We start from the raw sequence: 56,753 nt of genomic DNA on the forward strand, positions 1-56,753 counted from the left end.
CCCATCCAGCGCATCACCCGCGACGTGCACGCGGTCAACCAGCACGCCCTCATGCACCCCAACACCAACGCCGAGCTGTACGGGCGGATTCTGTGCGGCCTCGAACCCGACACCCTCTACATCTGAAGGAGATCGCCATGACCACCCTGTCGGCCCCCGACCAGACCCTCGCCGTCGCCGCCCTGCCGCAGCAGATCATCGCCGCCTGGGCCGCCCACGACGCCGAGGCGTTCGCCGACGTCTTCACCGAGGACGGCTCCATGATCCTGCCCGGCGTCCACCGCAAGGGCCAGGCCGAGATCCGCGCCTTCATGGGCCACGCCTTCGCCGGGCCGTACCAGGGCACCCGCGTCACCGGGCAGCCCATCGACCTGCGTTTCCTCGGCGAGGACGTCTGCCTGCTGATCACCGAGGGCGGCGTGCTCGCGCCCGGCGAGAGCGAGGTCGCCGCCGAGCGCGCGGTCCGCGCGTCCTGGCTGGCCGTCCGGCGCGACGGGCAGTGGAAGCTGGCCGCCTACCAGAACAGCCCGCGTGACTGAGATGACCGCTCACGTCGCACAGCGCGCGGTGGTGCTCGGCGGAGGCATGGCGGGCCTGCTGGCCGCGCGCGTGCTCGCCGAGCGCTGCGCCGAGGTCCTGCTGGTGGACCGGGACACGCTGACCGGCGCGGCCGGCCCGCGCCGGGGCGTGCCCCACGGCTGCCACGCCCACGCCCTGCTGGCCCGCGGCCAGCAGATCCTGGACGAGCTGTTCCCCGGCATCACCCAGCAGATGATCGACGCCGGGGTGCCCGCCGGAGACCTCGCCACCAGCCTGCGCTGGTACTTCAACGGACGCCGGCTCGCCCCTGCCCCCACCGGCCTGATCAGCGTCTCGGCCACCAGGCCCGTCCTGGAGGAGCAGGTCAGGAACCGGGTCGCGGCCCTGCCCAACGTGCGTTTCCTGGAGCGCACCGACATCCTCGGCCCGACCGCCACCCCCGCCCGCGACCGCGTCACCGGCGTCCGCGTACGCGGCGCCGACGGCGTCGAGGAGCACCTGACCTGCGACCTGCTGGTGGACGCGACCGGCCGCGGCTCGCGCACCCCCGCCTGGCTCCAGGAGCTCGGCTTCCCCCGGCCGGACGAGGACCGGGTGAAGATCGGCCTGGCCTACACCACCCGCCACTTCCGCCTGCGCCGCGACCCGTACGGCGAGGACCTGTCGATCAACCCGGTCGCCTCGCCGGCCAACCCGCGCGGCGCGTTCTTCCCCAAGCTGCCCGGCGACATGAGCATGCTCTCCCTCACCGGCATCCTGGGCGACCACCCGCCGGCCGACCTCGACGGCTTCCTGGCCTTCGCCAAGTCCCTGCCCGTACCGGACATCTACGAGGCGATCCGCGACGCCGAACCCCTCGACGAGGGCGTCACCTTCACCTTCCCGGCCAGCGTGCGGCGCCGCTACGAGCGTCTGCCCGCCTTCCCCGACGGCCTGCTGGTGCTGGGCGACGGCGTGTGCAGCTTCAACCCCGTCTACGGCCAGGGCATGACCGTCGCCGCCATGGAGGCGATGATCCTGCGCGGGCACCTGGAGGCGGGCGCGGTGCCGCAGTGGCGCACCTTCTTCAGGGACATCTCGCGGGTCATCGACGTCCCGTGGGACATCTCCGCCGGGGCCGACCTCGCCTTCCCCGGGGTGGAGGGGCAGCGTACCGCCAAGGTGCGGATCGGCAACGCCTACATGGCGCGCCTGCACGCCGCGGCGGCCCGCGACGGCGCGATCACGGCCGCGTTCATGCGGGTGGCCGGGCTCGTGGACCCGCCGCAGACGCTCATGCGGCCCGCGCTCATGTTGCGGGTCCTGTGCCAGAGCGGCGGCGGCCCGGCGCCGGCCGCCGCCCCCGAGCAGCGGCCGCAGGTCCCGCTGCTCAAGTCCTGACCCCGTCCGCACGAAGAAGGACGCCGGCGGAATCTCCGCCGGCGTCCTTTCGTGTCGTACGGCTACCTCAGCGACCGGGCGAACGCCCGCACGTCGCCCACCAGCAGCTCCGGCTGCTCCATGGCGGCGAAGTGGCCGCCCCGGTCGAACTCGGTCCAGTGCGTGATCGTCGGGACGTCCCGGTCGGCCAGCCTGCGCACCGGCACGAAGATGTCCTTGGGGAAGACCGCCACGCCCACGGGCACGGTGATGGGCGGCGGCCGGTGCCCCTCGGCGGCCATCTTCAGCCCCGCCGCGCCCTCGTAGTAGAAGCGCGCCGACGACCCGGCGGTCGCCGTCAGCCAGTAGATCGACACGTCGGTGAGCATCCGGTCCCGGTCCACCGCGTCCTCGGGCGCCTTGTCGGAGTCGGTCCAGTCGTGGAACTTCTCCACGATCCAGGCGAGCTGCCCCACGGGCGAGTCGGTGAGCGCGTACGCCAGCGTCTGCGGGCGGGTGGACTGCAGCTTCATGTAGCCCGACAGCTCCTCGTCGAACCGGGCCAGCCCGGCCAGGCGCCCCTGCTCGGCGGGCGACAGACCGGCCAGCTCGGCCGGGTCGCCGGACGGGAACGCCATCAGCATGTTGACGTGCGCGCCGATGACGTGCTCCGGGGCCAGCCTGGCCAGCTCCAGCGAGATCACCGCCCCCGCGTCGCCGCCCTGCGCCAGGTAGCGGTCGTAGCCCAGCCGGCGCATCAGCTCGGCCCACGCCAGCGCCACCCGGTACGGATGCCAGCCCGGCTCCCTCGTGTGCCCCGAGAACCCGAACCCGGGGATGGACGGGATGACCAGGTGGAAGGCGTCGGCCGGGTCGCCGCCGTGCGCGCGCGGGTCGGTGAGCGGCCCGATCACGTCCAGGAACTCGGCCACCGAGCCCGGCCAGCCGTGCGTGAGCAGCAGCGGCACGGCGTCCGGCTCGGGCGAGCGTACGTGCAGGAAGTGCACGTCGGCGCCGTCGATCTCGTCGACGAACTGCGGGTGCCGGTTCAGCTCGGCCTCGGCCGCCCGCCAGTCGAAGCCGTGCCGCCAGTGGTCGGCCAGCTCCTTGAGGTAGCCCAGCGGCACGCCGCGCTCCCAGCCGGTGCCGGGCAGCTCGTCGGGCCAGCGGGTCGCGTCGAGCCTGCGGTGCAGGTCCCGCAGGTCGGCCTCGGGGATGTCGATGCGGAATGGACGCATGAGTGTCCGCCCTTCTCTCCTCAGGATGTGTCGCACGGTCAGCCGGTGCCGGTACGCCGCAGGTCCTCGAAGGAGGACAGGTCGGGCACGGTCCAGCCGTCCAGGTCGTACTCGCCGAGACAGCGGTCGACGAAGGCCGCGTACTCGTCGAGCTGGCCGCCGCTCATCTGCGAGAACAGCAGCTCCACCCGGGTGTTCTCGTGGTTGCCGCCGTAGTTGCGCTCGTAGAGCTCGTGGCGGCCGCCGAACTCCGAGCCGATCGCGTCCCACAGCAGCTTCATCACCTTGACGCGGCCCTCGGCGTCGGTGCCGTCCGAGCCGCGCAGGTATTTGTCCAGGTACGGGCGGACGTCGGGGTTCTTGAAGTCGGCGGCGCCGGAGTTGACGTAGATGAGCCCGCTGGCCACGTCCTGAAGGACGATCTCCCTGACGCGCGGGTAGCCGATCTGCATGAACCAGCGGTAGGCCAGGCCGTACTGGGGGTTGGGCAGCAGGGCGCCCTCGCGCCACTGGACCGGGTTGCGCGCGGCGGCGTCCGACAGCGCCCAGAACAGGTTGCGCCAGGCCAGCACCTCGCCGATCCGGGTCTGCACGCCGCGGAAGTCCTTGGTGCCGGTGATCTCCAGCGCCCTGACCAGCAGCCCGGCGATGAACTCCAGCTTGACCGCCAGCCGGACGCAGCCGTGGAAGGTGAACCGCTCGGTGAAGCCCGACTCGCCGGTGAACAGCTGCGCCTTGCCGAGGTCGCCGTAGATGAACACGTTCTCCCAGGGGATGAGCACCTTGTCCAGGACGAGGATGCTGTCGTTCTCGTCCAGGCGAGAGGAGAGCGGGTGGTCGAACGGGCCGCCGGTCAGCGCGGCGGCCATGGCGTAGGACGGGCGGCAGATCAGCTTCAGGCCCTGCGCGTCCATCGGCACGGTCGCCACCAGCGCGAACTCGCGTTTCTTGACCGGCAGGCCGTAGTGGGCGATGAAGTTGTAGTGCGTCAGCGCCGAGCCGGTGGCGACCACCTTGGCGCCGCTGACCACGAGCCCCGCGTCGGTCTCCCGCTCGACGTGCACGTACACGTCGTTGACCTCGTCCGGGGGGCGGTTGCGGTCGACCGGCGGGTGCACGATCGCGTGGTTCCAGAACAGCACCTTCTCCTGCGACTCGCGGTACCAGCGGCGGGCGTTGCCGTCGAAGGGGGCGTAGAAGTCGGCGTTGGCGCCGAGGGTGCCGAGGAAGGAGGCCTTGTAGTCGGGGCTGCGGCCCATCCAGCCGTAGGTCATCCTGGCCCACGTCGCGATGGCCCGCTGGTCGGCGACCAGGTCCTCGACCGTGCGCGGGGTGGTGAAGAAGCGGTGGGTGTAGCCCTCGCCGCCGCTGTCGGTGGGGCAGGTCAGCAGCTCACGGGTGTCGTCGGCGTGGAGGGCGTCGTAGAGCCTGGCGGTCATCCGCACCGGGTTGTGGAACGCCGGGTGCTCGGTGACGTCCTTGACACGCTCACCGTAGAGGTAGATCTCACGATCGTCACGCAGGCTCTCGACGTACTCGCTGCCCGTGAGCGGGCGGGTCTTCGGCGCGGCATCGGGCATCGGACATCTCCCTGGGCAGGCGGCACGGTGCGACCTTCAGCGTGGCACCCGCGCCCGCGCCGGCCATCTCGCCGTGTGCGCAGTTTCGCCGGGAACGGCCGGCATTCTGGAAGGTGCTCGCCCGCGGGCCCCGGTGTGACGATGGCCGCGTGACGGAGCATCGCCTGTGGGCGCTGGCCCACCTGGGAACCCCGATGGCGATCCGGGTGGCCGCGACGCTGAGGATCGCCGACCGGCTCGCCAAGGCGCCGGCCACCGGCGCCGAACTCGCCCCCGCCGTGGACGCCGACCCCGGCGTGCTGGAGCGCCTCATGCGCTACCTGGCCGCCAGGGGAGTGCTCGCCCGCGACGGCGACGGCAGGTACACCCTGACCGCCCTGGGCGAGGAACTACGCGACGACCATCCGGCCGGGATGCGCGCCATGCTGGACATCGAGAGCTGGGAAGGGCGGGCCGAGCTGGCCTTCGCCCACCTGCTGGACAGCGTGCGCACCGGCGAGGCCGCCTTCCCCCTCCAGTTCGGCCGGTCCTTCTGGGAGGACCTGGCCGCCGACCCGGCCCGCGCCGCCGCGTTCGACGCGCGCATGGCCGCCGAGGTCCCCGGCCGGGCCCCCGCCATCGTCGCCGGGTACGACTGGGGCGGCCTCGGCCACGTCGTGGACGTCGGCGGCGGCGACGGATCCCTGCTCATCGCCCTGCTCACCGCCCACCCGGGGTTGCGCGGCACGGTCGTCGACCAGCCCGCCACCGCGCGCACCGCCGCCGCCGCGCTGGAGGCCGCCGGCCTGTCCGGCCGCGGCGACGCCGTCGGCGGCAGCTTCTTCGACCCGCTGCCCCCGGGCGCCGGCGGCTACCTGCTGTCGTGGATCCTGCACGACTGGAGCGACGACGACGCCGCCGTCATCCTGGGCCGCTGCGCCGAGGCGGCCGGGCCGGGCGGCTCGGTGTTCGTGGTGGAGGACTTCGGCCCCGACGGCGAGTCGCCGCGTACCGGGATGGACCTGCGCATGCTCGTCTACTACGGCGGCCGCGAGCGCGCCGTCGCCGACCTGCGCGCCCTGGCCGGACGCTGCGGCCTGGAGGTCGCCTCGGTGCACCCGGCGGGCGCGCTGCGGATCGTCCGGCTGGTGGTGACCCCGTGACGCCCGCCGAGATCGTCGCCGCCCTGGTCGCCCCCGAGGGCCGCCGCGACCCCTACCCCCTGTACGAGCTGCTGCGCGAGCACGGCCCCGTGGTACCGGTACGCCCCGGCCTCACCGTCGCCGTCGGGTACGCCGAGATCAACCGCGCGCTGCGCGACAACCGGCTCCGCGTCCAGGACGCCGCCGGCTACGACCACATCTATCCCGCCTGGCGCTCGCACTCCTCGCTGCGCGGCTACACCGACTCCATGCTGTACCGCAACCCGCCCGGCCACACCCAGACCCGGCGCCTGGTCAGCAGCGGCTTCACCCCCGCCCGCGTGGCCGGCATGCAGGTGTCGGTCGAGCGGATGGTCCACCGGCTGCTGGACCGGCTGGACGACCTGGGCGCGGGCGGCACGCCCGTCGACTACGTCGCCGAGTTCGCCTCCCGGCTGCCGATCGCGGTCATCAGCGCGCTCATCGGCGTGGCCGAGAACGACCAGAAGTGGTTCCGCCAGGTGGCCTCCGACCTGACGATCGCCCTGGAGGGCATCACCAACGTCAAGCGGCTCGGCATCGCCGACAGGGCCATGGACGAGCTGGCCGGCTACTTCGGCGAGCTGATCGACGACCGCCGCCGCCACCCGGCCGACGACATGCTCACCGCCCTCGTACGGGCCCACGACGACGGCACCCGGCTCAGCCACGACGAGCTGGTCGGCAACCTGATGTTGCTGCTGACCGCCGGGTTCGAGACGACGAGCTTCCTGCTCGGCCACGGCCTGCGGCTGGCCTTCGAGCATCCGGGCCTGGCCGCGCGGCTGCGCGACGAGCCGGGGTTCGCCACCGCGTACGTGGAGGAGGTCCTGCGGTTCGAGGCGCCCGTACAGGCGACCAGCCGGTGGGCCGAGGCCGCGACGGACATCTCGGGCATCCCCGTGCCCGGTGGGACGAAGGTCGTCCTCATGCTCGCGGCCGGCAACCGGGACCCGAGCCGCTTCCCCGACCCGGCGCGCTTCGACCCCGACCGGCCGGACGTGCAGCCGCTCAGCTTCGGCGCCGGGCCGCACTTCTGCCTGGGGGCGCCGCTGTCGCGCATGGAGGCGCGCATCGCGCTGCCCCTGCTCCTGCGCCGCTTCCCGGCCCTGGCCGCCGCCGAGCCCCCCGACCACCGGGACCGCTGGGTCGGCCGCGGCCTGCGCCGCTTCCTGATCACAGTCTCCTGACCGCCGCCTCCCGAACCCCGGCGCGCGCACAGGGCCCCCTCCGGTCGGAGGGGGCCCTGTTCCTGCGCCGGAAGCCGGGCGTCAGGCCACGGAGACCGCGCGGCGGCGGGACTGCCAGGCCTCGTGGGCGCCGCGGACCTTGGCCCACAACGCCTCCCGCTCGGCCCCGTTGACGTCGTCGAGCCGCAGGCCGAACACATCCTCCAGCGCCCCGAACCACTCCTGCCGGGTGGCCAGCTCCCGCTCGGTCCTGCCGTCCCCGCTCACCCGGCGCAGCATGCAGCCCACCAGGCAGTCGGCCCCGGTCGCGTCGCGCCGCAACACGACCGCCGCCCGTACCAGGCGCGACTCGGGCGAGGTGCACAGGTACGGATGCCACTCCACGAAGTCGCCGGGCGCGGCGGGCGCCGGCTCGACGTCCAGACCGGCGATCGACCCGCGCGGATCGTGGTCGAACCGCCAGCCGCCCGGCTCCACCTCCGAGCCGGACAGCCGGAACTCGAACGGCCCCTGCCGGTGGACGCCCGGCCGCAGCGGCAGCGGCTCGTGCAGCCCGTCCCCGAGCCCGATGTCCACCAGCCAGTCCTGCCCGTCGAGCGCGACGGTGAGCGCGAGGTGCGGGGCGAACGACGCCGGCGAGGCGGGCGCCCGTACGGCGGCCTGCACCCCGGCGCGGTGCCAGGTGACGTCGTAGCCGAGCGCGGTCAGCAGCGTGGCGAACGCCCCGTTGAGCTGGACGCAGTAGCCGCCGCGCCCGCGCAGCACCCGCTCGACCGACTCGCGCGGGTCCACGGTGGTCCGCCGGCCGAGCTGCACCTCCAGCGTCTCGTACGGCACCCGTTCCACGTGCGCGCGGTGCAGCGCGCGCAGCGCCGGGAGCGACGGCTCACCGGGGTCGCCGACACCCAGCCGGTCGAGGTAGGCGTTCAGGTCACGGTCACGGGTTCGCGGCATGGGCCGGCCCTCCCTTCGATGGCTGCGTCCATCGTGGTCCGCGGCGCGGGCGGCCCGCACCTCGCGGATTGCTCGGCGGGTCCGTACGGCGCAATCCACGAGATGCGGCGGCGCACGGCCGCGACCGACGATGACCACGATGACACTGCCCTGAGCGGTTCACCGGGAGGAGACGACCAGATGCGCAACCAGACTGTCGCACCGGAGCGGGTGAGCACCCGTTGGGAGGATCACCTGCCCGACCTGCTGGACAAGCTGGGATTGCCGGCCGAAGGGGCGGTCCAGGTGGGCGCGCACCGAGGTCAGGAGGTGGAGGCCCTCACCAGGTGCGGCTTCCGCCGCCTGGTCATGATGGAGCCCAACGGCGACCACCTGCCCGCGCTGCGCGAGCAGCTCCGGCTGCACCACCTGTCCGCCGGGCTGCCCGAGCCCGAGCACGGCCACCCCGCCCGCGAGGTCGTGGCGGCCTGCGCCGGCGTCGAACGCGGGCAGGCCACACTCAACGTCACCCCCTACGACAAGCAGTCCAGCATGCTGCCCCCGCTGCTGCCCATGGCCGTCGTCCGCCAGGACGTCGTCCCGGTGATCCCCGTCAGCGAGGTGCAGCACGGCTGCAACGTGCTGATCGTGGACGCCCAGGGCGCCGAGCTGGAGGTGCTGGCCGGCACCGACCTGGACCGGCTGCGGCTGGCCGTGATCGAGGGCAGCGCCACGGCCCGCTACAGCGGCGGCTCGACGCTGGACAGCATCGCCGAGTACATGACGGCCCACGGCTGGCGCGAGGTGGCCGCCTGGCCGCACCTGCGTCCCGGCGTCGTGGACGTCGCCTGGCTGGCCCCCTGGCCCACCCCGTTCTGATGCGCCGCCCCTCGGCCGGGAGCCTGGAGTGCGAGCGCCGCGGCGCGGTGGCCGTCCTGCGGCTCAACCGGCCTCACGTGCGCAACGCGCTCGGGTCCGGGCTGGTCGCGGAGCTCGGCGGCACGCTGGCCGCGCTGGACGACGACCCCGAGGTGCGCGCGGCCGTGCTGACCGGCGCGCCTCCGGGGTTCTGCGCGGGTTCGGACCTGAAGGAGCTGTCCGGGATGACCCGGGAGGGCATGGTGCGGCACGAGGCCGACACCGGCCGCATGGCCAGGGGCGTCCAGCACCTCGGCCTCCCCGTGGTGGCCGCCGTCGAGGGCTTCGCGCTCGGCGGCGGCTTCCTGCTGGCCACCGGCTGCGACGTCGTGGTCACCGCCGAGGACGCCCGCTGGCACCTGCCGGAGGTCCGGCTCGGCTGGGTGCCGCCGTGGGGCATCCAGAGCCTGGCCGCCCGGGTCGGGCCCGTGGCCGCGCGGCGGCTGGTCTGGGGCGAGCGCCCGCTGACCGGCCGCGAGCTGCACGGGCTCGGCGGCGCCGACGAGCTGACCGGGCCGGGGGAGGCCCTGGACGGCGCGCTGGAGGTGGCGGCCAGGCTCGCCGCGCTGCCCCCGCACGCGGTCGCCTCCGCCAAACGCGCGCTGACCGACGCCGTCAACGGGCCCGCCGAGACGCTCGACGCGCGTACGGGCTGGATGTTCGGCGCCGACTGCGCCTCCACCGCGGCCCGCGAGAGCCTGGCCCGCTTCGGGGTCCGGTCATGAGCGGCGGGCCCGGCCGGTCGCACGGCGCGAACGGGCGCGGCCGTACGGGGAAGGTGTGCGGGGCGGCCGAGGCCGTCGCGCTCATCGCCGACCACCAGGCCGTGGCCAGCACCGGCGTCATCGGCTGGCTCACCCCCGACGCCCTGCTGGCCGCGCTCGGCGAACGCTTCGCCACGACCGGCGCGCCGCGCGAGCTGACCTTCTACTTCCCCTGCGCCACGGGGGACGCCGTCGGCATCGGCGGCATGGACCACGTGGCCAGGAAGGGCCTGATGCGCCGCATCGTGTCCGGCTCGTTCATCAACCCCCGCCACCCCGTGACCGGCGCCCGTCCCGCCCTGACCGAGCTGATCCAGAACGACCTCGTCGAGGCGTACAACTGGCCGATGGGCGCCGCCATGCACTGGCTGCGCGAGGTGGCCAGGGGCGGACCCGGCTACCTGACGCGGGTCGGCCTCGGCACGTACGCCGACCCCAGGCACGGCGGCGGCAGGTTCACCGGCCTGGCCCAGGAGGACCTGGTGGAGCTGGTCGAGCTGCGCGGCGAGGAGTACCTGTTCTACCCGTCCTGGCCGCTGCACGCCGGCCTGGTCCGGGCGAGCTCGGCCGACCCCGACGGCAACCTGTCCTTCGAGGACCAGCCGCTGTTCTCCAGCGCGCTGGCGATCGCCCTGGCGGTGAAGGCGTGCGGCGGGACGGTGATCGCGCAGGTGTCGCGGGTCGTGCCCGCCGGGACGCTGCCCGCCCGCGAGATGCGTGTCCCCGGGGCGCTCGTCGACCGGGTCGTCGTGGTCCCGGACGCCCCCATGACCACCGGCGTACGGCACGACCCCGGCTATCTCGGGCACGTCCCCGACGTCGTCGCGCGCGTGCCCCGGCTGCCGTCCGGCCCGGACAAGGTGATCGCCCGCCGCGTCGCCAGGGAGGTCCGGCCGGGCGAGACCTCGATCTTCGGGTTCGGCGCCTCCTCCGACGCCGTCCTGGCCATGGCCGAGGACGGCCTGCTGGACGAAGGCCGCCTGGCCGACCACCTGTTCACCACCGAGCACGGCTCCTTCGGCGGCATCGTGATGAGCGGCTGGCAGTTCTCGGCCAACTACTCGCCGAGGGCGCTGCTCGACGGGCCCTCGCAGTTCGACTTCATCGACGGCGGCGGTTGCCCGTTCGCCGCGCTCGCCTTCGCCCAGATCGACGCCGACGGCAACGTGAATGTCAGCCGGTTCGGCGCCGCCAACCCCGGCGCCGGCGGGTTCGTGGACATCGCCCACAATGCCAGGCGCCTGGTCTTCGCCGGCACGCTGACCACCGACGGGCTCCGGGTGGACTGCGGCGGCGGCGGGTTGCGGATCCTGGCCGAGGGGCGGGTGCGCAAGCTCGTGCCGCGGGCCGGTCACGTCACGTACCGGCTGGGGGAGGGGGTGCGGCGCGGGCAGTGGGCCAGGATCGTCACCGAGCGCGCGGTCCTCGACGTCACCTCCGGTGGACTGGAGCTCGTGGAGCTCGCGGACGGGGTGGACCTGCGCCGCGACGTGCTCGACCAGATCGGCTTCCCGGTCCGGGTCTCACCCTCGCTCGTCCCCATGGACCCCGCCCTCTTCCTCCCCTGACCGCCCTCGTCCACCGCAGCCGGGCCGCCCGTGATCGGGCGGCCCGGCTCGCGTCCGTCCCACCTCATGCCGCGCGGCTCGTGGCGCTCAGGGCGCGGATCTCCTCGGCCAGGTGGTCCATGGCCGCGCCGAGCTGCGCGTCCGACAGGTACGGCGCCGGCCCGAGCCGCAGGTGGTCGCCCCGGCTGTCGGCCTGCACCCCCCGAGCCGCCAGCCCCGCCCGCAACCGCCCCGCGTACGGCGAGCGCAGCGCGAGGAACCCGCCGAACTCCTCAGGGGCGGCGTCCCGGTCCCGGCTGATCACGTGCTCGGGCGCGTCGATCGCGTCGAAGCGCGCCGCCAGCAGCCCCCGCTGCCGCAGCGACACCGCCCGCAACACGGGCGGCGTCAGCCCCTGCCCGGCGAAGAAGTCGAACACCCGGGCCGCCCGGTAGTGGCTCACCGGATCGTAGGTCGCCCCCGCGAACCGGGCCGCCCCCACCGGGTAGCCGACCCGCCCGGCCGCCCGGGGATCGTCGGCCAGCTCGGCGAACTCCGCGTACCAGCCGGTCACCACCGGCCGCAGCCGGTCGGCGTGCGCCGGCAGCCGCAACACGCAGTTGCCCTCCCCGAGCTGGAGGTACTTGTACCCGCCCCCCACCACCCAGGCCGAGTCGATGCCCGCGGTCGAGAACGGCACCACCCCCAGCGCGTGGTAGGCGTCCACCAGCAGCTCCACGCCCCGGCGGCGGCACGCGGCGGCGAGCGCGTCCAGCCCCGGCACGATCCTGGACGTCTCGAACAACACCGCCGAGACCAGCACCGCGGCCGTACGGTCGCAGGCGGCCTCCGCCAGCCGCGCGGCCAGCGTGCCCGCGGGTTCCGGCGGGACCACGACCACCTCCACGCCCTCCTCGGCCAGGCGGGCGAGCTGCCGCCGCAGCGTGTGGAACTCGCCGCCCGAGGTGACCAGCCGGGGCCGGCCGCGCAGGTCCAGCGCCGACAGGAAACGCAGCACCAGCTCGTGCGTGCTGGACCCGAGGGCCAGCTCGGCGTACGGGTCGCCGAGGAAGAGCCGGAACCCCTCCCTGACCCGGTCGGCCTGCTTGAAGGCGGCGGCCCACTTGTCGTCCACGTCCCTGGCGGCATCGGCGAAGGCCTCGATCTGCCCGTCCAGCGCCGCGTCCGGCCAGGCCTGGTGGGAGTGGCCGGTGAGCAGCAGCCGGTCGGCCGCCCGGAAGGCCGCGTAGTGGGGCGCCAGCCGCGCCGAGAGGTCGTTCACGCCCGGCTCCTGACCGCCCACAGGTCGGGGAAGGACGGCGCCAGCGAGGCGCGCAGGTACTCCCCGCCGCTGGAGCCGCCGGTTCCCGGCCGGGCGCCGATGGTGCGTTCGACCATCTTCAGGTGCCGGTAGCGCCACTCCTGCATGCACTCGTCCAGGTCCACCAGCCGCTCGCAGAGCTGCGCCGCGCCGGTGTCGTCGGTGTAGACGCGCAGCAGCAGGTCCTGAAGGGCCTCCGACGGTTCCAGCGGCAGCCGTACGTCGCGGTGCAGCCGGTCCTGCGGGACCTCGTAGCCGCGCAGGTAGAGGTAGGTGAGCAGCGAGTCGTACAGGGTGGGCCTGGACATCGCGGCCTCGATCCGGCCGCGCGCCGGGGTGCCCTCCTGCTGGCCGAGCAGCATGCGCTCGTCCCGCCGGCCCATGACGGCCTCGATCTCGCGGAACTGCGCCGACTGGAAGCCGCTGCTGGTGCCCAGCTTGCCGCGGAAGGTGGCGAACTGGAACGGTGTCATGGTCTCCATGACGTCCATCTGGGACACCGCGAGTCTCATCAGCTTCAACGACCGGTGCAAAGTCCGCATGGCGTGCGCGGTGAATCCGCCGGCGAGTTCGAGTTGCAGCTCGGCGAATTCGTGCAGCAGTTGTTTGAACCACAGTTCGTACACCTGGTGGACGATGATGAACAGGGTCTCGTCATGGCTCTCGGAAACCGGCCGCTGTGCCTGAAGAATCTCCTCAAGCGCCAGGTACGACGAATACGTAAGAACGGTGTCTTCTCTCATGGCCTCAACGATGCGCGCCCGCCGGAACGCGGACCAGGCCATTCCCGGGCAGCTACCTGCCCCGCCGGGACCGCTTCCTGCAATTCCGGAGAAACGCATTCCGGAAGATGTGGAAACGCCCGTCCACCGGCCCGCGCGATTCAGCACGACACGAGATGCGGCCGCCCGCGACCGCGCGTGACGATGGCGCCGAGGGGGCGCCGAGCCCCATCAGCGAGCGAACTGCGAGGAAACATGCCATGACCTCACCGGAGATCATCAAGAGGGGCGGCGACGGTAAAAGGGCCCCTCGGCTCGACGGGCTGCGCGGATATCTGGCGCTGGGCGTGATCGTCGTGCACGTGGCCTTCGCCGCCGGCGTCATCGGCTTCTACGACAAACCGGCCGTCGGCATCTGGCCCGTGCTCATCCAGGGTCTCAACGTGCTGCTGCCGCCCTTTTTCGTGATGTCCGGCCTGCTGCTGTACCGGCCGTTCGCCAGGGCCACGATCGTCGGCACGCCGCGCCCGGAGATCAAGGGCTACCTGATCAAGCGCATGCTGCGGATCCTGCCCGCGTACTGGCTGGTGGCCGTGGCGGCGCTGCTGCTGCTCAACCTCAAGAGCGTGGACGGCCCCTGGTACGTCCTCAGCCCCCTGCTGCTCACGCACTACTACGTGCCGGGCCCCGAGGCGGGCTACGCCGGCCTTGAGCCCACCTGGACCGTCCCCGCCGAGGTCACCTTCTACCTGGCGCTGCCGATCCTGGCCTGGATCTTCGACCGGTACGCCAGGAAGGGCGCCGACCCCGGCGCGAAGGCCCGCCGCCTGCTGGTCCCGCTGGGCGTCTTCGTGCTCGTCGGCCTGGCCTGGACCGCGTACACGCACCTGGAGTCGATGGGCCCGTTCCCGTACGAGTACTTCTGGGTGATCGGCTTCACCGGCTTCCTGGCCATCGGCATGGGCCTGGCGATCCTGTCGGCGTACGCGGAGGCCAAGGACACCACACCGGCCTTCTACCGCCTGGTGGCCCGCCGGCCGCTGCTGTTCTGGCTCGGCGCGGCCGTCGTGTACGTGATCAACTGCATCCGGCCGTTCGGCAAGCCCGGCATGGCCGACTACGCCACGGTGCCCGAGGCCATGGCCGAGATGGTGTTGTTCCTGATCTTCGCGCTGCTGGTCATCGCGCCGGTGGTGGTGCCCGGGGTGCACTCGAGGGTCATCGACGCGGTGCTCACCAACCGCCCGATGCGCTTCTTCGGCCGCATCTCCTACGGCGTCTATCTGTGGCACTTCATCCTGCAGTACCTGTGGCTGCAGAACGGCAGCATCTTCGGCGCGGCGCCGGTGCCGATGCCGGTGGTGATGGGCAAGTCCGGCTTCTGGGAGCTGCTGGCGGTCGTGCTCGTGGGCACGGTGGCCGTGGCGACGGTCAGCTACTACCTGGTCGAGCTGCCCGCGATGCGGCTGCGTGAGCGCCTGGTCGCCCGCCGTCCCGCCGTCCCGCACGAGCAGACCCCCGAAACCCCCCGCGTCCCGGTCTGACCCCCGCCCCGCCGTCGGCCGCACGACCTGCGGCGGGCGGGGAGGAGCCAGGCCCCGGAAAGCTGACAGCCGGCGCGTCCCGTGGACGCGCCGGCTGTCCCCGTCGGTGGGTACGCGGTCAGCCCGCGCGGGTCATGGTGGCCTCGTAGCCGCCCCCCGGCCACTCCCAGCGGCCGCTGATGGTCCGGCCGTCCTCGCTGAGGGCGCCGCTGAACCCGGCCGGCGACCCCTCCGCGCCGAACCAGATGTTGAGGTCGCGCCCGTCGAGCTTCCACACGTACGTGAAGGAGTTGCCGGTGCTGTCGAAGTAGTGCGACCGCAGCGTCCCGCTCTCGGGGTCGTGGCCGATGTACTCCACGCCGTTCATCGTGGCGCCGCCGTGGTCCATCTCGACGCGCTGGACGAGGAAGAAGCCGCCGTCCATCCACTCGAAGGCGAGCCGTCCGCCGGTCGCCTCGCCGGTGCCGAAGTCCTTGCCCGTCATCTCCCAGGTCCCGACCAGCGGTTGCAGGGTCTGGAGCGAGGGGTCGGGGGTGGGGAGCAGGTTCTGCGGGTTGGCGGTCTCTGTCATGTTCCCTCCACGGATGTGAGACAGGTCGATGCCCGGTACGCGGATCGCGTACCGGGCGAAGGGGAGATCACTTGGCGCCGAAGAACGCCTTGACGCGGGACCAGCGGCCCCAGACGACCAGGGCCAGGACCACCAGCAGGACGGCCTCGATCACGGGCACGCCGCCCAGGGCGATCGCGTTGGTCCCGGCCGCGCCGATCAGCAGGCCGATCAGCGCGAGCGCGGCCACGCCGCTCAGGCGCGGGATCAGTAACCCGATCGCGCCGGCGACCTCCAGGACGCCGACCGCGAACCGGAACCACTGGCCGGCGCCGATGGTCTCGAACATCTCGACCATGGTGGGGTCCCCGGCGAGCTTGAGCACGCCGCCCAGGCCGATCTGGAACGCCAGGAGGACCTGGGCGACCCAGAGTGCGATGTTGACGCCGCGACCGGTGGACCGGCCGACGGCGGTGGTGCTGTTCGTGGTGCTCATGCAGTCCCTCCTTGGGAGCTAGCTGACGATCTCCATCTGGCCCATCATCCCGATGGCCGAGTGCTCCAACATGTGACAGTGATAGACGTATCGCCCCAGGTAGTCGGCGAAGCTGGCCTGGAAGCGCACGGTCTCGCCCGGCTGGATGAGCACCGTGTCCTTCCAGCCCGCCTCACCGGGCAGCGGGGCCTTGCCGTCCCGGTCCAGGATCCTGAACTGGGCCAGGTGGGTGTGGAAGTTGTGCGGGACGCCGAAGCCCGACCCGCCGACGTTCGTGTCGGAGTTGGTGACCTCCCAGACCTCGCTGGATCCGCGCCTGACCTGCATGTCGACCCGGTTGGGGTCGAACGCCTGGTTGTTGATCAGGGCCTGGATGTTGACCGGGTCCAGGCTGAGGGTGAGCTGCCTGGTCTGCGTGGCCGCGGCCAGCGGGACCATGGCGCGCAGCCGGTCGGGCACGCGGCTGCGGTCGAGGGCCCGGCGCTCGACGTCGAACCGGAGCACGGGCCCGCTCACGTCCTCCAGGGTCACCTGCGTGCCCAGCGGGTACGCGCCGAAGTCGATCACGACCTCGGCCCGCTCGCCCGAGGAGAGCACCAGCTTGTTCGTCGGCACCGGCGCCGGCAGCAGCCCGCAGTCGGTGGCGATCTGCGTCATCTGGGCGCCGTTGCCCAGGGACAGCTCGAAGATCCGGTGCGCGGAGCCGTTGAGCAGGCGCAGCCGGTACTTGCGGGCCGCGACCTTGAAGTAGGGCTGGGACTTGCCGTTGGCCATGAGCGTCGGCCGGTTGTAGGGGTCGGCCGGGTCGAAGACGAGCCCGCCCTGGTCGTCGAAGAGCGCGTCGCGCAGCAGGATCGGCACGTCGTAGGCCCCGGACGGCAGGCCGAGCTGCTGCTCGTCGGTGCCCTCGACCAGGTAGAAGCCGTGCATGCCGCGATAGACGTGCTCGGCCTCCATGTGGTGGGTGTGGTCGTGGTACCACAGGGTCGCGCCGGCCTGGTTGTTCGGATAGTCGTAGGTCTTCGACTTGCCGTTGGCGATCAGGTCCATCGGGTAGCCGTCGCTGGCGGCCGGCACGCGGCCGCCGTGCAGGTGCACGTTCGCCTCGTGGCCGAGCTTGTTGTCGAAGGTGACCAGCGCCCGGCGGCCCTGGCGGACGCGGATGGTGGGGGCGGTGAACTGGCCGCCGTACGTCAGCACGGGGGTGCTCACCCCCGGCAGGATCTCGGTGGTCGACGGCTGGATGGACAGCCGGTAGAAGTCGATGCCGGGCAGCGTGGCCACGGGGGCCAGCACCGGCGGCAGCGGCATCGCCACGCTGAACGGCGCCACGCTGGCGCCGGTACGGACCGCGGGGACGCGGCCGCCGTGGTCGTGCATGCGCATCATGTTCTGCGCCTGCGCCTGCTGCTCCGGCTCGCCCAACAGCCCGCGGGTCACCGGGGCCAGTGCGGCGCCTCCTGCCAGGCCACCGAGAACGATCAAACGCCGTCGGCTCAACATAGGGGGAACTCCCATCGGATTTCGGAGTCGCCATGTCCGAGCGTGGCATCGCCCGCCGGCACGGTCTTCTTCTGGATTGCTCACTTCACGGCCGGATGCCGTGGGAGCCGCCGCCGGGAGGCGGCGGTCGTTCAGCCCACGGACAGGCGCTGTGGGGTGCGCCCGCCGAGGCAGTCGGCGTTGTAGGCGTCGAGCAGGCCCTGCGCCCGCCGCGACGCCTCGGCGAAGCAGTCGTCGGGGTCGGCGCCGTCCAGCACCCGGGCCATGGCCCCGGTCATCAGGTCCTGGATCCCGGCGAAGTCCCCGAGCACCGCGCCCAGCGCCGCCGGGGAGCCGTCGGCCGCGCGGAGCTGGGCGGTCGCGGCCCGGTGCACCGGGTGCCGGTCGAACCAGCCCTCGCCCTCCAGCAGCCCGGCCGCGGCCCGGGTGACCGGCAGGAAGCCGGCGGCCCGGTGCCACTGCGCCGCGTTGCCCGCGCTGAGCAGGTGCTGGACGAACGCCAGCGCGCCGTCCCGCCGCTCCGCGGGCAGCCCGTCGGTCAGCCAGAGCGCCTGACCGGAGACCAGGTGCCCGGCGCGGGGCAGGCTCTCGTTGTGCGGCAGCGGGCTCGCCGTCACCTCGAACCCGGCCGCCCGCCCGTGCTCGGCGATCATGCCGGCCACGACGGACGACACGATCGTGAACGCCACCCGCTGCTCGCCGAAGGCCCCCAGCGAAGGACCCCAGTCGCCGGGCTCGCCCGCGCGCAGGTAGTGGCCCTCGGCGTGCAGGCGGCGCCACCAGGTGACGTAGGCCAGCAGCTCCTTGGAGGCGAGGTCGACCCGTCCGGCCCGCCCGGAGCGGCCGTTGCCGTGGTCGGCCAGCAGCCCGCCCTGCCCGGCGACGGCCTGCTGGAACAGCCAGCCGTGGTTGGCCCAGGAGACGCCGTGCGACGGGCCGCCGGGCAGCGCCCGTACGGCGGCGCAGGCGCGCTCAAGCTCCTCCCAGGTGGCCGGCGGCGCGTCGATCCCGGCCGCGCGGAGCAGGGTGGCGTTGCTGAGCAACACCGCCGTGGTCGCCGTCGCGGGCGCGGCGACCAGTTCGCCCTGATAGGTGTAGTGGCCGCGTACGGCCGGTTCGAGGTCGGCGAGCACGACCGGCTCGCCGAGGATCTCCGCGCGGCCCCCGACGGCGCGTTCGATCGGGACGAACAGCGGCGCGCCGGAGCGCGACCGGGTGTCGAGCGCCAGCCGGGTGGCGGTGGCGTAGTACTCCGCCAGGTCCGGCGGCTCGCCGCGGCCGGCCGCGCGGGCCACCTCGGCGGGCAGCTCGCGGAAACCGTGCCCGGTGAGCTCGATGCGGAGGCCGGGGTGCGCGGCCTCGAAGTCGTCGGCCATCCTCCTGATCGGGCCCAGGTAGTCCGGCAGGGGATGCTCGGCGATCCAGACGCTGATGACCGTTCTCATTCGCCTCATGATGAACGCGGCCACCCCGCCGCACATCTTGTGAAATGCGGTGTTTCGTGAGCTCAGACAGCAATTCAAAGGATGTGGGCGCCGCGACGTGAATGTGACCCTGACTCCGAGTCGCAGAGCGGCGAAACGGAGGAACACGGTGATCAACACTCATGACGAGTTCGACGTTGTCGTGATCGGCGGAGGCCCTGGCGGCTCGGGTACGGCGGGACTGCTGGCCCAGCGCGGACACCGGGTGCTGGTGCTGGAACGGGAGAAGTTCCCGCGCTACCACATCGGCGAGTCGCTGATCACAGGATCGATGCCCACGCTGGAGGAACTGGGGCTGAAGGACAGGCTCGACCAGATGGGGTTCGTCAAGAAGTACGGCGGCACCCTGTTGTGGGGCAGGAACCAGGGCACCTGGGACTTCCGCTTCGCCGAGGCGTCCAACTACGAGTACGCCTACCAGGTTCGCCGTGCCGACTTCGACTCCCTCCTGCTGGCCAGGGCCAGGGAGCTGGGCGCGACGGTGTTCGAGGAGGCCACGGTCAAGGACCTGGAGTTCGAGGGTGAGCGCGTCACCGGCGTCACGTACACGGTGAAGGGCGACGCCGAGCCGCGCACCGCCCGCTGCCGCCTGCTGATCGACGCCACCGGGCAGCAGCACCTGCTGGCCCGCCGCTTCGACCTCATCGAGTACCACGACGACCTGCGCAACATCGCGGTCTGGTCGTACTGGCAGGGCTGCAAGCGCTACGGCGGCACCCGCTTCGGCGACACCGTCACCGAGAACCGTCCCGCGGGCTGGTTCTGGTTCATCCCCCTGCACGACGGCACGGTGAGCGTCGGCTACGTGACCCCCATCGACGAGTACAAGAAGTCCGGCAAGAGCCTGGAGGACCTGTACGCCTCCGAGCTGGCCGCCGCCGAGGAGGTCAGGGCCCTGACCGAGGGCGCGACCCGGGTCAGCGGCTTCCGCAGCATCCGCGACTGGTCCTACACCTGCACCAGGTTCCACGGCCCCGGCTGGGCCTTGGTGGGCGACGCGGCGGCCTTCATCGACCCGCTGCTGTCCACCGGCGTCGGCCTGGCGCTGCGCGGCGCGCACGGGCTGGCCGGCGCGGTGGACGAGATCCTGAACGACCCGGCCTCCGAGGAGGCGGTGCTGGCGCGCTACGAGAAGGACTACCGCGAGTTCCTGGACTCCCTGCTGGACTTCGTGCGCTTCTTCTACGACCGCACCAAGCACAAGGAGGAGTACTGGGACCGGGCCCAGAAGACGCTCGACCCGACCAAGCTCCGCCCCCGGAAGATCGACTTCGCGACGATGCTCTCCGGGGTCTCCGGCATCCACGCCATCTTCCACGACGACTGAGGAACCTGCTGATGTCGCCTACAACTGTGCACGGACACGTCGCCGAGCAGGCCAGGCGCACGCCCGACGCGGTCGCGGTGTCGGCGGGCCCGGTGCGGCTGACCTACCGCGAGCTCGACGAGCGGGCCAACCGCCTCGCCCACCGCCTGCGCGGGCTCGGCGTCGGCCCCGAGACCCCGGTCGCGGTCCTGATGGAACGCTCGGCCGAGCTGGTCGTCACGCTCCTCGCGATCCTCAAGGCGGGCGGCTGCTACCTGCCCGTCCACAGCGCCTACCCGGCCGACCGCCGGCAGTGGATCGTCGACTCGTCCGGGACGCCCGTCCTGGTCGCCGACCGTACCAAGGCCGGCGAGGGCCTGCCGTCGGCCCCGGCGGTCGTGCTCGCCGACGACCCGGCCGACGCCCTGGCCGGCGAGCCCGCCACCGCCCCCGAGGACACCACCGGGCCCGGCGACCTGGCCTACGTCATCTACACCTCGGGCTCGACCGGACACCCCAAGGGCGTGGCGGTCACCCACTGGGACGTGCTCGGCCTGGCCCTCGACCCCTGCTGGGACACCGGCGCCCACGAGCGCGTGCTCATGGTCGCGCCGTACGCGTTCAACGTCTCGACGTACGAGCTGTGGGTGCCGCTGCTGCACGGCGGCCGGATCGTCGTGGCGCCGCCCGGCGAGCCGGACCTCGACACCCTGCGCCGGCTGATCCGCGAGGAGGAGATCACCGGCCTGCACCTGACCGCCGGGCTCTTCCGCGTCGTGGCCGAGGAGGGGGCCGACTGCCTCGCCGGGGTCCGCGAGGTGCTCACCGGCGGCGACGTGATCGTCCCGGCCGCGGTCCGCCAGGTGCTGGCCGCCTGCCCGGACACGACCGTGCGGGCCATGTACGGCGCCACCGAGGTGACCCTGTTCTCCACCCACTCGCCCATGACCGCCGGGCACGAGCTGGGGACGGTCGTCCCGGTCGGCCGGGCCATGCGGGACGTGCGGCTCTACGTGCTCGACGACCGCCTGAGCCCCGTCCCCGGCGACCTGGAGGGCGAGCTGTACATCGCGGGCAGGGGAGTGGCCCGGGGCTACTTCGGCCGCCCCGACCTGACCGCCGAGCGGTTCGTCGCCGACCCGTTCGGGGAGCCCGGCGAGCGCATGTACCGGACCGGCGACCTGGTCCGGCGCAACGACGACGGGCAGATCGAGTTCATCGGGCGGGCCGGCGACCAGGTCAAGATCCTGGGCTTCCGGGTGGAGCTCGGCGAGGTGGAGGCCGTCCTGGGCGCCTATCCCGGGCTGGCCCACGTCGCCGTCGTGGCCGGGCAGTCGGCGCAGGGCGACAGACGCCTGGTCGCCTACGTCGTGCCCGCCGGGGACGCCCCCGACCCGGCCGCGCTGCGCGCCCACGTCAAGACGTCGCTGCCGGACTACATGGTGCCCACCGCGTTCGTCGTGCTGGACGCGCTGCCGCTGACCGCCAACGGCAAGGTGGACCGCGCGGCCCTGCCCGACCCCGACACCGAGCCGGGCTCGGCCTACCGCGCGCCGCTCAACCCGCGCCAGGAGGTCCTGTGCACGGTGTTCGCCGAGGTGTTCGGCGTCGAGCGGGTCGGCATCGACGACAGCATCTTCGACCTGGACGTCCAGTCGCTGCTGGCGATGCGGCTGGTCAGCCGCATCCGCGCGGCGCTCGGCGTGAACCTGACCATCCGCGACCTGTTCGACGCGGCGAGCGTGGCCGGCCTGGACGAGTGGCTAGAGGCCGGCGCGCGCACCCAGTGAGAGGGACCAGATGAGCAACCCATTCGACGACCGGGAGGCGGCCTTCCGCGTGCTGGTCAACCAGGAGAACCAGCACTGCCTGTGGCCCGCCTTCGCCGACGTGCCCGCCGGGTGGGCGGTCGCCCACGGCCCCGCCGTACGCGACGCCTGCGTCGAGTACGTCAACGCCAACTGGACGGACCTGCGCCCGCGCGCGCACGCCGCCCGTACGGACGCCGGATAGCCATGGCCACCACGACGATCTTCAACGACCTGCGCCTGGACCATCTCGGCTTCTACGTCGGCGACCTGGAGGCCGAGTCCGCCCGGCTGGGCGCCACCCTGGGCCTGGCCCCGTACGCCGCGGCCGGGGACGCCCTGTCCCGCTCGGTCGCGCTGGGCGTGAACCGGATCAGGCTCGTGCTCACCCAGCCGATCGCCGCCGCCCACCCCGGCGCCGGGTACCTCGACCGGCACGGCGACGGCGTGGCCGACGTCGCGCTGGGCGTGCCTGACGCCGCGGCCGCCTACCACGAGGCGGTACGGCGCGGCGCCCGCCCGTTCGCCGCCCCGGCCGAGCGCGACGGCATCGTCACGGCCGCGATCTACGGCTTCGGCGACGTGCTGCACACGTTCGTGCAACGCCTCGCCGGAGCCGGCGAGCGCACGCTGCCCGGCTTCCTCGGCGACACGCGACAGCAGGCCGGGGCCGACCTCGGGCTGCTGGAGGTGGACCACCTGGCCGTGTGCGTCCCGGCCGGGGAGCTCGACGCCACCGTCGCGTTCTACCGGCGGGTGCTCGGCTTCGAGCTCACCTTCGCCGAACGCATCGCCGTCGGCTCGCAGGCCATGACCACCAAGGTCGTCCGCAGCCACGGCGGCGAGGTGACGTTCACGCTGATCGAGCCGGACGTCACCAGGACGCCCGGCCACATCGACGAGTTCCTGCGCGACCACGGCGGCGCGGGCGTGCAGCACCTGGCGCTGGCCGCCGCCGACATCGTGGCCGCCGTGGAGGCGACCGCCGCCCGCGGGGTGGAGTTCCTGACCGCCCCCGACGTCTACTACAGCCTGCTCGCCGAACGGGTACGGCCGGTGAAGTACCGGCTGGAGGACCTCGGACGGCTCAACATCCTCGTCGACGAGGACCACGACGGGCAGCTCTACCAGATCTTCGCCCGCTCGACCCACCCCCGCGACACCTTCTTCTTCGAACTCATCGAACGACTGGGCGCCCGCTCCTTCGGCGGCGGCAACATCAGCGCCCTCTACCGGGCCGTGGAGCTCCAGCGCAGCGGCCGACGCGATGCCCGCACGGAGGCGGCAGCATGACCATTTCCCCGCCGGCGATCCGGTACCCCCTGTCCTACACGCAGCACTTCCTTCGCCTGTTCGACCAGGGCGACGCCCAGGGGCCCTTCAGCGCCCGCTACAACATCGTCGTCGGCTGGCGCCTGCGCGGCCGCATCGACGTCGACACCCTCCAGCTCGCCATGGACGACGTGGCCGACCGGCACGACGCCCTGAACATGACGATCACCCGGGGGGAGGGGGAGGCGTACCAGGTGCGGCAGCCGTCCGAGCCGGCCCGGCTGCTCGTGGTCGACCTGCCGGCCGCCGCCCCCGAGGAGCGCGCGCTGCGGGCCGAGGAACTGCTCACCGAGGTCGAGGCCGGCTCCTACAGCCTTCAGGAGCTGCCGCACCTGCGTGCCATCCTCGGCCGCTTCGACGACGAGGACGCCGTGCTCGCCCTCATCGTGCACCACACCGCGGGCGACGGCTGGTCCATGCAGCTGCTCATCCGCGACATCGTCACCCGCTACGCCGAGCGCCGCGGGCACACCGTCCCGCCGCTGCCGCAGCCGCGCCCCTACCACGAGTACGCCTCCTGGCAGCAGGAGGCCGCGAGCAGCGCGGAGACCGAGGCCGCCCGCGACTTCTGGCGCGAGCGGCTGGGCGGCGCGCGCATGCTGGCCGTGCCCACCGACCACGCCAGGTCGGCCGGGCTGGCCAAGGTCTGCCCGGTCCACCGGTTCTCCCTGCCCAAGGACGTCTCCGCACGGGTGATCAGCTACGCCAAGGCGATGCGCAGCTCGCCGTTCATGGTGCTGCTGGCCGCCTACAACGTGCTGCTGGGCCGGATCACCGGCGCCGGAGACCTGGTCATCCCGGTGATCAGCTCGGGCCGCGGGCAGCCGGAGTTCCAGGAGACCGTGGGGCCGTTCTTCAACTTCCTGCCGCTGCGTACCGACCTGGCCGGCTGCGCCACCTTCCGCGAGGCGGTCGAGCGGTCCAGGAGGACCTGCATGGACTCCTACGCCGCCGAGATCCCGTTCCTGCAGATCGTGGCCGAGGCGCCCGAGCTGATGGCCGACGCCGCGCTGGAGAGCAAGGCGCTGTGCGCCCTCCAGGTCTGGCAGTTCGCCACCGGCCTGGACGGCGAGCGCGTCGGCGACCTGGAGATCGCCGAGGTGCGCGAACGCCTGCTGGACCAGCCGAACGGCACCGACATCCCCGACGGCGCGCTGCTCACCTTCGACATCGCACCCTCCGGCGAGATCTTCGGCAACTTCGCCTACAACAGCAACCTGTTCCTGGAGAGCTCGATCGCGACGATGGTGGCCGACTTCAGCGAGATCCTGCGCGCCGGCCTCGCCGCCCCCGACTCCCCCCTGGAGTGATCGCCATGCGCGTGATGTTCACCGTCTTCCCCGCGACGGCGCACTTCCTGCCGATCGTGCCCTACGCCTGGGCGTTGCAGGCGGCCGGGCACCAGGTGGTGGTGGCGGCGCCGCCGGGCGTCGACACCGGGGTCTCGGTGCCCGACTTCCACCGGTCGGTGAACGCGGCCGGGCTCACCGCGGTCTCCTGCGGCGCGCCCGAGCCGCTGTCGGTGCACGATCGCGGCTACCCCGGGTTCGCCGGCCTGATCCCCACGATCGAGGAGTCGGAGCGCCTGGTCACCGCGCTCGGCATCACCGAGGCGGAACGTCCGCCATGGGATGTCTTCTACCACTTCGCGCTGCTGACCATGCGCAACTACCACCCGCCGGTGCCGCGCCAGGACGTCCGGGCCGTCGTCGAGTTCGCCCGCGAGTGGCGGCCCGACCTCGTGCTGTGGGACCCCTGGTTCCCGTGCGGCGCGGTCGCGGCCCGGGTCTGCGGCGCCGCCCACGCCCGTACGCTGCTGGCACCCGACTACACCGCCTGGGCCGCGGAGAAGTTCGCCGGCAGCGGCGAGGAGAACCCCATGACCGGCGTCATCGGCCCGCTGGCCGACAGGTACGGCGTCACGGTCGACGACAACCTGCTGCTCGGCGACTGGACGGTGGACCCGTTCCCGCCCGGGATGAGCCTGCCCACCGGCGTCCGCCGCCTGCCCGTCCGGTACGTGCCCTACACCGGGGCGAGTGTCGTGCCCGAGTGGCTGCGGAGACCGCCGGGCCGGCCGCGGGTGGCGATCTCGCTCGGCGTGTCGATGCGCTCGTTCTTCAAGGGCGACTGGGGTCGTACCGCCAAGCTCATGGAGGCCGTGGCCGGCCTGGACATCGAGGTCGTCGCCACCCTGGACGCCAACCAGCTCCTCGACCTGGACGGCCCGCTGCCCGACAACGTGCGCGTGTTCGACTACGTGCCGCTCGACCAGCTCCTGCCGACCTGCTCGGCGATCATCCACCACGGCTCGATCGGCACCTTCGTGGCCGCCTCGGCCATGAACGTCCCGCAGCTCGTCTGCGACACCGACGAGCACAACCGGCTCGTCGGCACCCCCGTCGAGGACGGCATCGACTGGCAGCTCCAGTGCCAGAAGCAGCTCACCTCGACCCGCACCTCCCGGTACGTCACCACGCGCGGCGCCGGCGTGCGGATCAACCACCAGACGCAGTCCGCGGCCGAGATCCGCGACGAGCTGCTGCGCGTGCTGAAGGACCCCTCGTACACCAAGGGCGCGGCCTCCATCCACGAGGAATGGCTGGCCACGCCGAGCCCGACCGACATCGTCGCGGAGCTGGAGCGGCTGACCGCCGCCGCCCGGTAGCCGTCGACCCCTCAGACAGGAGGCGGACAAGTTGCGGATCCTGGTCACCGGCGGCGCCGGTTTCATCGGCTCGGAGTTCGTCAGAGCCACGCTGCGGGACTCGCCGGGCACGCGGGTCACCGTCCTGGACAAGCTCACCTATTCCGGCAACCTGGAGAACCTCGACCCGGTGGCCGGCCACCCGGGGCTGCGCTTCGTGCAGGGCGACACCGCCGACCCGCTCGTGGCCGACGAGGTGGTGGCAGGGCAGGACGTGATCGTGCACTTCGCCGCCGAGACGCACGTCGACCGGTCGATCGTCAGCGCCACCGGCTTCGTGCTCTCCAACGTCCTCGGCACCCAGACCCTGCTGGAGGCGGCCCTGCGGCACGGCGTCGGCCGGTTCGTGCACGTCTCCACCGACGAGGTGTACGGCTCCATCAGCGAGGGCTCGTGGACCGAGGAGACGCCGCTCGCGCCGAACGTGCCGTACGCGGCCTCCAAGGCCGGCTCGGACCTGCTCGCGCTGGCCTTCCACCGCACGCTCGGCCTGGACGTCGTGATCACCCGGTGCACCAACAACTACGGCCACTACCAGTTCCCCGAGAAGGTCATCCCGCTGTTCGTGACCAACCTGCTCGAAGGCCGCCGCGTCCCCCTGTACGGCGACGGCGGCAACCGGCGCGACTGGCTGCACGTCTCCGACCACTGCCGGGCCATCCGCATGGTCCTCGACCGCGGGCGGGCCGGCGAGGTCTACCACATCGGCGGCGGCAGCGAGCTGAGCAACCTGGAGCTGACCGCCCGCCTCCTGGAGGCGTGCGGGGCGGGCTGGGACCAGGTCGAGCACGTACCCGACCGGCCCGGGCACGACCTGCGCTACTCCCTCGACATCTCCAAGATCGAGCGGGAGCTGGGCTACGCGCCGTCCGTGGACTTCGAGACCGGCCTGGCCGCGACCGTCGCCTGGTACCGGGACAACCGGTCGTGGTGGGAACCGCTCAAGCACCGCGAGCTCGCCGTGGCCGCCCACTGAAGATCATGAGGAGAGACCATGCAGGACATTGTCCGACGTCTTGACACGTGCCGGGTCTGCGGGCGCGACGACTGGCTGGAGGTCACCTCCTTCGGGTCGGTGCCGCTCGCCAACGGCTTCCTCGACCCCGCCGACCTGCCGGCCGAGGAGCCCGCCTACCCCGTGGACGTGATCGTGTGCCGCGGCTGCCGGCTGATGGCCGTCCGGCACGTCATCCGGCCCGACGTGCTGTTCCGCCACTATGTGTACGTCACCTCCGAGTCCGACCAGATGACCGGCCACATGCGGCGCATCGTCGGCTGGTGCACCCGCCGGGCCGCGCTGGCGCCCGGCGAGCTGGTCGTCGAGCTGGGCAGCAACATCGGCCTGCAGCTCGGGCTCTTCCAGGAGCAGGGGCAGCGCGTCGTCGGCGTGGACCCGGCCGAGAACCTGGCCGCGATCGCCAACGCCCGCGGCGTGCGCACCCTGCCCGAGTTCTTCGGCGGCGACCAGGGCCGCCGCATCCACGCCGAGCAGGGCGAGGCCAAGCTGGTGCTCGGCCGCCAGTGCTTCGCCCACATCGACGACGTGCACAACGTGCTCGACGGCGCCACCGCCGTACTGGCTCCCGACGGGCTGGTCGCGATCGAGGTCCCGTACCTGCTGGACCTGCTGGAGGAGAACCAGTTCGACACGATCTACCACGAGCACCTGTCGTACTACTCGGTCACCACGCTCGGCCACCTGTTCCAGCGGCACGGCCTGCGCATCGTGGACGTCGAGCGGGCGGCCGTGCACGGCGGCTCGATCGTCGTCTTCGCCGCCAGAGAAGGATCGGACCACCCCACCCGCCCCTCCGTGGGCCAGCTCCTGTCGCTGGAGCGGCAGCGCGGCCTCGACACCGACGCCGCCTACCTGGAGTTCGCCGAACGCGCCCACCAGGTGATCACCGAGATCGGCGACCTCGTACGCGACCTGGCCGCCCGCGGCCTGACCGTCGCCGGGTACGGCGCGCCCTCCAAGGGCACCACCCTGCTGCAGTTCTGCGGGCTCGGCCCCGCCGAGGTGCGCTTCTGCAGCGACACCACCAGCCTCAAGCACGGCAGGCTGCTGCCCGGCACGCGCATCCCGTGCTGCTCGCCGGAGCAGGCCCGCGCCCAGGAGCCCGACTACTACCTGCTGCTCGCCTGGAACTACGCCGAGGAGATCATCGGCAAGGAACGGGACTTCCTGAGCCGCGGCGGCCGATTCATCATCCCCATCCCCCAGCCGAGGGTCGTGACGGCCGAGCCCGTCCCGGCGGTGGCCTGAAGGAGATCTGCATGGAATACGGATCCGACCACGCCGAGTACTACGACCGCGTCTTCCGCAGCCGCGGCAAGAGCTTCGAGGGCGAGGCCCGGGAGCTGGCGAACATCGTCAAGGCCCGGGCGCCCGAGGCGGCCTCGCTCCTGGACGTGGCCTGCGGCACCGGCGCCCACCTGGAGACGTTCGCCCAGATCTTCGAGCACGTCGAAGGGGTCGAGCTGTCGCCGGACATGCGCGAGGTGGCCGCCCGGCGGCTGCCGGGCGTGCCGCTGCACCCCGGCGACATGCGCGACTTCGACCTCGGACGCACCTTCGACGCCGTGACCTGCATGGGCAACGCCGTCGGCGAGCTGGGCTCCTACGACGAGCTGGTCGAGGCCATCGGCAGCATGGCGGCCCACCTGGCGCCCGGCGGCGTCCTCGTCGTCGAGCCCTGGTACTTCCCCGAGAACTTCCTCGACGGGCACGTCGGCGGCCACACGCTCGCTGAGGACGGGCTCGTCATCTCCCGCATGACGCACTCGCGCAGGGAGGGCGACAAGAGCCGGCTGGAGGTGCGGTTCAGGGTCGCCGACTCCGCCGGGTTCAAGGAGTTCTCCGAGGTGCTCTACTCCAGCCTGTTCACCTGTGACCAGTACCTGGAGGCGTTCGCGAAGGCCGGCTGCCGGGCCGAGTTCAGGCCCGCGTTCAAGCTGGCCGACGGCCGGCCCAACAGCCCCGGGCTGTTCGTCGGCGTACGCGAGGAGGGACCCGGCGATGGCCTTCGCTGAGCCGCTCGTCGTCGGGCGGCCGAACGCCGGGGAACGGGCCCGCCTGCTGGACCGGCTGGGCGGGGTGCTCGACCGGCTCTGGCTGACCAACAACGGCCCGCTGGTCCGCGAGTTCGAGGCGCGCCTGGCCGACCTGACCGGCGCCCGGCACGCCGTGGCCACCTGCAACGCCACCACCGGCATCCAGATCGCGGCCAGGGCCGCCGGGCTGCGGGCCGGCGACGAGGTGATCGTCCCCTCCTTCACGTGGGTGGCGACCGCCCACGCGCTGGAGTGGATCGGCATCGTCCCGGTCTTCTGCGACTCCGACGAGATCACCGGCAACGCCGACCCCGAGCACGTCGAACGCCTGATCGGCCCCAGGACCCGGGGCATACTCGGCGTGCACGTCTTCGGCTACCCGTGCGACATCGACGCGCTGACCGGCCTGGCCCGCGAGCACGGGCTCGTCCTGATGTTCGACGCCGCGCACGCGCTCGGCTGCACCTACCGGGGCAGGCCGATCGGCGCGTTCGGCGACGCCGAGATCTTCAGCTTCCACGCCACCAAGTTCGTCAACAGCGTCGAGGGCGGCGCGATCGTCACCGACGACGACGCCCTGGCCGCGCGGGTCAGGGAGCTGCGCAACCAGGGCATCGACGCGGCCGGGCAGATCTCCGGGGCCGGGACGGTGGCCCGGATGAGCGAGTTCCACGCGGCCATGGGGCTGACCTCGATGGAGGCCATCGACACGATCGTCGAGGCCAACCGGCGCAACCAGCGGGTCTACGAGGAACTGCTCGACGGGCTGCCGGGCGTCGTCGTACGCGGCCAGGCGCCCGGCGAGCAGGCCAACTTCCAGTACCTCGTCATCGAGGTGGACGCGGCCGTGGCCGGGGCGTCGCGGGACGACGTGCTGGAGGCGCTGCTGGCCGAGAACGTGCACGCGCGCCGGTACTTCTCGCCCATCTGCCACCAGGTGGAGCCGTACCGGTCCGACCCGGCCCGGCACTTCCCGCTGCCCCTGCCACGGGCGGAGGGGCTGGCCGCCCGCGTCCTGTCCCTGCCGACCGGGCCCACGGTGGACGCGGCCCAGATCGCCGGCATCTGCCGCACCGTCCGCGCGACCGTACGGCCGGCCGACCGCAGGCTCGTCGCCTGACACCCGACAGAACAAGGGGCGCCTCCGACCTCGGAGGCGCCCCGCCGTACGACGAGCTCAGCGCCCGGCCGGCTGGTCCGTGGTGGAGGCGGCGTCCGGGGAGGGGGTGACGCGGTTGCGTACGACCAGGCCGAAGAGGGCCACCAGCAGGCCGCACGCCCCCGCCAGCGCGAACGGCGCCGCCGGGCGCCACAGGTCGTACAGCCAGCCGCCGACCCCGGAGACGACGAAGATGCCGATCGCGCCGCAGAGCGTCTGGACGCCGAAGCTGGCCCCCCGGAAGCGGGCCGGCACCTGCTGGGCCAGCAGCGGGCCCGCCGTGGTGATGACGCCGACCTCGCCCAGCCCGACGGCCGCCGCCACCAGCATCATGCCCGGCCCGAGCGGATCGCTGACCAGCAGCGTCGACAGGTACGCGGCGGCGGCCAGCGCCTGGGCCAGGATCACCACGTCCTGCCGCCGCATGCGGTCGCCGAGCCAGCCGAACAGCGGCGCGCCCACCACGATCACCATGTACGCGATGCCCACGATGGCGCCGCTCTTGGCCAGCGCCTCCGTGGCGGACATGCCGCGCACGGCCTTGGCGTAGTCGACGATCCACAACGACAGGAAGCTCGCCACGAGCGCCAGGTCGGCCCTGGCCACGAAGGACGCCGCGTACGACAGCGCAACGCCGGGGTCGCGGGCCAGCCGCACGCCCTCGCCGACCAGCCGGGTCAGCCCGACCCGCTGCTCGACGGGCGCCGCGAGGCCGGGCGCGAGCGTGCCGCGCAGGGCCAGCGCGCCCAGCAGCACGAGCCCGGCGACCACCAGGAAGCCCACCTTGGCGGCCGTGGCCGGGGCCATGCCGCCGTTCTCCAGCATGTTCGGCAGGCGTACCAGCACCAGGACGGCGATCACCGCGCCGATGCCGCTGAACAGCCCGAGCCAGCCGTACGCCTTGCCGCGCGCGTGGTCGCGCACGTAGTCGGCGGTGATCGCGGACATGGTGACGTTCAGGGCGGCGATGCCGAGGGCGAACACGACCCGCAACACGACCAGGACGGCGACGTTCCCCGCGAACGGGTAGAGCGCGGCGCCGACCGCGCACAGCAGCAGGCCCGCGACGGCGACCGGCCGTCGCCCGACGCGGTCGGCCAGCGCGCCGTACCAGACCAGGCTCAGGATGAGCGCGACCTCCGCCGCGACCTGGAGGTATCCCGTCGTACGGCCCAGCTCGTCGCCGGACAGCCCCAGCGCGTCGGTGAGCAGGTACGGCTGGGCGGCCGGCAGGAAGGTGATGACCGCCGTGCCCAGGAGCCCCAGACCCATGCACGCCCACAGATTGGTCCGGCTGATGCCCGTCGAGGCGTCGAGACCTAACATGGCAGAGATCATCCCAACGTTCGCCCTAGATCGTCTAGGTTTGGGGCATGATGAGTGACCGAGTCCCACCGGGCGTCAGCGCAGCGGTGCCCAACGTGGCGCGGATGTACGACTATTACCTCGGCGGGAAGGACAACTTCGCGTCCGACCGGGAAGCCGCCGAGAAGGTGTTGTCGATCATCCCGGAGATCAGGGGCGACGCGCGCAACAGCCGGGCCTTCCTCCAGCGAGCGGTGCGCCACCTCCGGCAGGAGGGCGTCGACCAGTACCTCGACATCGGGTCGGGCCTGCCGACCGCCGGGCACGTCCACGAGGTGATCGAGGGCGCGAAGGTGGTCTACGTGGACAACGACTCCGTCGTCCTGACCCACTCCCGCGCCCTGCTCGGCCACTCGCCCGACGTCACCGTCCAGGAGGGCGACCTGCGCCGGCCGGAGGCCGTCGTGGAACGCGCGGCGCAGGTGCTCGACTTCTCCCGGCCGGTCGCGCTGCTCGTGGTGTCGCTGCTGCACTTCGTCACCGACGAGGAGGACCCGGTCGGCATCGTCCACCGCTACCGCGACCTGCTCCCGGCGGGCAGCCACCTCGTGCTGACGCACGTGGCCCCCGACACCATGCCGAGCAAGGCCGACGACGTCAGCGCCGTCTACCGCAACGCGACCTCGCCGTTCACGGCCCGCAGGCGGTCGGTGTTCGAGGCCCTCATGGAGGGGTTCGACCTGCTGGAGCCGGGCATCGTCAACACCCGCGAGTGGCGTCCCGACCGGGACACCGACCCCTCCCCGATCCAGGGCGACTACCACCTGTGCGCGGTGGGCCGCAAGCCGGCCTGATCGGGAACGCCCGCCTAGGACTCGGCGAACGTCCACACGGCGGTCAGGCCGTCCCGGGCCCCGACGGCCAGCAGGGTCCCGGACGGGTGGAAGCTCAGGGTGGTGATCGGCCGGTGATGAACGGGCGTCACCGAGACCAGGCGCGGGCGGCGGACCTCGGACACCTCCCACAACGAGACCGCCCCCTGCGCGTCCCCGCAGGCGATGACCGGCAGCCGGGGATGGAAGGCGACCGCGCGGGCCAGGCCGGTGGGCACGCCGGGCCCGCGGGCCAGGTTCGCGGCGGGCCGGGCGGACAGCTCGCCGGTGTCCCACAGGGCGACGGAGAAGGGGGTGTTGGCGGCCAGCATCCCTCCGTCGGGACTGAAGCTCAGGTACGAGGCCCGTCCCCCGGTCAGGGTCATGACGGGCGCGGACCTGGCGGAGACGTCCCACAGGTCCACGTTCCCGGCGTGGTCGGCGACGGCGAGCGTGGACCCGTCGGGTGAGAACGTGAGCGCGTCGACGTACGCGGCCCTGACCTTCAGGCTCCCCAGCCGGTACGGCCGCCCCGGCTCGCGCACGTCCCACAGCCGTACGGCGCCCTGGATGTGACCGGTCGCCAGGGTCGCCGTGCCCGGCCGGAACGCGAGGCCGAACGCGGCGCCCACCTGCCCGGCGGCCATCGCCGCCCGCTTGTCGCTCCACGGGTGCACGAAGACGGGCGTGAGCCCCGGGCCGTCCTCCCACGACCAGAACGAGGCGACGCTGTCCCGCCCGCCGTTCGTGGCCAGCACCGGGGACAGCGGGTGGAACCCGGCCGTCGTGACCGAACGCGGCCCGCGGCCGGGCCGGGCGGAGCCGCGCGGCGCGGGCGGCCCCTCGCCGGCGACGGCCCACATGGTCATCGCCTTGGACGCGCCGGCGACCAGGAGCCCTCCCGCCGGGTCGAACAGGACGATGCTGGTCCGGCCGTTGCGCGTCCGCAGGTCGTGCAGCAGGTCGATGATCATGTCGTGCTCCCTGTGGGAATGCCGGGTGCGACGTGGTCCAGGGTCCAGAGCGCGAGCGAGCCGTCGAGCCCGCCGCCGATGACGGCCCGCCGCGCCGGGTGGAAGGCCACGGCGGTGACCGGGAAGGCGCCGGGCAGGTGGGTGACCAGCTCCGGAACGCCGGCCGAACGCCACAGGCCGACGCCCCTGCGGTGACCGGCGGCCAGCAGTGAGCCGTCGGCGTCGAAGGCCGCCGTGTAGCCGTAGAGCGGGACGCGGGCCCGCCGTACGGGGGGCCCGGTGTCCGGCAGGTCCCAGAGGGTGAGGCGGGCCCACCGGCCGGCGATCGCCAGACGGCCGCCGCCGGGGTCGAACGCGGTCACGAAGATCCAGCCCACGTCACCGGGGAGGCGGTGGCGGAGCCGCGGTTCGCCCGGTTCGCGCAGGTCCCAGAGGTGCGCGACGCCGTCGCGGCCGCCGGTCAGCAACCACGAGCCGTCCGGGCTGAAACGTACGCTGCGCACCGGGCGGCCGTGCGAGCGCAGCGTGGCGACCAGGCGGGCGGCGGCGGGGTCGGTGACGTCCCACAGTGTGACGGCGTGGTCGCCGCCGGCCGCGGCCAGCAGGGGCTCGCCGGGATGGAAGTCGAGTCCCGCGACGTCCTCGCGGTGGGCGCGCAACGCGGCGATCGGACGGGGGTCGGCGGGCGTGCCGAAGGCGTGCAGCCCGATCGTGCCGTCGATGCCGCCGGTGGCCAGCAGGTCGCCGCCCGCCTGGATCGCGAAGGAGCGCAGGGGCGGTGGCGAGGTGTTCCAGCGGGAGTGGGTGACCGCGACGACGGCGGGGCCGTTCAGGTCGTCGAGGTCCCAGACCAGGACGGCGACGCCGGTCCCGCCGGTGACCAGGAAACGCCGGTCCGGCGTGGCCGCCAGCTTGGTGATGCCGCCCCGCAACTGCGCCAGCGGCCGGTGTGCGGGTGGTCCCGCCGGCGGTTCGGTTGCCACGGTGGGCGTGGGCGTGGGCGTGGGCGGTGCGGGTGCGGGGGTACGGGCGCCGGCCAGGTGGTGCTGGATGGCCGTGTGCCGGAACCGGTAGACGGCGCCCGAGCGGACCAGCACCTGGTTGCGCTCGGCACGTTCCAGGAAGGCCAGCATCCGCAGCGGGGTCGCCTGACGGAACCGCCACCACAGCCGGGCCATCACGAACCGGCCCCACGCCCCCCGCAACAGCGCGACGGCCCCGATGCAGACGCCGAGCGGGATCCCGTGGCCCGGCACGACCTGCATGGCGTAGCCGACCAGCGCCCCGGTGACCGTGGCCTCGGACGTCTGCGCCAGCGTGAGCCACCGGTCCTGGGCCACGGCCCGGCGCGGGGTGACCGCGCGGACGTCGGCGGCGTCGTCGAAGCCGAGGACGGCCCGCAACGGCCCGACCCACCAGTTGGCGAACCCCATCGCCGCGCCGGCGACCAGGCCCGTCGCCCACCCCCTGAAAAGGGCCACGCCCACGCCGACCAGCACGGCGCTGGAGAGCGCCAGCCACACGTTGCGGAGGAAGGAGGCCCGGTCGGGCGGGCGCAGCGCGAGCCTCCTGGGCCGTCCGTCGAGCAGAGTGTCCGGCAGGGCGCGGGAGGACAGCGCGAAGCTGACGAACCCGATGACGCCCACGAGCAGCGCCGTCCCCGGCGGCTCGAACGGCAGGACGGCCAGCGTGGTGAGCACGCCGACGATCCACCGGTCGTACTTGCGCGGGTTGCCGACCGCCAGCCGCAGTTCCCACCAGGCCAGGTCGAGGCTGCCGCGCCGGTCCAGCTCGCGGGCCAGGGCGACGAGCGCCCGGTTGTCCCGCGCGATCCGTTCCTTGTCCGTCTCTCCCGCCGACCGGTAGGCCGCCGGCACGTACGCCTCCAGCAGATGGCTCTCGACGGCGGCACGGTCGGGGAACCGCCCGGCGTCGAGCAGTTCCTCCGGGTGGGGGAGCGCGGCGTCGTACGGGGTGCCGGGGGGAGGGTTGTAGCGGGTGCGCGCGAGGGACAGCGTGAAGGGGCTCGTCAACGCGGTGGCCGCCGGGCCGTCCGGGGCGGCGGCCAGCCGTTCGAACACGGGACGCCAGCGGCGCTGGGAGTTGGCGTTGCCCGCGGTCGACCTCAGGTGCTCGGTGACCTCGTCGAGGCCGAGGGGCTGGAGGTGGAGGACGGTCGCGTCGTCCGGCGGGGTCCATGGGGGCGGGTGGTCGCCGGTGCGGCAGGTGAGCACCAGGCGGGTCCGTTCCGGCAGGGCGGCGGCGAGCGCGGCGAGGTCGGGCGGGCCGGACGCGAACCCGTCCAGGATCGGCAGTACGAACCCCTCGCCGACCAGCGACCGGGCGGTCCCGAGCAGGCCGTCGGCGGCTCCGTCGGCGAACCCCGCGAACCGGGTGGCGAGCTGGAGGGCGATCCAGTCCGGCAGGGGCTGGGCAGCCGGGTCCCAGGAGCCCGCCTCGATCAGGACGGGCACCGGGCCGCCCGGCGCGCGGGCCGCCGCCAGGTGACGGCACAGCCGGGCCGCCGCGAACGTCTTGCCCGACCCCGGCGGGCCGAGGAGGACCAGGGGACCGGGCGCCGACTCCGTGAAGATCACGCCGAGGTCGGCAACGGTACGCCCCGCCGCGCTGTCCCGGGGCCGCACCCCGAGCCGTACCGGCAACGGCGGGACCCCCGGCAACGACGGGACCTCTGGAGCCGACGAGGCGCCCGGCAAGGGCGGGGCGCCTGGTCGCGCTGGGGACGGGCGGGCGGCGTCGGGTTCGGTGGCGGTCAGGAGGGCCAGCCGGTCGGCGACCGCGGCCAGGGGGACGTGCGGGCCGCCGCGGCGCCGCGCCAGGATCAGCGCCCCGGCCGTCACGCCGGTGAGAAGGGCGGACAGCGCGGTGATCAGGGCCAGCGGTACGGCGCCCCGCAGCGCCAGTGCGAGGCCGCCCGCGGCGGCGGCGACGGACAGCGCTCCGGCGGCGACCGGTGGGAGCCATCGGGAGGTGGACCTCATCGGGGATCCTCTCGTCCTCGGGTCCGGCGGGACGTCAGGGGCTGAACAGGACGATCACCACGGAGACCGCCAGCGCGCCCAGGGCGGCGAGCCCGTGCAACGACGGCGCGGGCGGCCACCGCCGTCCCCGCCCCGGCTCGTCACCCGCCTTCCCGCCGGGCCCGCCGGTTTCGCCGGTTTCGTCGGTGGCGGGGCTCGCCTGTACGGCGGGTGGGACGTTGCGGTACCACCACAACGCCAGCGACGTGTACGCGTCCCGCTGACGGCGGGCGTCCCGCAGGTCGTCGTCGGGTGTGTCCAGATGGCGGAGCAGGGCCAGGCGGTGGAGGTCGACGGCCACCTTCACGTGCCCGCCGTACCGCCGGGCCGCGCTGAGCGCTCCCCGGTAGGCGGCGTAGGCGAGCCCGCCGGAGACCCACAGGCAGGACAGCGTCGCCGCCGCGGGCGCCCCGGTCGCGGCGAGCACGCCGGTGCCCGCGCAGGAGTACGCCGCCGCCAGCGCCGAGACCACCAGCAGGAACTCCAGATCGGCCTTGGCGGCGGCGATCGCGGCCGACACGGGCTCCGGCAGCAGGGGGTGCAGCCGTGGCCAGATGACGGCGGTCTCGATCCCGTACCGGTCGGCCGGGTAGCTCTCGGCGTTGCGCAGGATGTTGCCGAGGCGGGTCGCCTTCACCTCCTCGGGACGGCTGGGCAGCGGGTAGTCGTGGTAGATCCGGTCGTAGTCGGCGGGGTCGCCGGGGCGCAGCCGGGCCAGCCGCCGCAGATGGCAGCGCCGGCCCAGTGCCGTGGCGAGGCGGCCGGCCGGTCCGCTCCAGCCGCCCTCGTACCAGCGGATGATCGCGCCGGTCTGCGCGCTGACGAACGCGGCGGCGAAGAAGGCGGCGACGAGCGCCGCGACCAGTACGGCCGCGGTGAGCCCGGCGGCGGCGACCCGCTGCCACACGACCGCGGAGTACGGCAGCGTGCGCAGCACGACGAGCCCGGCCAGCGCCAGGATGAACGCCGCGCACGGCAGGAACGCGTTGACCAGGAACCGCCGGTCGGCCAGCTTCATGACCTCGTCGAACACGCCTCACGCCTCCGTCCGGAGCCGGTGGCGGTCATCGGGATTGCGGCAGTACGGCGGCCGGGCGGGATCGAAGTACGCCAGGGAGTTGACCAGCCCGCAACCGGCCTCCCGGCACAGCACCCGGGCCAGGGGCAGCCCGGGAAGACCGTGGACGAGATGATCGTCGGACGACCCGTGGGGCCCCATCTCGCTGGGCTCCGGCACGTGCGCGCCCGACCCGAGATACCGCTGGACCGCCTCCACCGGCAGCACGCCGCTGATCCGCCGCCCGTCGTCGAGGAGGACGACGGCCTCGGCGCCCAGGTCGAGCAGCGTGACCGACAACCCGTCGCAGAACTCGGCGAAGGTCGTCCGCTCCGCGGCCACGACGCACGGCGGCGCGTGCACCCGGACGACGGCGTCCGGCCCGCCGTCGGCGGCGGCGGCCACGGCCCCGGCCGTCAGGCACGACACCACGCCGTCGCCTGAGTCGTCGCCGTCACTCTTCAGGACGACGACGTACCGGTGCCGGTCGAGATCGGCGGCGACGCGGCCGGGCGGGGCGTCGCCGGGCGCGGTGAGGAAGGAGCCGGTGGCGTGCGACAGCAGGGTGCTGTCCGGCTGGATCGTCATCTCCAGTCTCCGACGAGGACGAAGGGCGCCCAGTAGTACGGGTGGGCGAAGGCGAGGACGTCGTAGTCGGCCGGGGCGCGGCCGGGATGGCGCAGGGCCGCGCGGGCGCGGGCCAGCGCGGTCAGCAGCCGGGGGTCCGGCGCAGCGCCGCCGCCGGCGAGCTCCTCGTAGCCGTCCAGGGCGGCGGCGAAGTCGCCGGCCGCGTAATGGGCGTCGGCCAGGCTGCGCAGCAGCACCCGCCGCTGGGCGGCCCGGTCCTCGCCGGTCGCGGCCAGGGACTGGCGGCAGTGGTCCACGACGTCCCCGCGGGTGGTGCCGCGCAGCAGGATCTGGGCGGTCCGCAGCGCCTGCGCCCGCGGCGTGCCGGCCGCCAGCGCGCCGTAGAAGTAGCCCATGAACATGCTCGTGGACAGGTCGTCGACGGCCCACAGGCTGACCACGACGCTGGCCGCGCCCGCGTAGATCAGCGCGCGGGTCAGCCCGATCAGCTCGTCGCCCGCGTGCCGCTCGCTGACCCCGCTCTCGCAGGCGCTCAGCGTGATCAGCTCGGCGGGCATCCGCATGCCCATGATGCGTTCGACGGTCAGCAGGCCGTCGTCCTCCGGGCCTGGGGCCAGGAGCAGGCCGGAGCGCAGCGGGTCGTCGCCGGTGAAGTAGCCGTGGCAGGCCAGGTGGAGCACGCCGACGCCGCCGGCGTGCGCGTCCAGGTCGCCGGCGAGTGTGCCGATGGTCGCGGCGGCCTGCAAGCGGGCGGTCGCGTGCTCGGCGTACAGCCGGGTCAGTACGCCGACCTGCCCGTACGCGTGGACCAGCGGCGCCTCAGGCCGGGAGTCGGCGTAGACGAGGACCTGCCGCCGGCCGGGACGGGACTTGGCCCGGCAGTAGCGCATCACCGACGCGCTGGGCGAGTAGCACACCGGGTTGCGGTCGATCAGCGGGCCCGCGCCGGTGTCGAGCGCGTGCATAGGTACGTGGTGCAGCACGTCGTGCGGCACCAGCCAGACCACGTCCCCGGGCGCGCAATGCCGGGTCACCGGCTCGATCAGCATGCTCAGCGGCTCGGTCCACGTGCTCGGGTCGCGGGAACGGAACCGGGAGGTGGGCCCGGCCACGGCCAGGGTGTCGCGGACCAGCCGCCGCAGTTCCTCCCGGCCCAGGGGGATCGTCTCGACGGCCGGCTGGTCGAGGTCGGCCCGGACGATCTGCAGGATGGTGGCCCGCTCGGTGACCAGGAACTCGGCGAGGACGGTCGGCGGCTCAGGCATGGACGGGTCCAGGCGGGGTCGCTGTCTCGCCGCCCGGGGCGGCCAGCAGGCGGCGGATGTCGTCGTAGCCGGCGGGCTCGCCGCGGCGGAGCTGCGCGTACTCGGCTCCCTCGGGGCCGGCCTCGGCCAGCCGCCGCCAGACGTCGCCCAGCCGGTCGCGTACGGACCGCATCCGCGCCGTGTCGCCGGACTCCTCGACCCGCGACCACTCGGCCAGCAGCTCCCCCTCGGCCGCCGTGAGCCGGGCGTAGGAGGGCCCGGCAGGCGGGTCGAGCGCCGTGCCCAGCAACTCCAGCATCGAACGGGCGCGGGCCTGCTCGACGAGCTCGAACGCGGTCCGGGCGGGATGCGGGGGCCATGACCCGCCGGGGAAGAACTCCGCCTCGTTGAGCAGGCGTACCAGCTCGACGTAGAGGTCCTCCGACCCGCCCCCGAACAACATCCGCAGGTCGGCGCCGAGCAGGCCGCCGCGCAGCGCCTCCCTGATCTCCATCGCCCGCCGCAGGTTCCGGTACGCCCGGGACGGATCGACGGCCCGCTGCGCGATGCCGAGCTGGAGCAGCACCTGGGCGGCCATCGCGGGCAGCCGGTCCGCCTCCAGGGCGTCGGCCGCCTGCTCCAGCATGGTGCCCGCCGTGTCGTGGTCGCCGCGTACCCACAGCTCGGCGGCGGCGCGGATCAGGCCGCGCGAGCCGTCGTGGCTCCAGGAGGACAGGTTGGTGACGGGCAGGGGCTCGTCGGCGGCGGCGATGGTCTGCGCGAAGCGCAGCAGGCCGCTCGCCGAGTGCCAGGAGGCGGCCATCACGGCGTCCCAGCGCCGGTCGGCCGAGCGGGAGGAGACGATCACCCCGGCCGCCCGTCGTTCGGCGGTCAGCCGTCGCCGGCCGCGCCGCGCGGAGCCGAGCGCGCGGGCCTTCTCGTGCAGGACGACGGCCTCGTCGTGCTGCCGCAGCATCAGGTGGCAGACCGCGGCGCCCAGCAGCACCCAGCGCCGGGTCAGCGGGACCAGCGCCGGCTCCTCGATCAGCGGCAGCAGCCGCGGCAGGATCTTCTCCGGCGGCATCGGCGTCGTGGCCAGCGGTGACGGCACGGCGCCCAGCGCGAGGGCGGCGAGGAACTCGGCGCGCACGTTGTGCAGCCCGCTCGCCCGCCACCGGGTCGTGGCCTCCTCGTAGCCCTCCAGAGCCTCGTCGACGAACCCGCGGGTCATGCCGATGTCGCCGCGGGCGCTCGCGCAGCGGGCGCGGGCCAGGTTCAGGCTCCGCCGCTGCCGTTCGCCGGGCGAGGGGATCTCGGCCTCGGCCAGCTCCACGAGGCGCAGCGCCCGGTCGTGCCAGGCCATCGGATCGTTGCCGAGCCGCGGCGGCGTCAGGTGGACGGCGGCGACGGCGGCGTCCTGGCGTGCCGCGGTCGCCGGGGCCACCTCGGAGCACAGGCTGTAGACGAACGCCAGGTCCGGGGCCTTGCCCCGGCGGGCGGGGCGGCGCACCGCGTCGTCAAGCCACTGGTCGACGATGCGCTGCCGCATCACGGGCGGGGCGTCGAAGAAGCGGTGCGCGTCGAGCCCGCGTGGCGTCCAGTCGTTGTCGGGGCGGAGCAGGAGCAGCTCGTGCAGCAGGTTGTAGCCGACGATCCAGGCGGCGAACCCGGCAAGGTCCCCGCTTCCGGTCAGCATCGCCAGGTAGAAGGCGAAGGTGCCGCGGTCGACCAGGTAGCGCAGGAAACCCGTGGGGACCAGGCGGAGCGGCACGACGTCGACGGAGACCGCGGTGATGACCAGCGGCGCCGCGACGCACAATCCCGCCACCCACCAGGCGTTGGCCGCCGCCCAACCGGCGAGCGGGTCCAGGCCGGGCAGCAGCCGGGCGGTCAGGACGGCCAGGACGATCCCCCACAGGCCGCCCCGCCATTCGAGCAGCAGCGTGCGCCGCCGCTGCAACGGCGAGAGCACCGTCGCCGTCGCGTACGCCCGCCACCAGAGAATCGCCATCCCCGCCGTCGAGCCGAAGACCACGGGGGCCGGAATGGCGGGCGCCGGGAACGCCGGGAACACGGTGCCGCGCGATATCGCCACGGCCGTCGGAGTCAGGGCCATCAGGGCGAGAATCACTTGTGTCGTACGTAATCCAGGCAGCCGCTCAAAAGGATGGCGCACTCCTGCATAATCCCGAAATCCACCAAGAGGCGCCAGCTTTTCGCCGGGACCCGTGGCGGCCCGCGCGGCCCGCTCTATACCGTGGAACGAAACCCGCGTGGTGTGGAGGGGCCGTGTCCACCATCTCGCACGCTCCGTACCTGCTCGTCGTCGTCGCCGCCGTGTTCTGCGCTCTCGTCCACCGTCGCGTGGCGGCGCGCAACGGGCCGCGCGCCAAGATCGTGGTGGCCATGAACGCGCCCCGTCCGCTGCTCGGCGACCTGCCCGCGCTGGCCAAGCCGGCCGTGTTCTGGCTGGCCGCGCTGTGGGCGGCCCACGCCCTGCTGCCGTTCCCGCAGGCCGGCGAGCCGCCGGTGACCGCCGTCCTCCTCGCCGTCGGCCTGGTGGTCGGGGTGGCCGGCGTGGCGCCGCTGATCGCCGCGAGCTCGCTGCTGTTCGGCCCGATCCTGGCCGACACCGGATACACGCTGGCCCTGGTCGTACCGATGATCGCCGGCAGTCTCCTCCTCTTCGCCCTGGTACGGCCGGAGCGCTGGCGCGGCGACGTCGCCCAGCTGAGGGTGCTGGCCACCTACGGGAGCATCCACCCGCGCGGCCCCTCCCAGTACGTGGTGGCCGGGCTCGGCGTGGCCGCCGCCGCCGTGCCGGTCGTCGCCACCGCCCTCGTCCCGGCCGACCTCGGCCCGACCGGTACGGCGCTGCGCTGGCTCTGCTCGGCGCTGGTCGCGGTCCAGCTGCTGAGCTGGCAGCGGAGCCTGCGCCGCGAACACCGGTGGTCGCGCTCGTACGCCAACCTCTACCTCGCCGTGAGCGTGGCCGCCGGGTTCGCGGCGGCCGCCGTCTTCGGCGCGGAGGTCGTCCGCGCCTGGGTCCGGCACGACTGGCTGACCGGCTGGATCGGGGGGCTCGTCCTCACCGTCGCGGCCCTGCTCACCTGGGTCCTCACCAAGGGGGAGCCGGCCACCTTCCTGGTCGAGGCCCCGCTCCGGGTCGTACGGGCGGCGCTCACCTCCGCCGTCTTCCCGTGCTTCGCCGGGGTGTGCCTCTTCCCCTCCACCGGCACCGTCGTGGCGACCACGATCCTGGCCGCGGCGGAGACGGTCACCCTGGTCGCCGGCCGGCGGCGGCTGCTCGTCCGGGCGATGTCCCGGCGCACGCTCGCGCACGTCGCGCGCTTCGCCCCCGGCAACCGGGTCTACTTCCTGGGCCCCTGGCTGCACGACTCGATCTGGATCCGGCCGGCCCGTCCCGACCTGACGCTCGTCCGCGCCTACACCGGCATGGCGGCCGGCGCGGCCGGGGGCGAGATGATCCCGGGGCAGGCCGTCCTGGCCACGAACACCGACCTGCGCCGGCCGCTCGCCGGGGTCAAGGCGCTGCTCTGGACGACGCTGGCCACCGAGGCGCTGGACCAGGTGGACCGGGAGGTCGCGCCGCGTGTCCCGGCGGACGCCGTGCCCGGGTTGCGCGCCGCGCTGGAGGCCGCGCGGGCCGACGTCGACCTCGCCCGCGCGGTCGTGCACTCCACGGAGGACCAATGGCCCCAGGTGCCGGCCGCGCTGCGCGGCGCGGCGGAGCGCTACCAGCGCGTGGGGGCGCCCCACCGGGCCGCCCTGGCGGTGGCCCTGGCCGCGGTGGTGTCCGCCGTGCACCTGGCCCAGCCGCAGGCGGCGGAGCGGAGCCTGGACGCCGTGCCCGGTCCCGTCGCCGACATCCCCCCGATCCGGGGGCTCGGCCTGATCCTGCGGGCGCAGCTCGCCCCCGCCGACAGCGAGGAACGGGCGGCCCTGCTCGCCCAGGCCGACGCCGTCCCGTTCGAGTGGGCGAGCCTGGCCGGCGGGGCGGCGCGGGACGCGGGCCTGCCCGCGTGGGACGACGACCTCACGGAGGGCGTGCTGGGCCTGTGCCGCCGGTTGCGCGGGGCCCTGACCGTCGCGCCGCGTTTCACGATGGTGGAGGGCGGGGGAGCAATTCATGACGAAACTCTCATCCGCGTGGTGTGACGAATAAGACCGCCAATCTACGCAAATGCGGATAATGGGTTTCCGGCGTCCGGAAATTTCGTGAATTGGGCCAATATTTCGAAACTCCTTCAGGTTATTCGGGCGGTGAGCGCGTCCCGGGAGAGTGGTTCCACGTGAGGCGCGGGGCTCCGGCGCGGGTGGCCCCGTTTCGAACATGTGATCTAAAAAGTGTGGGGTTCTGGGGCCGGGCGTGGTTACGATCTTGGTGCTTGCCGGCCGTGCCGATCGGCCGGCCCTTCCGGACGGGAGAGATGTCCTTGAGACGTGCCTTGATCGCGCTGGGCGCCGGGCTGAGCCTGCTCGGCTCCGCCCTCGTCGCCGGTCCCGCTCAGGCGGCCACCGTGGTGACGGTCCCCCTGGCCACCGTCGTGGAGAAGGCCCGGTCGGTGGCCGGGTTCTGGCTCGCCGACGACGCCGCCAACCTGCGGAACGCCACGCCGTACACGCTGCGGACGGTGGCCGGCGGCGAACGCCTCACCACGGGAGCCGTCCCCGACGGGCCCGCGTACAGCGTCGCGCCGATCGGGCCGGAGAACCCGCCGGCGGGCGACCTGATCACGACGTCGGGCAAGGTGTTCTTCGTCGGCAGCGACGGCCTGCCCCACTGGTGCACCGGCACCTCCGTGCAGTCGAACTACCGCAACCTCGTCGCCACCGCCGGACACTGCCTGCTCGACACCGAGGCCCCGATGGGCAGCCTCGGCAAGTGGGTCTTCGTCCCGGCCTACTCCGACGGCGCCATGCCGTTCGGCCTGTACGTCGGCAAGCACGGCATCGTCCACAACGACTTCGAGAACGTCCTCGACTACGACCGGGACTACGCCTTCGCCACCGTCTACAACGGGGTCGTCCCGTCCTCCCCGGACGGGCTGACCGGCGTCGGCAGGCTGGGCGACAACGTCGGCGGCCTGGGCCTGGCGGCCAACCAGCCGCTCCCGCCCGCCGCCGACGTCTTCGGCTACCCCGCCGGGCTCCACCCCGACGGCACCGGCTCCTACACCGGCCGGACCCTCGAACGCTCCACCGGGCCGACGTTCGCGCTGCGGCCGGCCCGCCTGCCCGCGGACCGGGCCGTCGGCGTGGACTCGCCGTTCACGGGTGAGGGCTCGCTCGGGTCGGCGTGGGTGACCGGTTACGCGAGCGACACCCGTACCGGCTATCTGAACGGCCTCACGATCAGCGTGGCCGACACCGACGGCGACAACCGGTACGACACCGGCATCTCCCCGTACTTCGACACCGGGCTGATCCAGGTCTACCGGGACGCCGCCAACCGCTGGACCGGCTCCATCACGTACGTGTCCGGCTGATCCGCCGCCCGGGCGGCCGTGCGGCGGTCGCGGCGGTGACGTACGTCACAGTCGGTTCCGTCACGCGGCGCCCGGGCCGTCCGGTCAACCGGGTGTCCCGCCGAGCCGGACCCGTCGCGCCGCGACCTGAAGGAGGAGCCCCATGTACCAGCCCTCGCCGTTCGTCATCGATCCCACCGGTGCCGACCGACACGCCGAGTACCGGGCCCTGCGGGCTCGCGGCCCCGCCACCCCCGTGGACGTGCTCGGCCTGCGGGTCTGGGCCGTCACCGACCCCGCCCTGCTCAAGACCCTGCTGACCGGCCCCGACGTCTCCAAGGACGGCCGCGCCCACTACCCGGACTTCGACCGGACCACCCGCACGTGGCCGCTCGCCCTGTGGATCGAGGTCAGGAGCATGCTCACCGCGTACGGCGCCGACCACCGCAGGTTGCGGCGCATGGTGGCCCCGGCCTTCGGCGCCCGCCGTATCGCGCGGCTGAAGCCGATCATCCGCTCGATGGTCGAAGAGCTGATCGACGAGCTCGCCGAGGTGCCCGCCGGCCAGGTGGCGGACCTGCGCGAACGGCTGGCCCACCCGCTGCCCATCGCCGTCGTCGGCCACCTCATGGGCGTGCCCCAGGACCAGCGGGACGACTTCCGGCAGATCGTCGACCGTGTCTTCGACAGCACGCTCACGCCCGAGGAGGCTCAGGCCAACGCCGTACGCCTGTTCGAGACCACCGACCGCCTGATCGCCACCAAGCGCGCCGACCCCGGCGACGACCTGACCTCCTTCCTGATCGCGGCCCGTGACGAGGAGTCGGGCGGCGCGGGCTTCACCGACGACGAGCTGCGCGACACGCTGATCCTGATGATCAACGCCGGGTACGAGACCACCGTCAACGTCATCGACCAGGCCGTCTTCGCGCTGCTGACCTCCCCCGACCAGCTCAAACTGGTACGGGCCGGCCAGGCCACCTGGGAGGACGTCGTGGAGGAGACCCTCCGCCACGAGCCCGCCATCAAGTACCTGCCGTTGCGCTTCGCCGTCACCGACATCGAGCTTCCCGACGGGCGGACCATCGCCGCCGGGGAACCCATCCTCGCCGCCTACGGCGCCGCCAACCGCCACCCGGACTGGCACGGCCCGGACGCCGACACCTTCGACGTCACCCGCCGGGTCAAGGACCACCTGGCGTTCGGGTACGGCGTGCACTACTGCCTCGGAGCACCCCTCGCCCGCCTGGAGGTCGCCGAGGCCCTGCGCGCGCTCTTCGCACGCTTCCCGGCGATGGCCCTCGCGGTCCCCGGCGACGACCTGCGCCCGGTCCCCACCCTCATCAGCAACGGCCACCGGGAACTCCCCGTGATCCTGCGCCCGGCCGTGATCACGGGATGGGGCGGGAACTGAGCTTGCAGCCGCGAGGCCGGGTGGGCCTGTCGTCGGTCCAGCCGGCCCCGGAGGCACGGGCCGCGTAGTACGTGTAGGTGCCCTTGGTGAGCCCTTCGGCGTTCTCGGCCGCGATCGCGGCGTCGGACACCAGGACGGCGCCGGTCCTGGGGTCGAGGATGGTCGTGTACCGCTCGGCCACCTCGTCGTCCGCCCCGAACTCGGCGGAGTAACCCTCGCTCTTGACGAAGGCGACCGCGAGGCCCGGACGTCCCAGCGGATCGACGACCGTGCCGCCCGTCGTGGTGGTCGGCAGCCCGGCCAGGAGGCGGAGGGCCGCCGCCCGTACCGCGGGGCTGACCGGCATCTCCAGGAGCGCCGCCGAGCCGGACAGGAACTGCTCGAAGCTCTCATCCTGCCGGTCCGTACGCCAGATGCCGCGCAGCCTCTCCCGCAGCGCGCCGACGTCGGTGGGCAGCGCCGCGAGGGCTCCGAGCGTGAGGTCGCCCAGCCGCCGGTCGCCGAACACGCCATCCGGTTCGACGGCCCGCGTGTACACGCAGCCGGAGGGCTTGTCACCCACCCGGACCTTCCCGCAGTCCTTGGCGGGCGTGCCCGGGGTGCAGACCCGCTGGGCCGACGACGGCGAGCCGGCCGCCTTCCAGAGGCGTTCGTCGGCGGGCGTGGCCGGACGCACGCTCTCCAGCCGAACCCACGCCTGGACGGGATCGCGCGGATCGCGGGGCTGCCACAGATCGACGCGGGAGACGCGCAGCACGTTGAACCTCGTGTTCCCCGCCGTCACCCGCATCAGGCTGCTGTTGAGCAGCGGCCTGTGCCAGTACGCCCCCGTCCGGTCGGGAAGCCGGGCGACGTCGTCGGCGAGCCGGAGCAGGGCGTCGTTGCCGCGGGGCGGCGTGATCACCGGTCCGGGAGCCGGCGTCAGGCCCGCCACCAGGGCGATGACGGCGGTGACGACGGCGACGGTCGCCGCGGCGGTCCACCCCCAGGTGGCGCGGCGGCGCGCGGCCCGGCCCCGGACCGCCGACGGCTGGGCCTGGGCCGCCGACAGCCGGGCGCGGGCCCGGTCGACCACCTCGGACGACGGCGGCGGCGCATCAGGCAGGGACTTCGCCAGCAGGCCGAACTCATCCACGATTGTCCTCCAGAGGGTTGACGTCGCCGAGCGCCTTGCGGAGTTGTCCGCGGGCGCGGTTGAGGCGGGAGGCGACCGTGCCGGCCGGGATGTCCAGCGCGGCGGCGACCTCGGCGTGGCTGAGGCCGCCCAGCGCGTGGAGCAGGACGACGTCGCGGTCCCGGCGCTTGAGTCCGGCAAGCGCCCCCGCGAGCCTGCCGGTCAGCCCGCTCGCCGCCACCCGTGCCAGGGTCGCGTCCTCGTGGCTGTGCTCCTCGCGCTCCGCCATCCGGCCGAGCGCCTTCCATTTGCGCAGCTCACTGCGGTGGTGCCGTGCGATGAGATGCGTGGCGATCCCGTACAACCAGGGCCGTACGGCGCCACGGGACGGGTCGTAGCCACCCCGGTACGCGGCCAGGAACACCTCGGCGGCCGTGTCGTCGGCGACGTCCGCGGACAGCCGTCTGGCGATGTAGCGGTGGATCTCCGCGAAGTGCGCGGTGAAGATCTCCTCCCAGTCGGCCCGGAGATCGGGCGGGCCGGTGAGGCCGGGCGGTGTGGCCATGCAGGCAACTCCGATGGATCGAGTGAACGCCGGACACCTCTTGTTGCCCAGAGCCTCGCAGTGCTTTCACGCGGCGGCTTCGGCCGGTCAGTGACGCGGGGGGCGGTGGGTGAGATCGGCGGCGAGGACGGACTCCAGACCGGCGAGGTCGCCGGTGCGCGCGGCGGCCAGGAACGCGCCCACGAGGCGGCGGTGCGCGGCGGCCTCCACCGGGCGGCGCCGGTCGGTGGACAGCCGCGCGTGGGCACGCCGCACGAGCTGCCGCGTGTGGTCCGTGCCCAGGCCGAGGACCTCGGAGATCCGCCGGTAGGGATAGTCGAACGCCTTGCGCAGCAGGTACGAGGCGCGTTCGGCGGGCGTCAGCCGCTCCAGCAGCAACCTGATCGCCAGGTCGGCCTCCTCGTGCCGTTCGGCCGCCGTCTCGGGGCCGGGGTCGTGGTCCACGGTCTCGGGCAGCCACGGCCCGGCGCACGTCTCGCGGCGCCGGCGCGCGGACTGGGCGACGTTGAGCGCCAGCCTGGTGGTGGTCGTCGCGAGGAACGCGGGCGGGCTGATGACGACCGAGCGGTCGGCGCGCCGCCACCGCAACCACGCCTCCTGGACCACGTCCTCGGCCTCGCCCACGTCCTCAAGGACCCGCAGGGCGATCCCGTACAGCCTGGGGCGCGAGGTGGCGAACACCGAGGTGGCCGCGTCCAGTTCGCCGGACGGCGGGCGGCTGCCTGTCGCGTCGTCCCTGCCCGGCTCCAGCATGTTCATCGTCACGGTCTCGGCTCCGTTCGTACGACGGCATCCGGCGAATGCCACTGCCTTCACGGTCGTGTCCGGGCCTCCTCCGCCGCGCCCTTGGAAGTCCCTGGTCGACCCCCTGGCCCAGGGGCCCGGCCCCCCAGGGGACCCCGCGGGTACACCGGCAGGGCGCGGGGCGGAACCACAAGCGCCCGGCCCCCCTGACAGGGGCCGGGCGCTTCGCGGGGTCAGTCCTTCACGTGGACGGCGACGTGGGCGGCGACGTGGACGGCGACATGGACGGCGGGCAGCGGACCGGCCGCGTCGGGGGGCCTCCGGGCCGGGCTGCCTCCTCCAGCACCTCGACCGCGTCGAGCAGTCCGCGCAGGCCGATCTCCTCGCGTTCGGCGTCCGCCGGGTCGAACAGCCAGTCGGTGACCGGCAGGTCCATCTCCGTCTCGGGGTGGCTCCGCCGGACCTCGGTCAGTTCGATGCCGACCTCGATCCGGAGCTCGTACAGCGGGTCGTCCGCGTTGTCGGGGGTGCTCATGCCGGATCACCCCGCGTCCCGGTCGAGCCAGTCGCGGTAGGTGATCCGGCCGAGGACGGCGCCCTCGCCGGGCACCAGCGTACGTTCGCCCGGCACGCTGCCGAAGTAGCGCGCCTCCGGGTCGGTGACCACCTCGCGCGGGTCGCCCCAGGCGGCCAGCGCCCGGCGGAAGAACTCGTCCATCCGGTACCGCGTCGGTCCGGCCACCTCCAGGCGGCCGTTCAGCGGCGCGCCCACCGCGGTCCGGCCGACCGTCCGGGCGACCTCGTCGCCGGCGACCGGCTGGAAGAGCACGGGCGCGATGTGCACCTTGCCGTCGGCGGTGGCCGCGTCGGCGATGCCGCGGGCGAACTCGAAGAACTGCGTCGCGTGCACCAGCGAGTACGGGATCGGCGACTTCTCGATCAGTCGTTCCTGGGCGATCTTCGCGGCGAAATAGTCGTTGTCGGGCATGCGTTCGGTGCCCACCACCGACAGCGCGACGTGATGGCCCACGCCCGCCGCCGCCTCGGCCGCCAGCAGGTTGCCGGTGGACGTCTCGAAGAACTCCAGTACGGCGGCCCGTTCGAACGACGGCGAGTTCGACACGTCGATCACCACGGACGCTCCCACCAGCACCTCGGCCAGCCCCTCGCCGGTCAGCGTGTCGACCCCGGTGCCGGGCGCCGCCGCGACGGCCTCGTGCCCGTGCTCGGTCAGCTTGGTCACCAGCTTGGACCCGATCAGACCGGTTCCGCCGACCACTACGATCTTCATCGAGAGACCTCCCTCTTGTCGCCGGGGCACCCGTGTGCCGTCCGGTCACAACCAAGACCGGGCGGCCTTCCGGCCTGTGACAACCGCCGCCGTTTTCTTCCCGGAACCGGGCCGACCGTGGGCTCGGCCGCTCGGTAGGGTGTCTGGCGACAAAGGTGCCGTGCAACAACAAACCCCAGCAAAGGGCGACACCGTGACCGAGACCGGGCCACTGCGGGGACGGCATCGCGAGCTGGCGGAACTGGACGCGCTGGTGGAGCGCGCCCGCGCCGGGCGCAGCGGCGCGCTCGTCGTCTTCGGCGAGGCCGGCGTCGGCAAGACCGCGCTCCTCGACCGGATGGTGGCGGCACGGCCCGGGACCGGCGTCCGGGTGGAGCGCGTCGTCGCCTGGGAGTCGGAGATGGAGCTGGCCTACGCGGGGCTCCAGCAACTGTGCGGGCCCATGATGGGCTCGGTCGTACGCCTGCCGGGCCCGCAGCGGGAGGCGATCGAGGCGGCGTTCGGCCTGCGCGCGGCCGGCGCGCCCAGCCCGTTCCTCGTCGGGCTCGCGCTGCTCGGGCTGCTCACCGAGGCCGCGGACGGCCGGGCGCTGCTCTGCGTGGTCGACGACGCCCAATGGCTGGACGAGGCGTCGGCGCGGGCGGTCGCGTTCGCCGCCCGGCGGCTCGACGCCGAGGGGATCGCCGTCGTCCTCGCCATGCGCACCGTCGGCGCGGTGTTCACCGGGCTCCCGCGGCTCGCCGTCGAAGGACTGGGCCACGACGACTCGCACGAGCTCCTGCGCCTGGCGGTCCCCGGCGGCCTCGACCGGCGCGTACGCGACCAGCTCGTCGCCGAGGCACGCGGCAACCCGCTCGCCCTGCGCGAGTTGCCGCGGGCGCTGAGCCCGGCCGAGATCGCCGGCGGCTTCACCCTGACCGGCTCGATGCCGCTGGAGAGCCGCATCGAGCAGAGCCTCGTCGCGCAGCTCGCGCCGCTGCCCGGATCGGCGCGCCTCCTGCTGCTGCTGGCCGCCGCGGACCCGACCGGCGATCCCGGCCTGCTGTGGCGCGCGAGCGCGGCGCTGGGGCTCGGCCAGGCGGACTTCGACGCCGCCAAGGAGGCCGACGCGCTCACCGTCGGCGCGCGCGTCAGCTTCCGGCACCCGCTCGTCCGGTCGGCGGTCTACCGTACGGCGTCCCAGGAGTGGCGGCGGCGCGTGCACGCCGCCCTCGCCGACGCCACCGGCGCCGGACGCGACCCCGACCGCCAGGCCTGGCACCGGGCGAGCGCGACGCTGCGCCCGGACGAGGAGGTCGCCGCCGACCTCGAACGTTCCGCCGCCCGGGCGCGCGCCCGTGGCGGAGCCGCCGCCGCGGCCGCGTTCCTGGAACGGGCGGCGGAGCTGACGCCCGACCCGGTCCTGCGCGGGCAGCGGCTGATCGCGGCGGCCGAGGCCAAGCACGACGCGGGCGCGCCCGCGGCCGCCCTGCGCCTGCTCGACACCGTCGGCGGCCATCCGCTGACCACGCTGCAGCAGGCCCTCGTCGTACGGCTGCGCGCCCGCGCCGGGTACGCACTCCGCCGCGACGCCAGCGGGCCGGGGCTCCTCCTCGCCGCGGCCCAGGGACTCGAAGGGCTCGACCCGGTGCTGGCCCGCGACACCTACATCGAGGCGCTGGCGGCGGCGATCTACGGCGGCCGGCTCGGCGACGCCGCCCAGGTGACCGCCGTGGCCACCGCCATCCTGCGCGCCACCCCCGCCACCGAAGCTCCCGCCACCGAAGCTCCTGACGGCGGGACGGCCGGGGGCGGGCGGGCGCGGGACCTGATCCTGCGCGGTCAGGCGTTGCTGGCCGCCCACGGTCAGGAGGCCGCGATCGAGACCCTGCGCCAGGCGCAGCGCGCGTTCCTGGAACAGGCCCCGGACTCCCTGGAACTGCACTGGATGTGGTTCGCCTCCCGCGCCGCCCAGGACCTCTGGGACGCCCGCGCTCTGCGCGCCCTCGCCGACCGGCAGGTCGAGCTGGCCCGCGCCGAAGGCGTCGTCACGGTGTTGCCGATCGCGCTGAGCCTGCTGATGCTGGCCCAGACCGTCGACGGCGACCTGGACGCGGCCGAGGCGTCCTGCGACGAGATCGACGCCATCAAGGACGTCACCGGCCACCCGCTGCCGCAGTACGGAAGGCTCTTCCTGGCCGCGTACCGGGGACAGGCCGGCGAGACGGAACGGCTGGCGGCGCGGATCCGGGCCGACTCGTACGCGCGCGGCGAGGGTTACGGGCTGAGCGCGGTCAACTTCTCGCAGGCCATCCTCTACAACGGGCTGGGCCGGTTCGCCGAGGCCGTCGAGGCGGGGCGGCGCGAGCTGCCGTACACGCACGAGCTGAGCCACGCCATGCGTACCCTGCTCGAACTCGTGGAGGCGGCCGCCCACACCGGCGAGCAGGCGCTCGCCGAGCAGGCGTTCGAGCAACTGGCGGGCGTCACCCGGCCGGTGGGCACGAACTGGGCCCGCGCCGTGCTGACGATGGCGAGGGCGCAGCTCGGCCCGCCCGGCACGGCCGAGCCCCTGTACCGGGAGGCGATCGAACGCTTCGAACGGGAACGCATCCCGATCATGGTCGGGCGCTGCCGCCTGCTCCTCGGCGAGGAACTGAGCCGCCTGGACCGGCGCGCCGAGGCCGCCGAGCAGCTTCGGGCCGCGTACGAATCGCTGTCCGGCTGCGGCCTGAACGGCTTCGCCGAACGCGCCGCCCGCGAGCTGCGCGCGCTCGGCCAGGCGCCGCGCGCACGCCCGTACGAACCGGCGGCCCGCCTCACCGACCAGGAGCTCAACGTCGCCCGCCTGGCCCGCGAAGGGCTCACCAACCGCGACATCGGCGCCCGCCTGTTCATCAGCGACCGCACCGCCGAATACCACCTGCGCAAGGTCTTCATGAAACTCGGCATCAAGGCCCGCACCGACCTCCGCACCGCCCTGTCCGACCCCGACCGCCCACCCGCCTCGGCTCAGTAGCCGTACCGGGCGGCCTATAGGGCGGGGGAGTCAGGCGGAGGTGCTGGTGCCGGTGGTGGTCCAGGCGCGGTGGGCGGTTTCGCGGATCTCCTCGTCGGCGGTCTGTTCCACCCGGGACATCGCGGCGCGCAGGATGGGCGGGGTCATCAGGGAGGTGACGATGGCGACCAGGACCACCAGCGTGTACGCCTCGACGCTGAGGATGCCCAGCCGCAGCCCGACCATGGCGACCACGACCTCGATGACGCCGCGGGCGTTGAGTCCGGCGCCGAGGGCGAGGGCCTCCCAGCGGTTGAGCTTGCTGAGGCGGGCGCCGGCGTAGGCGCCGAGGAACTTGCCGACGATCGCCACGGCCAGTACGGCGAGGCCGGCCAGCAGGACCGGCGGGCGGGCGAGGGCGGTCAGGTCCATGCGCAGGCCGGCGGTGGCGAAGAAGACGGGGGCCAGGCCGTACAGGGTCACGGTGCGCAGCGGGGCGAGCCGGGCCGGGTCGACGCGGCCCGCGCTGCCGATGAGCATGCCCATCACGAAGGCGCCGAAGACCGACTCCAGGCCGAGCGCGTGCGTCCCGGCCGAGGCGAGCACGATGAGGACGACCGCCGTCCCGACCGTCGGGCCCGCCTCGGGGGACCTGGCGGCCAGCCGCATCGCGCCGCGCACCAGCGGACGCCCGACGGTGAGGGCCAGGACGACGATGACCATCAGGTAGGCCAGCGAGGTGAGCACGGTGCCCGTGGTGACCGCGTTGACGGCCATGGCGCTGACGATCGACAACATGAACCAGCCGAACGCGTCGTCGATCATCCCGGCGGTGAGGGTGAGCTGGCCGATGTTGCGGTGCAGCAGTTTCATGTCGATGAGGGTCTTGGCCAGTACGGGGATCGCGCTCACGCACATCGCCACGCCCATGAACAGCGCGAACACCGTCATGTCGGTGCCCTCGGGGACGATGGCCTTGGGCAGCAGGAACCCGGTCGCGATGCCGAGCCCGAGCGGGATGAGCAGCCCGCCCGCGCTGACCCCGGCCGCGGTCGCCGCCCGCTTCCGTACGAGCCCCAGGTCCATGTGGATGCCGGTCAGCCCGACCAGCAGCAGCACGCCGATCTGCCCGACGGCGTCCAGGAGGTGGAACTGGCCGGGGTCGGCGGGGAAGAGCCAGCGCTGGAAGTCCGGCGCGACGTGCGCCAGGATCGACGGCCCGAGTACGACCCCGGCGAACAGCTCGCCCACCACGGCGGGCAGCCGGAACCGGGCCGCGAGCGCCCCGAGTGCCAGCGCGAGCGCGAGCATCAGTCCGACTTGCAGCAGGAAGACGAGCAGGTTGTGCGCGCCTATGGGGGCGATGGGCGTGTGCATGAATGAACCCCTGGAGGTCGGTCCGGTTCCCGAGCGCGGATGCTCATTCATCTAAAAACGCCTGACACAGGCGTCGCAACGGACGGATGGGGATGCGGCACTTTCTGAGAAACCACCCCCGGACAATCCGCACATTCGGAGAAACCGGACGTCACCGGCCTGCCGCCGGCCTGTCGCGGGCCTCAGCGGGAGGCGGGCGGGCCGAGCAGCACCGGCAGGCCGCGTATGCCGTTGTCCAGCAGGGAGGTGAGCCGGGGCAGGTCGTCGGCGGGTCCGGCCGCGCGCAGCTCCGGGAACGCCGCGAACAGCGCCGGCAGCGCGACCTCGGCCTGCAGCCGGGCCAGCGGCGCGCCGAGGCAGAAGTGCGGCCCGTGCCCGAACGCCAGGTGCGGCACGGACGGCCTGGTCACGTCGAAGTCGGCGGCGTTGTCGCCGTACCGCTCGGGGTCGCGGCCGGCGGCGGAGAAGCAAGCGAGGACGGCCTCGCCCGCCCGCAGCCGGACACCCTCGATCTCCAGGTCCTCCATGGCGTAGCGCATCGGGAAGTAGGCGTTGGGCGACTCCCAGCGCAGGGCCTCTTCCACGGCCGCGCTCCACGGCACGGCCCCTGAGAGCAGCAGCTCAAGCTGAGCGGGCCGGCCCAGCAGGGCGCGTACGGCGTGCGCGATGAGGTTGATCGTCGTCACGTGCCCGGCGATCAGCAGCACCTGCACGGTGTCGCGCAGCTCGGCGTCGTCGAGCTGTCCCTGCCCGTGCAGCGCGATCAGCTCGCTCGTCAGGTCCTCGCCGGGCGTGGCGCGGCGCAGCTCGATGATCTCGCCGACCATCTCGAACAGCGCCCTGCGTCCCTCGGAGGAGTCCGGCGGGCTCTGGGCGAGCTGCACCACCTGGTCGGTGAGCGCGCGCAGGGGCTCCCGGTGGGAGTCGGGGATGCCGAGCATCTCGACGATGACGCGCAGCGGCAGCGGGTAGGCGTACTCGGCCCGCAGGTCGATCGGCTCGTCCGGCGGCAGGGCCGCCAGTTCCTCCAGCAGGTCGCCGACGATGGAGGTGATCCAGGGCTCCATCCGCTGCACCTGGCGCGCGCTGAACAGCTTGACCAGCGGGCCGCGCAGCCGCCGGTGCTCCTCGCCGTCGGCGTTGAGCATGGACGCGTCGGTGACCAGCCGCATCAGGGACGTGCCCTGCGGCGCCGCGGCGCGGGCCTCGGCGTCCCAGTACCGGATGTCGCGCGTCATGGCCGGATGGGACAGCACCGCCTCCAGCGTCGAGTGGCTGGTGGCGGCCCAGGCCCGCACCCCCTCGACCAGTACGGGGACGAGCGAACCGGCCCGGCGCAGCAGCTCGTCGCTCGCGTGCAGGTCGAGGGTGGCCGGGTCGAGAACGAACTCGGGATCCATGGTCATCCTGTCTGTCGGTACGGTCTGACGGTCATCGGCTCGACGTCGCCCCGCTGTAGCGGCGGGGGAGGACCATGACCGGGTTGTCGTCGAGGATCACGTCCGGCGGGCCGAACCTCTCGGCCACGCGGCGGATCTCGGGGTCGTCGAGCAACAGGAGCCGGCCGTTGTCGATCAGCGGCTCGTCGTCGGCGTACAGGGTGGGCCGGTCGACCTGGCAGTCGCAGTGGGCGAAGCCGGGCGCGTCGGTGACGGGCACGCCGCCGGTGAGCGCGTCGAGGCCGCAGTAGAACGCGCCGGCGTGCTTCTCCCGCTCGAACTGGGTGCCGCCCGCCACACGCACCTTCGGGTTGAGCCCGATCAGGGCGTGGCGCAGGTAGAAGCCGCCGGGGGAGAAACGCCGCAGCCGGTCGGCCGCCGTCCCGCCCGCGATCTCCTGGACCACGTTGCCGGACAGGACGACGCGCAGCGGCTCCTCGGGCACGCCGGTCACCGTGCAGTCCTCGACGACGAGCACGCCCTCGGCCTCGGAGGGCCAGAAGTTGACGCCCCCGTACGGGAAGGGCCGCCACTGGCCGGGGCCGGGCGGCTCCTCGTCCGGCATGAGGGTCAGCCCGGACAGCGTGAGATCGGTGCCGGCCGCCGAGGTGATCCGGATCTTCCCGGTCGTGGAGAGCTTCTGCAGCATGAGGTGCACCAGGGCGTAGAAGACCTCGTTGGGAAAGCGCGCGCCGGTGAGCAGCGCGCCGGCCGTGGCGCTCATGTGCAGGGACGCGAACCGCACCGGCAGGGCCCTGATCTCGTCGAAGAACAGCGGCGCGGTGTGCACCTCGCCCCACCAGGTGCAGGCGACGACGACGTCGGACGCCCCGACGGCGGCCCGCTCGACGTGGTGCCCGGCCCCGCTGTCCCAGCCGCCGGGGCTGAACGGCGCCACCGACAGGATGTGCACGTCGGCGTCGCGGTAGGCGGCCGCGGCCGCGATGGCCTGGACGACGACCGGATCGACGGTGTGCTCGGCCAGCACCAGCACCCGCTCGCCCGGCGCCACCCGCAGGTAGTGCATCAGGTTACGGGCGCCGGGCA

Annotated in this window: 48 protein-coding genes (2 of these 48 cut by a window edge); 24 read left to right on the plus strand and 24 right to left on the minus strand. The window is 73.4% G+C overall.

Annotated features, from left to right (window positions below; all coding sequences use genetic code 11):
- The 3 genes in view from IEZ27_RS29800 to IEZ27_RS29810 are tightly spaced (at most 11 nt apart) and all read left to right on the plus strand, a layout consistent with a single transcriptional unit that may run on beyond the window.
- Nucleotides 1-126: the end of an acyl-CoA dehydrogenase family protein gene (locus tag IEZ27_RS29800; protein ID WP_229824466.1), read on the plus strand. The gene continues 1,050 nt to the left of window position 1, outside the view; 126 of the gene's 1,176 nt are visible here — the last part of the coding sequence; its start codon lies beyond the left edge, outside the window; the stop codon is at nt 124-126.
- 11 nt (nt 127-137) lie between these two features.
- Nucleotides 138-539 (plus strand): SgcJ/EcaC family oxidoreductase, encoded by a 402-nt coding sequence (locus IEZ27_RS29805; RefSeq protein WP_189650293.1) that lies wholly within the window; start codon nt 138-140, stop codon nt 537-539.
- A 1-nt stretch (nt 540) separates the two neighbouring features.
- Nucleotides 541-1,920: an FAD-dependent monooxygenase gene (locus IEZ27_RS29810; RefSeq protein ID WP_189650445.1), complete on the plus strand. Its 1,380-nt coding sequence runs from the start codon at nt 541-543 to the stop codon at nt 1,918-1,920.
- A gap of 62 nt (nt 1,921-1,982) precedes the next feature.
- Here the strand turns inward: IEZ27_RS29810 and IEZ27_RS29815 are convergent, their stop codons facing one another.
- Nucleotides 1,983-3,137 carry an epoxide hydrolase family protein gene (locus IEZ27_RS29815; RefSeq protein ID WP_189650294.1) on the minus strand — a complete coding sequence of 385 codons (1,155 nt, stop codon included), beginning with the start codon at nt 3,135-3,137 and terminating at the stop codon, nt 1,983-1,985.
- Between the two features lie 38 nt (nt 3,138-3,175).
- Entirely contained in the window at nt 3,176-4,717 is a 1,542-nt protein-coding gene (locus IEZ27_RS29820; protein ID WP_189650295.1) for a 4-hydroxyphenylacetate 3-hydroxylase family protein, read from the minus strand.
- A 149-nt stretch (nt 4,718-4,866) separates the two neighbouring features.
- Between IEZ27_RS29820 and IEZ27_RS29825 the strand changes: the two genes are divergently transcribed.
- The gene (locus IEZ27_RS29825; protein ID WP_229824467.1) at nt 4,867-5,859 is read left to right on the plus strand and encodes a methyltransferase; all 993 of its coding nucleotides are present in this window, start codon (nt 4,867-4,869) and stop codon (nt 5,857-5,859) included.
- Nucleotides 5,856-7,067 carry a cytochrome P450 gene (locus IEZ27_RS29830; RefSeq protein ID WP_189650296.1) on the plus strand — a complete coding sequence of 404 codons (1,212 nt, stop codon included), beginning with the start codon at nt 5,856-5,858 and terminating at the stop codon, nt 7,065-7,067. Before IEZ27_RS29825 ends, IEZ27_RS29830 begins: the two co-directional genes overlap by 4 nt.
- An 81-nt stretch (nt 7,068-7,148) precedes the next feature.
- Here IEZ27_RS29830 and IEZ27_RS29835 read toward each other — a convergent pair whose 3' ends face one another.
- The gene (locus IEZ27_RS29835) at nt 7,149-8,021 is read right to left on the minus strand and encodes an arylamine N-acetyltransferase family protein (RefSeq protein ID WP_189650297.1); all 873 of its coding nucleotides are present in this window, start codon (nt 8,019-8,021) and stop codon (nt 7,149-7,151) included.
- A gap of 180 nt (nt 8,022-8,201) precedes the next feature.
- On the opposite strand from IEZ27_RS29835, the gene IEZ27_RS29840 reads away from it, so the two are divergent.
- The 3 genes from IEZ27_RS29840 to IEZ27_RS29850 are packed head-to-tail and all read left to right on the plus strand — an operon-like array spanning nt 8,202 to nt 11,250.
- Nucleotides 8,202-8,879, plus strand: coding sequence for an FkbM family methyltransferase (locus IEZ27_RS29840; RefSeq protein WP_185844889.1), 678 nt, complete (start codon nt 8,202-8,204; stop codon nt 8,877-8,879).
- Nucleotides 8,879-9,643, plus strand: coding sequence for an enoyl-CoA hydratase/isomerase family protein (locus tag IEZ27_RS29845; protein ID WP_189650298.1), 765 nt, complete (start codon nt 8,879-8,881; stop codon nt 9,641-9,643). The genes IEZ27_RS29840 and IEZ27_RS29845 overlap by 1 nt, the downstream gene beginning before the upstream one ends.
- Nucleotides 9,640-11,250 (plus strand): CoA-transferase, encoded by a 1,611-nt coding sequence (locus tag IEZ27_RS29850; protein ID WP_189650299.1) that lies wholly within the window; start codon nt 9,640-9,642, stop codon nt 11,248-11,250. The genes IEZ27_RS29845 and IEZ27_RS29850 overlap by 4 nt, the downstream gene beginning before the upstream one ends.
- A gap of 64 nt (nt 11,251-11,314) precedes the next feature.
- On the opposite strand, the gene IEZ27_RS29855 is transcribed toward IEZ27_RS29850, so the two are convergent.
- Entirely contained in the window at nt 11,315-12,511 is a 1,197-nt protein-coding gene (locus IEZ27_RS29855; RefSeq protein WP_229824468.1) for an aminotransferase class V-fold PLP-dependent enzyme, read from the minus strand.
- Nucleotides 12,508-13,293 (minus strand): tryptophan 2,3-dioxygenase, encoded by a 786-nt coding sequence (locus IEZ27_RS29860; RefSeq protein ID WP_125637949.1) that lies wholly within the window; start codon nt 13,291-13,293, stop codon nt 12,508-12,510. The genes IEZ27_RS29855 and IEZ27_RS29860 overlap by 4 nt, the downstream gene beginning before the upstream one ends.
- Nucleotides 13,294-13,532: 239 nt before the next feature.
- Between IEZ27_RS29860 and IEZ27_RS29865 the strand changes: the two genes are divergently transcribed.
- Entirely contained in the window at nt 13,533-14,816 is a 1,284-nt protein-coding gene (locus IEZ27_RS29865; protein ID WP_189650300.1) for an acyltransferase family protein, read from the plus strand.
- Between the two features lie 118 nt (nt 14,817-14,934).
- Here the strand turns inward: IEZ27_RS29865 and IEZ27_RS29870 are convergent, their stop codons facing one another.
- The 4 genes from IEZ27_RS29870 to IEZ27_RS29885 all read right to left on the minus strand — a co-directional run bounded on the left by IEZ27_RS29870 (nt 14,935) and on the right by IEZ27_RS29885 (nt 18,810).
- Nucleotides 14,935-15,387, minus strand: a complete 453-nt coding sequence (locus IEZ27_RS29870) for a DUF1579 family protein (protein ID WP_125637951.1) — start codon at nt 15,385-15,387, stop codon at nt 14,935-14,937.
- 67 nt (nt 15,388-15,454) lie between these two features.
- Nucleotides 15,455-15,862 (minus strand): DoxX family protein, encoded by a 408-nt coding sequence (locus IEZ27_RS29875; RefSeq protein WP_125637952.1) that lies wholly within the window; start codon nt 15,860-15,862, stop codon nt 15,455-15,457.
- 18 nt (nt 15,863-15,880) lie between these two features.
- Nucleotides 15,881-17,302: a multicopper oxidase family protein gene (locus IEZ27_RS29880; RefSeq protein ID WP_229824469.1), complete on the minus strand. Its 1,422-nt coding sequence runs from the start codon at nt 17,300-17,302 to the stop codon at nt 15,881-15,883.
- Nucleotides 17,303-17,496: 194 nt separating this feature from the next.
- Nucleotides 17,497-18,810 (minus strand): extracellular solute-binding protein, encoded by a 1,314-nt coding sequence (locus tag IEZ27_RS29885; protein WP_229824470.1) that lies wholly within the window; start codon nt 18,808-18,810, stop codon nt 17,497-17,499.
- Between the two features lie 148 nt (nt 18,811-18,958).
- Here IEZ27_RS29885 and IEZ27_RS29890 point away from each other — a divergent pair, with 148 nt between their 5' ends.
- From IEZ27_RS29890 to IEZ27_RS29935, 10 genes are read left to right on the plus strand one after another with little or no spacing between them, the layout of a single operon-like run.
- A complete protein-coding gene (locus IEZ27_RS29890) occupies nt 18,959-20,176 on the plus strand; it encodes an NAD(P)/FAD-dependent oxidoreductase (protein ID WP_189650303.1) in 1,218 nt (405 codons plus the stop codon).
- A gap of 11 nt (nt 20,177-20,187) precedes the next feature.
- On the plus strand, nt 20,188-21,945 hold the full coding sequence (locus IEZ27_RS29895) for a non-ribosomal peptide synthetase (protein ID WP_189650304.1): 1,758 nt from the start codon (nt 20,188-20,190) through the stop codon (nt 21,943-21,945).
- Nucleotides 21,946-21,955: 10 nt separating this feature from the next.
- Nucleotides 21,956-22,168, plus strand: a complete 213-nt coding sequence (locus IEZ27_RS29900; RefSeq protein ID WP_189650305.1) for an MbtH family protein — start codon at nt 21,956-21,958, stop codon at nt 22,166-22,168.
- Between the two features lie 2 nt (nt 22,169-22,170).
- The gene (gene hppD / locus IEZ27_RS29905; protein ID WP_189650306.1) at nt 22,171-23,256 is read left to right on the plus strand and encodes a 4-hydroxyphenylpyruvate dioxygenase; all 1,086 of its coding nucleotides are present in this window, start codon (nt 22,171-22,173) and stop codon (nt 23,254-23,256) included.
- Entirely contained in the window at nt 23,253-24,605 is a 1,353-nt protein-coding gene (locus IEZ27_RS29910) for a condensation domain-containing protein (protein ID WP_189650307.1), read from the plus strand. The genes hppD and IEZ27_RS29910 overlap by 4 nt, the downstream gene beginning before the upstream one ends.
- 5 nt (nt 24,606-24,610) lie before the next feature.
- Complete coding sequence (locus tag IEZ27_RS29915; RefSeq protein WP_189650308.1) at nt 24,611-25,963, plus strand: nucleotide disphospho-sugar-binding domain-containing protein; 1,353 nt, start codon at nt 24,611-24,613, stop codon at nt 25,961-25,963.
- 31 nt (nt 25,964-25,994) lie between these two features.
- Nucleotides 25,995-26,978 (plus strand): dTDP-glucose 4,6-dehydratase, encoded by a 984-nt coding sequence (gene rfbB / locus IEZ27_RS29920; RefSeq protein ID WP_189650309.1) that lies wholly within the window; start codon nt 25,995-25,997, stop codon nt 26,976-26,978.
- Nucleotides 26,979-26,996: 18 nt separating this feature from the next.
- Complete coding sequence (locus IEZ27_RS29925) at nt 26,997-28,268, plus strand: class I SAM-dependent methyltransferase (protein ID WP_125637962.1); 1,272 nt, start codon at nt 26,997-26,999, stop codon at nt 28,266-28,268.
- A gap of 11 nt (nt 28,269-28,279) precedes the next feature.
- On the plus strand, nt 28,280-29,035 hold the full coding sequence (locus IEZ27_RS29930; protein WP_189650310.1) for a class I SAM-dependent methyltransferase: 756 nt from the start codon (nt 28,280-28,282) through the stop codon (nt 29,033-29,035).
- On the plus strand, nt 29,022-30,176 hold the full coding sequence (locus tag IEZ27_RS29935) for an aminotransferase class I/II-fold pyridoxal phosphate-dependent enzyme (RefSeq protein WP_189650311.1): 1,155 nt from the start codon (nt 29,022-29,024) through the stop codon (nt 30,174-30,176). The genes IEZ27_RS29930 and IEZ27_RS29935 overlap by 14 nt, the downstream gene beginning before the upstream one ends.
- A gap of 57 nt (nt 30,177-30,233) precedes the next feature.
- Here the strand turns inward: IEZ27_RS29935 and IEZ27_RS29940 are convergent, their stop codons facing one another.
- Nucleotides 30,234-31,541, minus strand: a complete 1,308-nt coding sequence (locus tag IEZ27_RS29940) for an MFS transporter (RefSeq protein ID WP_189650312.1) — start codon at nt 31,539-31,541, stop codon at nt 30,234-30,236.
- A 47-nt stretch (nt 31,542-31,588) separates the two neighbouring features.
- Between IEZ27_RS29940 and IEZ27_RS29945 the strand changes: the two genes are divergently transcribed.
- Nucleotides 31,589-32,374, plus strand: a complete 786-nt coding sequence (locus IEZ27_RS29945; RefSeq protein ID WP_125637966.1) for an SAM-dependent methyltransferase — start codon at nt 31,589-31,591, stop codon at nt 32,372-32,374.
- A gap of 14 nt (nt 32,375-32,388) precedes the next feature.
- Here the strand turns inward: IEZ27_RS29945 and IEZ27_RS29950 are convergent, their stop codons facing one another.
- Genes IEZ27_RS29950 through IEZ27_RS29975 form a run of 6 tightly spaced genes read right to left on the minus strand, consistent with a single transcriptional unit; the run spans nt 32,389 to nt 41,412 of the window.
- Entirely contained in the window at nt 32,389-33,366 is a 978-nt protein-coding gene (locus tag IEZ27_RS29950; protein ID WP_189650313.1) for a WD40 repeat domain-containing protein, read from the minus strand.
- Nucleotides 33,363-36,368: a WD40 repeat domain-containing protein gene (locus IEZ27_RS29955; RefSeq protein WP_189650314.1), complete on the minus strand. Its 3,006-nt coding sequence runs from the start codon at nt 36,366-36,368 to the stop codon at nt 33,363-33,365. The genes IEZ27_RS29950 and IEZ27_RS29955 overlap by 4 nt, the downstream gene beginning before the upstream one ends.
- Before the next feature lie 34 nt (nt 36,369-36,402).
- The gene (locus IEZ27_RS29960) at nt 36,403-37,440 is read right to left on the minus strand and encodes a hypothetical protein (protein ID WP_189650315.1); all 1,038 of its coding nucleotides are present in this window, start codon (nt 37,438-37,440) and stop codon (nt 36,403-36,405) included.
- A gap of 3 nt (nt 37,441-37,443) precedes the next feature.
- Nucleotides 37,444-38,052 (minus strand): hypothetical protein, encoded by a 609-nt coding sequence (locus IEZ27_RS29965; protein ID WP_189650316.1) that lies wholly within the window; start codon nt 38,050-38,052, stop codon nt 37,444-37,446.
- Nucleotides 38,049-39,317 (minus strand): CHAT domain-containing protein, encoded by a 1,269-nt coding sequence (locus IEZ27_RS29970; RefSeq protein WP_189650317.1) that lies wholly within the window; start codon nt 39,315-39,317, stop codon nt 38,049-38,051. The genes IEZ27_RS29965 and IEZ27_RS29970 overlap by 4 nt, the downstream gene beginning before the upstream one ends.
- Nucleotides 39,310-41,412 (minus strand): hypothetical protein, encoded by a 2,103-nt coding sequence (locus IEZ27_RS29975; protein WP_189650318.1) that lies wholly within the window; start codon nt 41,410-41,412, stop codon nt 39,310-39,312. The genes IEZ27_RS29970 and IEZ27_RS29975 overlap by 8 nt, the downstream gene beginning before the upstream one ends.
- Nucleotides 41,413-41,585: 173 nt before the next feature.
- Here IEZ27_RS29975 and IEZ27_RS29980 point away from each other — a divergent pair, with 173 nt between their 5' ends.
- The 3 genes from IEZ27_RS29980 (at nt 41,586) to IEZ27_RS29990 (ending at nt 46,199) form a co-directional block, all read left to right on the plus strand.
- The gene (locus IEZ27_RS29980; RefSeq protein WP_189650319.1) at nt 41,586-43,475 is read left to right on the plus strand and encodes a hypothetical protein; all 1,890 of its coding nucleotides are present in this window, start codon (nt 41,586-41,588) and stop codon (nt 43,473-43,475) included.
- Between the two features lie 278 nt (nt 43,476-43,753).
- On the plus strand, nt 43,754-44,806 hold the full coding sequence (locus tag IEZ27_RS29985; protein WP_189650320.1) for a trypsin-like serine peptidase: 1,053 nt from the start codon (nt 43,754-43,756) through the stop codon (nt 44,804-44,806).
- Nucleotides 44,807-44,948: 142 nt separating this feature from the next.
- A complete protein-coding gene (locus tag IEZ27_RS29990; protein WP_189650321.1) occupies nt 44,949-46,199 on the plus strand; it encodes a cytochrome P450 family protein in 1,251 nt (416 codons plus the stop codon).
- Here IEZ27_RS29990 and IEZ27_RS29995 read toward each other — a convergent pair.
- From IEZ27_RS29995 to IEZ27_RS30015, 5 genes are all read right to left on the minus strand, one after another.
- The gene (locus tag IEZ27_RS29995; RefSeq protein ID WP_189650322.1) at nt 46,177-47,334 is read right to left on the minus strand and encodes a CU044_5270 family protein; all 1,158 of its coding nucleotides are present in this window, start codon (nt 47,332-47,334) and stop codon (nt 46,177-46,179) included. The genes IEZ27_RS29990 and IEZ27_RS29995 overlap by 23 nt on opposite strands.
- Complete coding sequence (locus IEZ27_RS30000) at nt 47,327-47,878, minus strand: RNA polymerase sigma factor (protein WP_125637977.1); 552 nt, start codon at nt 47,876-47,878, stop codon at nt 47,327-47,329. Before IEZ27_RS30000 ends, IEZ27_RS29995 begins: the two co-directional genes overlap by 8 nt.
- Before the next feature lie 87 nt (nt 47,879-47,965).
- On the minus strand, nt 47,966-48,694 hold the full coding sequence (locus tag IEZ27_RS30005) for a sigma-70 family RNA polymerase sigma factor (RefSeq protein WP_229824471.1): 729 nt from the start codon (nt 48,692-48,694) through the stop codon (nt 47,966-47,968).
- A 169-nt stretch (nt 48,695-48,863) separates the two neighbouring features.
- The gene (locus tag IEZ27_RS30010) at nt 48,864-49,157 is read right to left on the minus strand and encodes a hypothetical protein (RefSeq protein WP_189650323.1); all 294 of its coding nucleotides are present in this window, start codon (nt 49,155-49,157) and stop codon (nt 48,864-48,866) included.
- A gap of 6 nt (nt 49,158-49,163) precedes the next feature.
- Nucleotides 49,164-49,913, minus strand: coding sequence for an SDR family oxidoreductase (locus IEZ27_RS30015; protein ID WP_189650324.1), 750 nt, complete (start codon nt 49,911-49,913; stop codon nt 49,164-49,166).
- Between the two features lie 193 nt (nt 49,914-50,106).
- On the opposite strand from IEZ27_RS30015, the gene IEZ27_RS30020 reads away from it, so the two are divergent.
- Nucleotides 50,107-52,911 (plus strand): LuxR family transcriptional regulator, encoded by a 2,805-nt coding sequence (locus IEZ27_RS30020; RefSeq protein WP_229824472.1) that lies wholly within the window; start codon nt 50,107-50,109, stop codon nt 52,909-52,911.
- A 30-nt stretch (nt 52,912-52,941) separates the two neighbouring features.
- Here the strand turns inward: IEZ27_RS30020 and IEZ27_RS30025 are convergent, their stop codons facing one another.
- The 3 genes from IEZ27_RS30025 to IEZ27_RS30035 all read right to left on the minus strand — a co-directional run.
- On the minus strand, nt 52,942-54,267 hold the full coding sequence (locus IEZ27_RS30025; protein WP_189650326.1) for a cation:proton antiporter: 1,326 nt from the start codon (nt 54,265-54,267) through the stop codon (nt 52,942-52,944).
- Between the two features lie 182 nt (nt 54,268-54,449).
- Nucleotides 54,450-55,667 carry a cytochrome P450 family protein gene (locus tag IEZ27_RS30030; protein ID WP_189650327.1) on the minus strand — a complete coding sequence of 406 codons (1,218 nt, stop codon included), beginning with the start codon at nt 55,665-55,667 and terminating at the stop codon, nt 54,450-54,452.
- Between the two features lie 31 nt (nt 55,668-55,698).
- Nucleotides 55,699-56,753, minus strand: partial view of a M29 family metallopeptidase gene (locus IEZ27_RS30035; RefSeq protein WP_189650328.1) — the 3' portion only. 82 nt of this gene lie beyond the right edge of the window; 1,055 of the gene's 1,137 nt are visible here — the last part of the coding sequence; its start codon lies off the right edge, out of view — the gene reads right to left on this strand; its stop codon occupies nt 55,699-55,701.

It is taken from the genome of Nonomuraea spiralis (genome assembly GCF_014648435.1).
Lineage (GTDB): Bacteria > Actinomycetota > Actinomycetes > Streptosporangiales > Streptosporangiaceae > Nonomuraea > Nonomuraea spiralis.

What these genes read in the sequence shown, in the direction of transcription:
- IEZ27_RS29930 (WP_189650310.1), top strand. Translation starts at nt 28,280, where the DNA reads ATGGAATACGGATCCGACCACGCCGAGTACTACGACCGCGTCTTCCGC.
- IEZ27_RS29990 (WP_189650321.1), top strand. Translation starts at nt 44,949, where the DNA reads ATGTACCAGCCCTCGCCGTTCGTCATCGATCCCACCGGTGCCGACCGA.
- IEZ27_RS29820 (WP_189650295.1), bottom strand. Translation starts at nt 4,717, where the DNA reads ATGCCCGATGCCGCGCCGAAGACCCGCCCGCTCACGGGCAGCGAGTAC.
- IEZ27_RS29845 (WP_189650298.1), top strand. Translation starts at nt 8,879, where the DNA reads ATGCGCCGCCCCTCGGCCGGGAGCCTGGAGTGCGAGCGCCGCGGCGCG.
- IEZ27_RS29925 (WP_125637962.1), top strand. Translation starts at nt 26,997, where the DNA reads ATGCAGGACATTGTCCGACGTCTTGACACGTGCCGGGTCTGCGGGCGC.
- IEZ27_RS29975 (WP_189650318.1), bottom strand. Translation starts at nt 41,412, where the DNA reads ATGGCCCTGACTCCGACGGCCGTGGCGATATCGCGCGGCACCGTGTTC.
- IEZ27_RS29875 (WP_125637952.1), bottom strand. Translation starts at nt 15,862, where the DNA reads ATGAGCACCACGAACAGCACCACCGCCGTCGGCCGGTCCACCGGTCGC.
- IEZ27_RS30010 (WP_189650323.1), bottom strand. Translation starts at nt 49,157, where the DNA reads ATGAGCACCCCCGACAACGCGGACGACCCGCTGTACGAGCTCCGGATC.
- IEZ27_RS29860 (WP_125637949.1), bottom strand. Translation starts at nt 13,293, where the DNA reads ATGAGAGAAGACACCGTTCTTACGTATTCGTCGTACCTGGCGCTTGAG.
- IEZ27_RS30015 (WP_189650324.1), bottom strand. Translation starts at nt 49,913, where the DNA reads ATGAAGATCGTAGTGGTCGGCGGAACCGGTCTGATCGGGTCCAAGCTG.
- IEZ27_RS29815 (WP_189650294.1), bottom strand. Translation starts at nt 3,137, where the DNA reads ATGCGTCCATTCCGCATCGACATCCCCGAGGCCGACCTGCGGGACCTG.
- IEZ27_RS29805 (WP_189650293.1), top strand. Translation starts at nt 138, where the DNA reads ATGACCACCCTGTCGGCCCCCGACCAGACCCTCGCCGTCGCCGCCCTG.
- IEZ27_RS29865 (WP_189650300.1), top strand. Translation starts at nt 13,533, where the DNA reads ATGACCTCACCGGAGATCATCAAGAGGGGCGGCGACGGTAAAAGGGCC.
- IEZ27_RS29945 (WP_125637966.1), top strand. Translation starts at nt 31,589, where the DNA reads ATGATGAGTGACCGAGTCCCACCGGGCGTCAGCGCAGCGGTGCCCAAC.
- IEZ27_RS29835 (WP_189650297.1), bottom strand. Translation starts at nt 8,021, where the DNA reads ATGCCGCGAACCCGTGACCGTGACCTGAACGCCTACCTCGACCGGCTG.
- IEZ27_RS29885 (WP_229824470.1), bottom strand. Translation starts at nt 18,810, where the DNA reads ATGAGAACGGTCATCAGCGTCTGGATCGCCGAGCATCCCCTGCCGGAC.
- IEZ27_RS29900 (WP_189650305.1), top strand. Translation starts at nt 21,956, where the DNA reads ATGAGCAACCCATTCGACGACCGGGAGGCGGCCTTCCGCGTGCTGGTC.
- IEZ27_RS30025 (WP_189650326.1), bottom strand. Translation starts at nt 54,267, where the DNA reads ATGCACACGCCCATCGCCCCCATAGGCGCGCACAACCTGCTCGTCTTC.
- IEZ27_RS29955 (WP_189650314.1), bottom strand. Translation starts at nt 36,368, where the DNA reads ATGAGGTCCACCTCCCGATGGCTCCCACCGGTCGCCGCCGGAGCGCTG.
- IEZ27_RS29970 (WP_189650317.1), bottom strand. Translation starts at nt 39,317, where the DNA reads ATGCCTGAGCCGCCGACCGTCCTCGCCGAGTTCCTGGTCACCGAGCGG.
- IEZ27_RS30030 (WP_189650327.1), bottom strand. Translation starts at nt 55,667, where the DNA reads ATGGATCCCGAGTTCGTTCTCGACCCGGCCACCCTCGACCTGCACGCG.
- IEZ27_RS29950 (WP_189650313.1), bottom strand. Translation starts at nt 33,366, where the DNA reads ATGATCATCGACCTGCTGCACGACCTGCGGACGCGCAACGGCCGGACC.
- IEZ27_RS29840 (WP_185844889.1), top strand. Translation starts at nt 8,202, where the DNA reads ATGCGCAACCAGACTGTCGCACCGGAGCGGGTGAGCACCCGTTGGGAG.
- IEZ27_RS29940 (WP_189650312.1), bottom strand. Translation starts at nt 31,541, where the DNA reads ATGTTAGGTCTCGACGCCTCGACGGGCATCAGCCGGACCAATCTGTGG.
- IEZ27_RS29810 (WP_189650445.1), top strand. Translation starts at nt 541, where the DNA reads ATGACCGCTCACGTCGCACAGCGCGCGGTGGTGCTCGGCGGAGGCATG.
- IEZ27_RS30000 (WP_125637977.1), bottom strand. Translation starts at nt 47,878, where the DNA reads ATGGCCACACCGCCCGGCCTCACCGGCCCGCCCGATCTCCGGGCCGAC.
- IEZ27_RS29915 (WP_189650308.1), top strand. Translation starts at nt 24,611, where the DNA reads ATGCGCGTGATGTTCACCGTCTTCCCCGCGACGGCGCACTTCCTGCCG.
- IEZ27_RS29870 (WP_125637951.1), bottom strand. Translation starts at nt 15,387, where the DNA reads ATGACAGAGACCGCCAACCCGCAGAACCTGCTCCCCACCCCCGACCCC.
- IEZ27_RS29965 (WP_189650316.1), bottom strand. Translation starts at nt 38,052, where the DNA reads ATGACGATCCAGCCGGACAGCACCCTGCTGTCGCACGCCACCGGCTCC.
- hppD (WP_189650306.1), top strand. Translation starts at nt 22,171, where the DNA reads ATGGCCACCACGACGATCTTCAACGACCTGCGCCTGGACCATCTCGGC.
- IEZ27_RS29935 (WP_189650311.1), top strand. Translation starts at nt 29,022, where the DNA reads ATGGCCTTCGCTGAGCCGCTCGTCGTCGGGCGGCCGAACGCCGGGGAA.
- IEZ27_RS29910 (WP_189650307.1), top strand. Translation starts at nt 23,253, where the DNA reads ATGACCATTTCCCCGCCGGCGATCCGGTACCCCCTGTCCTACACGCAG.
- IEZ27_RS29895 (WP_189650304.1), top strand. Translation starts at nt 20,188, where the DNA reads ATGTCGCCTACAACTGTGCACGGACACGTCGCCGAGCAGGCCAGGCGC.
- IEZ27_RS29850 (WP_189650299.1), top strand. Translation starts at nt 9,640, where the DNA reads ATGAGCGGCGGGCCCGGCCGGTCGCACGGCGCGAACGGGCGCGGCCGT.